The sequence below is a fragment of the Amycolatopsis thermophila genome, assembly GCF_030814215.1.
Lineage (GTDB): Bacteria > Actinomycetota > Actinomycetes > Mycobacteriales > Pseudonocardiaceae > Amycolatopsis_E > Amycolatopsis_E thermophila.
Window position 1 is genome coordinate 2,370,417 of sequence record NZ_JAUSUT010000001.1, and the last position, 54,666, is coordinate 2,425,082.

General features: G+C 71.1%; 59 protein-coding genes (1 of these 59 cut by a window edge). 33 read left to right on the plus strand and 26 right to left on the minus strand.

All coding sequences use genetic code 11. The features are described 5' to 3' along the window. Positions 1 to 5: 5 nt before the first annotated feature. Positions 6 to 281: a GlsB/YeaQ/YmgE family stress response membrane protein gene (locus FB470_RS11720; protein ID WP_306991017.1), complete on the minus strand. Its 276-nt coding sequence runs from the start codon at positions 279 to 281 to the stop codon at positions 6 to 8. Between the two features lie 104 nt (positions 282 to 385). Here FB470_RS11720 and FB470_RS11725 point away from each other — a divergent pair, with 104 nt between their 5' ends. Both FB470_RS11725 and FB470_RS11730 read left to right on the plus strand, forming a co-directional pair. After that, entirely contained in the window at positions 386 to 706 is a 321-nt protein-coding gene (locus FB470_RS11725; protein ID WP_306991018.1) for an ArsR/SmtB family transcription factor, read from the plus strand. Next, complete coding sequence (locus FB470_RS11730; protein ID WP_306991020.1) at positions 703 to 1,200, plus strand: SRPBCC family protein; 498 nt, start codon at positions 703 to 705, stop codon at positions 1,198 to 1,200. Before FB470_RS11725 ends, FB470_RS11730 begins: the two co-directional genes overlap by 4 nt. 71 nt (positions 1,201 to 1,271) lie before the next feature. On the opposite strand, the gene FB470_RS11735 is transcribed toward FB470_RS11730, so the two are convergent. The 3 genes from FB470_RS11735 to mug form a co-directional block, all read right to left on the minus strand. Continuing rightward, on the minus strand, positions 1,272 to 3,113 hold the full coding sequence (locus tag FB470_RS11735) for an acyl-CoA dehydrogenase (protein ID WP_306991023.1): 1,842 nt from the start codon (positions 3,111 to 3,113) through the stop codon (positions 1,272 to 1,274). Positions 3,114 to 3,243: 130 nt separating this feature from the next. Then, positions 3,244 to 4,014, minus strand: a complete 771-nt coding sequence (locus FB470_RS11740; protein WP_306991025.1) for a response regulator transcription factor — start codon at positions 4,012 to 4,014, stop codon at positions 3,244 to 3,246. Positions 4,015 to 4,212: 198 nt separating this feature from the next. Then, entirely contained in the window at positions 4,213 to 4,767 is a 555-nt protein-coding gene (gene mug, locus FB470_RS11745) for a G/U mismatch-specific DNA glycosylase (protein WP_306991027.1), read from the minus strand. On the opposite strand from mug, the gene FB470_RS11750 reads away from it, so the two are divergent. The 3 genes from FB470_RS11750 to FB470_RS11760 all read left to right on the plus strand — a co-directional run bounded on the left by FB470_RS11750 (position 4,766) and on the right by FB470_RS11760 (position 6,917). After that, positions 4,766 to 5,134, plus strand: coding sequence for a VOC family protein (locus tag FB470_RS11750; protein WP_306991028.1), 369 nt, complete (start codon positions 4,766 to 4,768; stop codon positions 5,132 to 5,134). The genes mug and FB470_RS11750 overlap by 2 nt on opposite strands. 136 nt (positions 5,135 to 5,270) lie before the next feature. Then, positions 5,271 to 6,260, plus strand: a complete 990-nt coding sequence (locus FB470_RS11755; protein ID WP_306991030.1) for a N5-glutamine methyltransferase family protein — start codon at positions 5,271 to 5,273, stop codon at positions 6,258 to 6,260. 18 nt (positions 6,261 to 6,278) lie between these two features. Then, positions 6,279 to 6,917 carry a class I SAM-dependent methyltransferase gene (locus tag FB470_RS11760; protein WP_306991032.1) on the plus strand — a complete coding sequence of 213 codons (639 nt, stop codon included), beginning with the start codon at positions 6,279 to 6,281 and terminating at the stop codon, positions 6,915 to 6,917. A 187-nt stretch (positions 6,918 to 7,104) separates the two neighbouring features. On the opposite strand, the gene FB470_RS11765 is transcribed toward FB470_RS11760, so the two are convergent. Continuing rightward, entirely contained in the window at positions 7,105 to 7,743 is a 639-nt protein-coding gene (locus tag FB470_RS11765) for a VanZ family protein (protein ID WP_306991034.1), read from the minus strand. Positions 7,744 to 7,926: 183 nt separating this feature from the next. Between FB470_RS11765 and FB470_RS11770 the strand changes: the two genes are divergently transcribed. Beyond that, positions 7,927 to 9,630: a bifunctional metallophosphatase/5'-nucleotidase gene (locus FB470_RS11770; RefSeq protein ID WP_306991036.1), complete on the plus strand. Its 1,704-nt coding sequence runs from the start codon at positions 7,927 to 7,929 to the stop codon at positions 9,628 to 9,630. Between the two features lie 56 nt (positions 9,631 to 9,686). On the opposite strand, the gene FB470_RS11775 is transcribed toward FB470_RS11770, so the two are convergent. Then, positions 9,687 to 10,364: a flavin reductase family protein gene (locus tag FB470_RS11775; RefSeq protein ID WP_306991038.1), complete on the minus strand. Its 678-nt coding sequence runs from the start codon at positions 10,362 to 10,364 to the stop codon at positions 9,687 to 9,689. 177 nt (positions 10,365 to 10,541) lie between these two features. Between FB470_RS11775 and FB470_RS11780 the strand changes: the two genes are divergently transcribed. The 3 genes from FB470_RS11780 to phoU all read left to right on the plus strand — a co-directional run bounded on the left by FB470_RS11780 (position 10,542) and on the right by phoU (position 15,323). Continuing rightward, positions 10,542 to 11,282: a GGDEF domain-containing protein gene (locus tag FB470_RS11780; protein WP_306991039.1), complete on the plus strand. Its 741-nt coding sequence runs from the start codon at positions 10,542 to 10,544 to the stop codon at positions 11,280 to 11,282. Positions 11,283 to 13,185: 1,903 nt separating this feature from the next. After that, on the plus strand, positions 13,186 to 14,580 hold the full coding sequence (locus tag FB470_RS11785; RefSeq protein WP_306991041.1) for an LCP family protein: 1,395 nt from the start codon (positions 13,186 to 13,188) through the stop codon (positions 14,578 to 14,580). Positions 14,581 to 14,657: 77 nt separating this feature from the next. Continuing rightward, on the plus strand, positions 14,658 to 15,323 hold the full coding sequence (gene phoU / locus FB470_RS11790) for a phosphate signaling complex protein PhoU (protein WP_306991043.1): 666 nt from the start codon (positions 14,658 to 14,660) through the stop codon (positions 15,321 to 15,323). Between the two features lie 96 nt (positions 15,324 to 15,419). Here the strand turns inward: phoU and FB470_RS11795 are convergent, their stop codons facing one another. The 8 genes from FB470_RS11795 to FB470_RS11830 form a co-directional block, all read right to left on the minus strand. Beyond that, on the minus strand, positions 15,420 to 16,061 hold the full coding sequence (locus tag FB470_RS11795; protein WP_306991045.1) for a GTP pyrophosphokinase: 642 nt from the start codon (positions 16,059 to 16,061) through the stop codon (positions 15,420 to 15,422). Positions 16,062 to 16,083: 22 nt separating this feature from the next. Then, positions 16,084 to 16,977 carry an EamA family transporter gene (locus tag FB470_RS11800; protein WP_306999215.1) on the minus strand — a complete coding sequence of 298 codons (894 nt, stop codon included), beginning with the start codon at positions 16,975 to 16,977 and terminating at the stop codon, positions 16,084 to 16,086. Positions 16,978 to 17,185: 208 nt separating this feature from the next. Then, positions 17,186 to 17,962 carry a phosphate ABC transporter ATP-binding protein PstB gene (gene pstB / locus FB470_RS11805; RefSeq protein WP_306991048.1) on the minus strand — a complete coding sequence of 259 codons (777 nt, stop codon included), beginning with the start codon at positions 17,960 to 17,962 and terminating at the stop codon, positions 17,186 to 17,188. Positions 17,963 to 17,972: 10 nt separating this feature from the next. Then, a complete protein-coding gene (gene pstA, locus FB470_RS11810; protein WP_306991050.1) occupies positions 17,973 to 18,899 on the minus strand; it encodes a phosphate ABC transporter permease PstA in 927 nt (308 codons plus the stop codon). Further along, positions 18,899 to 19,822, minus strand: coding sequence for a phosphate ABC transporter permease subunit PstC (pstC, locus tag FB470_RS11815; RefSeq protein ID WP_306991052.1), 924 nt, complete (start codon positions 19,820 to 19,822; stop codon positions 18,899 to 18,901). The genes pstA and pstC overlap by 1 nt, the downstream gene beginning before the upstream one ends. 194 nt (positions 19,823 to 20,016) lie before the next feature. After that, a complete protein-coding gene (pstS, locus tag FB470_RS11820) occupies positions 20,017 to 21,144 on the minus strand; it encodes a phosphate ABC transporter substrate-binding protein PstS (protein WP_306991053.1) in 1,128 nt (375 codons plus the stop codon). A gap of 215 nt (positions 21,145 to 21,359) precedes the next feature. Next, on the minus strand, positions 21,360 to 22,265 hold the full coding sequence (gene mshD / locus FB470_RS11825) for a mycothiol synthase (RefSeq protein WP_306991055.1): 906 nt from the start codon (positions 22,263 to 22,265) through the stop codon (positions 21,360 to 21,362). A 19-nt stretch (positions 22,266 to 22,284) separates the two neighbouring features. Continuing rightward, a complete protein-coding gene (locus tag FB470_RS11830; protein WP_306991056.1) occupies positions 22,285 to 23,037 on the minus strand; it encodes a winged helix-turn-helix transcriptional regulator in 753 nt (250 codons plus the stop codon). 210 nt (positions 23,038 to 23,247) lie between these two features. Here FB470_RS11830 and FB470_RS11835 point away from each other — a divergent pair, with 210 nt between their 5' ends. The 8 genes from FB470_RS11835 (at position 23,248) to FB470_RS11870 (ending at position 28,802) form a co-directional block, all read left to right on the plus strand. Then, entirely contained in the window at positions 23,248 to 24,135 is an 888-nt protein-coding gene (locus FB470_RS11835; protein WP_306991057.1) for an LmeA family phospholipid-binding protein, read from the plus strand. 7 nt (positions 24,136 to 24,142) lie between these two features. Further along, entirely contained in the window at positions 24,143 to 24,577 is a 435-nt protein-coding gene (locus FB470_RS11840; RefSeq protein ID WP_306991058.1) for a TlpA family protein disulfide reductase, read from the plus strand. A gap of 267 nt (positions 24,578 to 24,844) precedes the next feature. Continuing rightward, a complete protein-coding gene (locus FB470_RS11845; protein WP_237338864.1) occupies positions 24,845 to 25,276 on the plus strand; it encodes a DUF4395 domain-containing protein in 432 nt (143 codons plus the stop codon). Between the two features lie 41 nt (positions 25,277 to 25,317). Further along, positions 25,318 to 26,157 (plus strand): sulfurtransferase, encoded by an 840-nt coding sequence (locus FB470_RS11850; protein WP_306991060.1) that lies wholly within the window; start codon positions 25,318 to 25,320, stop codon positions 26,155 to 26,157. Between the two features lie 2 nt (positions 26,158 to 26,159). Beyond that, the gene (locus FB470_RS11855; protein WP_306991062.1) at positions 26,160 to 26,468 is read left to right on the plus strand and encodes a DUF1416 domain-containing protein; all 309 of its coding nucleotides are present in this window, start codon (positions 26,160 to 26,162) and stop codon (positions 26,466 to 26,468) included. 241 nt (positions 26,469 to 26,709) lie between these two features. After that, complete coding sequence (locus FB470_RS11860) at positions 26,710 to 27,324, plus strand: heme-binding beta-barrel domain-containing protein (RefSeq protein ID WP_306991064.1); 615 nt, start codon at positions 26,710 to 26,712, stop codon at positions 27,322 to 27,324. A 6-nt stretch (positions 27,325 to 27,330) separates the two neighbouring features. Then, the gene (gene pxpB / locus FB470_RS11865; RefSeq protein WP_306991066.1) at positions 27,331 to 27,942 is read left to right on the plus strand and encodes a 5-oxoprolinase subunit PxpB; all 612 of its coding nucleotides are present in this window, start codon (positions 27,331 to 27,333) and stop codon (positions 27,940 to 27,942) included. Next, entirely contained in the window at positions 27,939 to 28,802 is an 864-nt protein-coding gene (locus tag FB470_RS11870) for a 5-oxoprolinase subunit C family protein (RefSeq protein WP_306991069.1), read from the plus strand. Before pxpB ends, FB470_RS11870 begins: the two co-directional genes overlap by 4 nt. Here the strand turns inward: FB470_RS11870 and FB470_RS11875 are convergent. Next, entirely contained in the window at positions 28,793 to 29,632 is an 840-nt protein-coding gene (locus tag FB470_RS11875; RefSeq protein WP_306991070.1) for an aminodeoxychorismate lyase, read from the minus strand. The genes FB470_RS11870 and FB470_RS11875 overlap by 10 nt on opposite strands. Before the next feature lie 30 nt (positions 29,633 to 29,662). Here FB470_RS11875 and ygfZ point away from each other — a divergent pair, with 30 nt between their 5' ends. Then, complete coding sequence (gene ygfZ, locus FB470_RS11880) at positions 29,663 to 30,790, plus strand: CAF17-like 4Fe-4S cluster assembly/insertion protein YgfZ (RefSeq protein ID WP_306991072.1); 1,128 nt, start codon at positions 29,663 to 29,665, stop codon at positions 30,788 to 30,790. Positions 30,791 to 30,837: 47 nt separating this feature from the next. Then, positions 30,838 to 31,398, plus strand: a complete 561-nt coding sequence (locus FB470_RS11885) for an RsiG family protein (protein WP_306991073.1) — start codon at positions 30,838 to 30,840, stop codon at positions 31,396 to 31,398. On the opposite strand, the gene FB470_RS11890 is transcribed toward FB470_RS11885, so the two are convergent. Next, positions 31,395 to 32,294, minus strand: a complete 900-nt coding sequence (locus tag FB470_RS11890; protein WP_306991075.1) for a hypothetical protein — start codon at positions 32,292 to 32,294, stop codon at positions 31,395 to 31,397. The genes FB470_RS11885 and FB470_RS11890 overlap by 4 nt on opposite strands. A gap of 198 nt (positions 32,295 to 32,492) precedes the next feature. Between FB470_RS11890 and FB470_RS11895 the strand changes: the two genes are divergently transcribed. The 3 genes from FB470_RS11895 (at position 32,493) to FB470_RS11905 (ending at position 34,541) form a co-directional block, all read left to right on the plus strand. After that, positions 32,493 to 32,690 (plus strand): DUF3073 domain-containing protein, encoded by a 198-nt coding sequence (locus FB470_RS11895; protein ID WP_306991076.1) that lies wholly within the window; start codon positions 32,493 to 32,495, stop codon positions 32,688 to 32,690. A 97-nt stretch (positions 32,691 to 32,787) separates the two neighbouring features. Beyond that, the gene (locus FB470_RS11900) at positions 32,788 to 33,648 is read left to right on the plus strand and encodes a 3-hydroxybutyryl-CoA dehydrogenase (protein WP_306991077.1); all 861 of its coding nucleotides are present in this window, start codon (positions 32,788 to 32,790) and stop codon (positions 33,646 to 33,648) included. 2 nt (positions 33,649 to 33,650) lie between these two features. After that, on the plus strand, positions 33,651 to 34,541 hold the full coding sequence (locus tag FB470_RS11905; protein WP_306991078.1) for a Gfo/Idh/MocA family protein: 891 nt from the start codon (positions 33,651 to 33,653) through the stop codon (positions 34,539 to 34,541). Between the two features lie 15 nt (positions 34,542 to 34,556). On the opposite strand, the gene FB470_RS11910 is transcribed toward FB470_RS11905, so the two are convergent. Beyond that, a complete protein-coding gene (locus FB470_RS11910; protein ID WP_306991079.1) occupies positions 34,557 to 35,525 on the minus strand; it encodes a helix-turn-helix transcriptional regulator in 969 nt (322 codons plus the stop codon). 61 nt (positions 35,526 to 35,586) lie between these two features. Between FB470_RS11910 and FB470_RS11915 the strand changes: the two genes are divergently transcribed. After that, positions 35,587 to 36,150 carry a DinB family protein gene (locus tag FB470_RS11915; RefSeq protein ID WP_306991080.1) on the plus strand — a complete coding sequence of 188 codons (564 nt, stop codon included), beginning with the start codon at positions 35,587 to 35,589 and terminating at the stop codon, positions 36,148 to 36,150. Position 36,151: 1 nt separating this feature from the next. Beyond that, positions 36,152 to 36,589 (plus strand): VOC family protein, encoded by a 438-nt coding sequence (locus tag FB470_RS11920; protein WP_306991081.1) that lies wholly within the window; start codon positions 36,152 to 36,154, stop codon positions 36,587 to 36,589. Between the two features lie 182 nt (positions 36,590 to 36,771). Here FB470_RS11920 and arfB read toward each other — a convergent pair whose 3' ends face one another. From arfB to FB470_RS11950, 6 genes are all read right to left on the minus strand, one after another. Further along, positions 36,772 to 37,209, minus strand: a complete 438-nt coding sequence (gene arfB, locus FB470_RS11925) for an alternative ribosome rescue aminoacyl-tRNA hydrolase ArfB (protein WP_306991082.1) — start codon at positions 37,207 to 37,209, stop codon at positions 36,772 to 36,774. Continuing rightward, the gene (gene purM, locus FB470_RS11930; protein WP_306991083.1) at positions 37,190 to 38,260 is read right to left on the minus strand and encodes a phosphoribosylformylglycinamidine cyclo-ligase; all 1,071 of its coding nucleotides are present in this window, start codon (positions 38,258 to 38,260) and stop codon (positions 37,190 to 37,192) included. Before purM ends, arfB begins: the two co-directional genes overlap by 20 nt. Before the next feature lie 29 nt (positions 38,261 to 38,289). Continuing rightward, positions 38,290 to 39,810, minus strand: a complete 1,521-nt coding sequence (gene purF, locus FB470_RS11935) for an amidophosphoribosyltransferase (RefSeq protein ID WP_306991084.1) — start codon at positions 39,808 to 39,810, stop codon at positions 38,290 to 38,292. Positions 39,811 to 39,938: 128 nt separating this feature from the next. Next, on the minus strand, positions 39,939 to 40,334 hold the full coding sequence (locus tag FB470_RS11940) for a hypothetical protein (RefSeq protein ID WP_306999217.1): 396 nt from the start codon (positions 40,332 to 40,334) through the stop codon (positions 39,939 to 39,941). Continuing rightward, positions 40,321 to 40,560 carry a DUF397 domain-containing protein gene (locus tag FB470_RS11945; protein ID WP_306991085.1) on the minus strand — a complete coding sequence of 80 codons (240 nt, stop codon included), beginning with the start codon at positions 40,558 to 40,560 and terminating at the stop codon, positions 40,321 to 40,323. Before FB470_RS11945 ends, FB470_RS11940 begins: the two co-directional genes overlap by 14 nt. Positions 40,561 to 40,784: 224 nt before the next feature. Next, a complete protein-coding gene (locus tag FB470_RS11950) occupies positions 40,785 to 41,666 on the minus strand; it encodes a helix-turn-helix domain-containing protein (protein ID WP_306991087.1) in 882 nt (293 codons plus the stop codon). 150 nt (positions 41,667 to 41,816) lie between these two features. Here FB470_RS11950 and FB470_RS11955 point away from each other — a divergent pair, with 150 nt between their 5' ends. Then, positions 41,817 to 42,650, plus strand: coding sequence for an SAM-dependent methyltransferase (locus FB470_RS11955; RefSeq protein WP_306991089.1), 834 nt, complete (start codon positions 41,817 to 41,819; stop codon positions 42,648 to 42,650). On the opposite strand, the gene FB470_RS11960 is transcribed toward FB470_RS11955, so the two are convergent. Beyond that, on the minus strand, positions 42,647 to 43,027 hold the full coding sequence (locus FB470_RS11960; protein WP_306991090.1) for a sterol carrier family protein: 381 nt from the start codon (positions 43,025 to 43,027) through the stop codon (positions 42,647 to 42,649). The two genes, FB470_RS11955 and FB470_RS11960, sit on opposite strands and share 4 nt — an antisense overlap. 65 nt (positions 43,028 to 43,092) lie before the next feature. On the opposite strand from FB470_RS11960, the gene FB470_RS11965 reads away from it, so the two are divergent. From FB470_RS11965 to FB470_RS11980, 4 genes are all read left to right on the plus strand, one after another. Then, positions 43,093 to 43,716: a type VII secretion system-associated protein gene (locus tag FB470_RS11965; RefSeq protein WP_306991091.1), complete on the plus strand. Its 624-nt coding sequence runs from the start codon at positions 43,093 to 43,095 to the stop codon at positions 43,714 to 43,716. A gap of 94 nt (positions 43,717 to 43,810) precedes the next feature. Further along, on the plus strand, positions 43,811 to 44,647 hold the full coding sequence (locus FB470_RS11970) for a lysozyme (RefSeq protein ID WP_306991092.1): 837 nt from the start codon (positions 43,811 to 43,813) through the stop codon (positions 44,645 to 44,647). Positions 44,648 to 44,835: 188 nt separating this feature from the next. Further along, on the plus strand, positions 44,836 to 45,690 hold the full coding sequence (locus FB470_RS11975; RefSeq protein ID WP_306991094.1) for a lysozyme: 855 nt from the start codon (positions 44,836 to 44,838) through the stop codon (positions 45,688 to 45,690). Between the two features lie 166 nt (positions 45,691 to 45,856). Beyond that, positions 45,857 to 46,921 carry a hypothetical protein gene (locus FB470_RS11980; protein WP_306991096.1) on the plus strand — a complete coding sequence of 355 codons (1,065 nt, stop codon included), beginning with the start codon at positions 45,857 to 45,859 and terminating at the stop codon, positions 46,919 to 46,921. Positions 46,922 to 46,997: 76 nt separating this feature from the next. On the opposite strand, the gene FB470_RS11985 is transcribed toward FB470_RS11980, so the two are convergent. Then, entirely contained in the window at positions 46,998 to 47,576 is a 579-nt protein-coding gene (locus FB470_RS11985) for a helix-turn-helix domain-containing protein (RefSeq protein WP_306991098.1), read from the minus strand. On the opposite strand from FB470_RS11985, the gene FB470_RS11990 reads away from it, so the two are divergent. Both FB470_RS11990 and FB470_RS11995 read left to right on the plus strand, forming a co-directional pair. Beyond that, positions 47,575 to 48,102: a GNAT family N-acetyltransferase gene (locus tag FB470_RS11990; protein WP_306991100.1), complete on the plus strand. Its 528-nt coding sequence runs from the start codon at positions 47,575 to 47,577 to the stop codon at positions 48,100 to 48,102. The two genes, FB470_RS11985 and FB470_RS11990, sit on opposite strands and share 2 nt — an antisense overlap. A gap of 13 nt (positions 48,103 to 48,115) precedes the next feature. Continuing rightward, positions 48,116 to 49,165: a pentapeptide repeat-containing protein gene (locus tag FB470_RS11995; protein WP_306991101.1), complete on the plus strand. Its 1,050-nt coding sequence runs from the start codon at positions 48,116 to 48,118 to the stop codon at positions 49,163 to 49,165. A 3-nt stretch (positions 49,166 to 49,168) separates the two neighbouring features. Here FB470_RS11995 and purL read toward each other — a convergent pair whose 3' ends face one another. Then, entirely contained in the window at positions 49,169 to 51,466 is a 2,298-nt protein-coding gene (purL, locus tag FB470_RS12000; RefSeq protein WP_306991103.1) for a phosphoribosylformylglycinamidine synthase subunit PurL, read from the minus strand. Positions 51,467 to 51,547: 81 nt separating this feature from the next. Between purL and FB470_RS12005 the strand changes: the two genes are divergently transcribed. Then, the gene (locus FB470_RS12005) at positions 51,548 to 53,128 is read left to right on the plus strand and encodes an ABC transporter transmembrane domain-containing protein (RefSeq protein WP_306991104.1); all 1,581 of its coding nucleotides are present in this window, start codon (positions 51,548 to 51,550) and stop codon (positions 53,126 to 53,128) included. Further along, positions 53,113 to 54,666 carry the 5' portion of an ABC transporter ATP-binding protein gene (locus tag FB470_RS12010; protein ID WP_306991106.1) on the plus strand. The gene runs 174 nt beyond the window's last position, so 1,554 of the gene's 1,728 nt are visible here — the first part of the coding sequence; the start codon lies at positions 53,113 to 53,115; the stop codon falls past the right edge of the window. Before FB470_RS12005 ends, FB470_RS12010 begins: the two co-directional genes overlap by 16 nt.

Here is a 54,666-nt window from a genome sequence, read left to right on the forward strand (position 1 = left end):
CGGGGCTACCTGGTCAGATTTCGCCGGCCGTACAAGCCGGCTGCCAGCGACACACCGATCGCCGCGATGACCACCTGGGTGATGAGCTCGAGCCAGTCGAAGCCCTTGGTGTCCGCGTAGCCGATGCCTCGCGCGATCGCGGTGCCGATGAACGCCGCGACGATGCCGATGATGATCGTGAGCCAGATCGGGATGCCCTGCTTGCCGGGTGCGACCAGGCGACCCAGCGCGCCGATGATCAGCCCGACGACGATCGCGCTGATGATTCCACCGATAGTCATCGCAACTCCTTCAGCTTCGATGTGCTCGGGGAGTACCTTCGCGCACCGGTTTCAAACCCGCATATTTGTTGACGCTTATATGTGTTTCGTGTGATACTTCCGCGGTGGACGTCTTCGAAGCGGTGGCCGAGCCCACCCGTCGTACGCTGCTGGACCTGTTGGCCCAGGGCGAGCTGGCGGCGGGCGATCTGGTCGCCGCGGTGCCCGATCTGACGCAGCCGGCCGTGTCCCGCCACCTGCGGATCCTGCGCGAGGTCGGGCTGGTCGACGTGCGCCCGGACGGGCAGCGCCGGATCTACGCGCTGCGCCCGGACGGGCTGGCCGAGATCGACAAGTGGCTCGGCCGGTACCGCCGCTACTGGGCGCGCCACCTCGACTCCCTCGAGCGCCACCTCGCGCGCAACCAGGAAGGACACCCGGAGTGAGCACCGACAACGGCATCATCGAGACCGACGGCGAAGCGGCCGTCATCCGCTTCGAACGGCACCTGCCGCACCCCATCGAGGCCGTCTGGGCGGCGATCACCGAGCCGGCCCAGCGGCTGGCCTGGTTCGGCGAGACGGTGCTGGACACCGAAGCCGGCCGGATCGAGATGCTGCCCGAGGACCCGCCCGCCGCCGCGGACGCCAAGCGCATGACCGGGCGGATCCTGGTGTGGGACCCGCCGCACGTCTTCGAGCACGAGTGGCACCAGCGGATCGTCGAGGACGGCGTGGTGCGTTACGAACTGAGCGAGACTGCGACGGGCACGTTGCTGAGGTTCACCCACCGCGGCCTGTCGGTCCGCAACGCCCGCGGGTTCATCCCGGGCACCCACGCCTTCTTCGACCGCCTCGACGCCCACCTGGCCGGTGCGGAGCCACCCGCCTGGTCGGAGCGCTACGCGGCGCTCGCGCCGTCGTATCCCGCCTGGTCCTGACCAACCGTCGCGCGCGAAAAAGCCCTCTCGCCGGCGAGCGAGAGGGCTTTTCGCGGGGGATCCGGGAGAGGTCAGAACGCCGCTTCCGGGACCTCCATCAGGTCGTTGTCCGCGGCCTCGACGATCGCGCGACGGGCGGTCAGCTCGGGCAGCACCGACTTCGCGAAGAACGACGCCACCGCGATCTTGCCCTGGTAGAACGCCTGGTCCTTGGCCGACGCGCCGTCCAGCTTGGTCAGCGCGACCTCGGCCTGGCGCAGCAGCTGCCAGCCCACCAGCAGGTCACCGGCGGACATCAGGAACCGCACGGTGTGCTGGCCGACCTTGTACAGGTTGCGCACGTCCTCCTGCGACGAGGTCAGGTAGCCGATCATCGAGCCGAGCATGCCCTGCACGTCCTCGAGGGCGCGCTTGAGCAGTTCGCGCTCGTTCTTCAGCCGGCCGTTGCCCGCCTCGGACTCGATGAACTTCGTGATCTCGTTCGCGATGTAGCCGAGCGCCTGCCCCTTGTCGCGGACGATCTTGCGGAAGAAGAAGTCCTGCGACTGGATGGCGGTGGTGCCCTCGTACAGCGAGTCGATCTTCGAGTCGCGGATGTACTGCTCGATCGGGTAGTCCTGCAGGAAGCCCGAGCCGCCCAGCGTCTGCAGCGACTGCACGAGCTGCTCGGTGGCGCGCTCGGAGCCCACGCCCTTGACGATCGGCAGCAGCAGGTCGTTGACCCGCTCGGCCAGCTTCAGCGACGCCTCATCGCCCTCGCCGGTCCACACCTGGTCCTGGAAGGACGCGGTGTACAGGTACACCGCGCGCAGGCCCTCGGCGTAGGCCTTCTGCAGCATCAGCGACCGGCGCACGTCCGGGTGGTGCGTGATGGTGACGCGCGGCGCGGTCTTGTCGGTCATCTGGGTCAGGTCGGCACCCTGCACGCGCTCCTTGGCGTACTCGAGCGCGTTGAGGTAGCCGGTGGACAGCGTGGCGATCGCCTTGGTGCCGACCATCATCCGGGCGTACTCGATGACCTGGAACATCTGCGCGATGCCGTCGTGCACCTCGCCCAGCAGCCAGCCCTTGGCCGGGGTGCCGTGCTGGCCGAAGGTCAGCTCGCAGGTCGTGGAGACCTTGAGGCCCATCTTGTGCTCGACGTTGGTGACGAACACGCCGTTGCGCTCACCGAGTTCGCCGGTCTCGGAGTCGAAGTGGAACTTCGGCACGAGGAACAGCGACAGGCCCTTGGTGCCCGGCTTGGCCTCGATGCCCGGTCCCTCGGGGCGGGCCAGCACCAGGTGCATGATGTTCTCGGTCATGTCCTGGTCGGCGGAGGTGATGAACCGCTTCACGCCGTCGAGGTGCCAGCTGCCGTCCTCCTGCAGCACGGCCTTGGTGCGGCCGGCGCCCACGTCCGAACCGGCGTCCGGCTCGGTGAGGACCATCGTGGCGCCCCACGCGCGCTCGATCATGATCCGCGCCCAGCGCTTCTGCTCCTCGGTGCCGTTGCGGTCGAGGATCATCGCGAAGTTCGGGCCCGCCATGTACATGAACAGGGCCGGGTTGGCGCCGAGGATCAGCTCGGACGCGGCCCACTGCACGGTCGGGGGCAGCCCGAGGCCGCCGAGGTCGTTGGTCAGGCCCAGGCGCCACCACTCGCCGTCCCAGAGCTGCTGGTAGCTCTTCTTGAACGACTCGGGCAGCTTGGCCGAGAAGGTCTTCGGGTCGTAGACCGGCGGGTTGCGGTCGGCGTCGGCGAAGGACTCGGCCAGTGGGCCGACGGCCAGGTTGTTGAGCTCCTGCAGCGCGCCGCGCGCGGTCTCCTCGTCGGAGTCCGCGAGGACCCCCTTGCCGAGGCGCTCCTGGACGTTGAGGACCTCGAACAGGTTGAACTCGAGGTCTCGCACGTTGGACTTGTAGTGGCCCATGTCGTCGCTCCGTTGTCGATCGGGTTTCCGGCTGGGCGCATGCTGGTACCCCTACTGGCCGGTAACATCAGGATATTACCTGTGGGTAACCGCGGCAAGCGAATCCAGCCGGTTGTGATGCACGAGTCCCCTACCGGGAGCGGTACTCGATCACCCCGGGCGCGGTGGACCCGGGCGTGAGCCGGTCCGGGCCGTCGTCGGGCTGGGTCACCAGGATCCCGGCGCGGAAGGCGATGGTCACGGCGTGCGTGCGGTCGCGGGCCGACAGCTTGCGCAGGATGCTCTTGACGTGCGTGCGCACGGTTTCCACGGAGAGGTAGAGCACCTTCGCGATGCCCGCGTTCTCCAGGCCTTCGGCGACGAGCTGCAGCACCTGGTATTCGCGCCGGGACAGCGGCATCTGGGCGCGGCGTACCGCGGCGGCGCTCGCGGACGCGCGGGCGGCGGACACCAGCGTCGCCAGCGACGGGTCGACGTACCGGCGGTCCAGGTAGGCGCGGCGGATGCCTTCGATGAGCCGGCGCGGCTCGGCGGAGCGCGGGATCGCGGCGTGCACGCCGGCGGCGATGGCCTCGTGCAGGAACGCCGGCGTGCGGTTGGCCTCCCGGACCAGGGTGACCACGATGAGTGCCGGATCGCCGGCGATCAGGAGCTTCGTGAGGTGTCCGTGCGGGTCGAGGCCGGAGTCGACGAGGATCACGTCGGGGTGGATCTGCTCGGCCAGCTGCAGCGCGCCGTGCGGGTTGATGGCCTGGCCGGCCCAGTGCATGCCCTGCGTGCGCTGCACGAGCCCGGACAGCCCCTCGCGGTAGACCGGCACCGGGTCGACAGCGGCGACACCCACACTGCGGCCTGCCGGTGGTCCCTGCGGCACTCGAGTGGGGTCGTTACTGCGCGTCATCACGAACTCCGTCTCGGCAAGGTCGGCCATGGGAGCACGCCCAGCCCGGGCGACCCGCCCCCCTTCGGCGTCCGCCCGGGCTCCTGTGGCGCCGCGACCCGGTCCTCCCTGCTGGAACCGGCCATGGCTGACACCCGTCAATTGTGTGACCCGTCAGGGCCGTCCGCGTGACGCGGCTTCACCCGCTTGTGTTGCGTACTACTCTGAGTAAACCTGCTCGCGCAGCTCGGCGAAAGCTCTCGCGAGTGTCGCGGGCGTCCAGTGTGCGTTGAGACCACTCGGGTTGGGCAGTACCCAGACGCGTGTTGCGCCGATCCGGCCGGGCTGGCGGCCGACCGTCGCCTTCGGACGGTCGAACGCGGTGCGGTAGGCGGTGATGCCGACGACCGCGACCCAGCGCGGCCGGTAGCGGGCGACCGTCCTGGTCAGCCGGGCGCCACCGGCGCGCAGCTCCGCGGCGGTCAGTTCGTCGGCGCGGGCGGTGGCCCTGGCCACGACGTTCGTGATGCCCAGCCCGAGGGTGAGCAGCTCGTCCTGCTCGCTGGGGTCGAGCAGGCGCGGGGTGAATCCCCCGGCGTGCAGCGCGGGCCAGAAGCGGTTACCGGGGCGGGCGAAGTGGTACCCGGTGGCGCCGGAGTAGAGGCCGGGGTTGATTCCGCAGAACAGCACGTCCAGGCCGGGCGCGATCACGTCCGGGATGGTGGTCCCCGCCGCGGCGGCGAGCTGTTCTCGGGTGGGTCGGGAGGAAACCATGCGAAGCCGGATCCTAGCCGTCGCCGTGGACTGCCACGACACCGAGAAGCAGGCGCGCTTCTGGTCGGCGGCGCTCGGGTACGAGGTGGTCAAGCGCTGGCGGGACGCCAAGGGGCTGGAGTACGTGGACATCGGCACGGACGGCCAGTGGATGATCGTGTTCCAGCCGGTCGGCGAGGACAAGGTGGTGAAGAACCGCCTGCACCTCGACCTGGTCCCGGAGGAGGGCGGCCAGGCCAACGAGGTGGCGCGGCTGACCGGCCTGGGCGCGCGCGTGCTGTCGGACGATCCGGATCTGCCGTGGGTGGTGCTCGCGGACCCGGAGGACAACGAATTCTGCGTGCTCCCGCCGCGGTCCCCGGACTAGGCTGCGGGGCGTGTTCTGCGTGTGCGTGGCCCTGGACTGGTGGGCGCCGTCCCGGTGACGGCCGTGGTGAACCCCACTTCGAGCCGTCTTCGGACGGCCATGCGTTCGAAGACGGCTCCCAGCCCTGGAGCCTCTCGTGGAACCCCCGATCGAAGTCGGCGCCGACCTGCGCCCTGAAGTTGCCGTCCGGCTGGCGTCGCAGGGCGTCCGCCTGCTGTGGCGCGACGATTTCCCAGCCGCCCGCCGCCTGCTCGCCGCGATGGGCAAGCGGTTGCCCACGCCCGCGCCGGATTTCTACCGGTACCGCCAGGCCCGCCGGAACCGGGCGCGCGTGCTCGGCATGGTGCTGGTCGAGGTCGGCCCGGACCTGCGCGTCGACCTGCCGCGGGCGCCGGACGTCACGGCCGCGTTCCGGGCCGCCGGTGGTGCGCCGGGGCTGGTGCCGCTGACCGAGCTGCTGGGGATGCTGAGCGCGTACGAGTGGCGGGTGAAGGGCGTGCCGGTGGCGGCGCTGGGCGCACGGATCCACCCGCACTACGGCGTGTTCGCCCCGACCCGACAGGACTACGTGTCGCTGGTGACCCGCGCGCCGCTGTCCCGCGTGCGGACGGCGTTCGACATCGGAACGGGCACCGGGGTCCTGGCGGCGGTCCTGGCGCGCCGCGGGGTGCCGGAGGTGGTGGCGACGGACATCTCGCCGGCCGCGGTCGGCTGTGCCCGGGAGAACCTGCGGCGGCTCGGGCTGTCCCAGGTCCGGGTGCTGGAGACGGACCTGTTCCCGCCCGGCCGCGCGGACCTGGTGATGTGCAACCCGCCCTGGCTGCCCGGTGCGGCGCACTCCCCGCTGGACGCGGCCGTCTTCGACCCCGGCTCCCGCATGCTGACGGGCTTCCTCGCCGGGGCGGCCGCGCACCTGACGTCCGGTGGTGAGGCGTGGCTGATCCTGTCCGACCTGGCGGAGCTGGTCGGCCTGCGCAGCCGGTCGGACCTGCTGTCCCGCATCGAGGCGGCCGGGCTGCGCGTCGCGGACCGGCTGGACGCCCCTCGGCGGCGTCATCCGGGCACGGACCCGCTCGCCAAGGCGCGTTCCCAGGAGGTGGTGTCGCTCTGGCGCCTCCACCCCTGACCGGCGAACACTCCTCGCATGGACGCCACCACCGCCGACGGTTGCCCGGTCGAGGTCTACCCCCTGCTGCCCCCAGCGGGGGAAGCGGAGATCGTGCACGCCGCGGCAACCGCCGGTGCCGCGGTGCTCGACCTGGGTTGCGGAACGGGCCGCATCGCGCACCGCCTGATCGAACTCGGCCACCCCGTCACGGCCGTCGACGCGTCGGCCGAGATGCTCGCGCACGTCCGCGGAGCCGAGGCGGTCCGCGCCCGCATCGAGGACCTGGACCTGGGCCGGTGCTTCGGGGTCGTGCTGCTGGCGAGCCACCTGGTCAACCAGCCGGGCATCGGCACCCTGCTGGCCACGGTCGAACGGCACCTCGCCGCCGACGGCCGGGCGGTGATCGAATGGCACCCGCCGTCGTGGTTCGACTCCGTGACCGAAGGCGGTGGGCGCCTCGGGGACGTGCTGGTGAGCCTGACGGGCATCGTCGGCGAGGGGCCGGTGCTCCACGCGGTCGTGCGGTACCAGTCGCGCGGCCGGTCGTGGGAGCAGCCGCTGTCGGCCCGCCGCTGGAGCGAGCGCGAGCTGCGCGCGCACCTCGCCGAAGCCGGCCTGCGGTTCGGCCGCTGGTGCACCGGCGACCACCGCTGGTTCACCGCCAATCGGGCGTAGGTGGCGGAATCGGCACAACCCGAGTACGGTCTGTGATCTGCCACACAAGCACGACGCCAAAGGAGGCGGCGTGGAGTTCGCGATCGTCCTCGGGCTCGTAGTTCTGGTCTTCCTGGCGGCCGGCGTGATCGTCGCCTGGGAGGACCGCCGCGCGGCGAGGCGCAAGGCCCACCGGCGCGCCGCTGCCCTAGCGCGCCTCGGTGAGGTGGACCCGCTCGCCCCGCGCAGGCTGGCCGATCGCCTGGACGGCTGACCGCAGCACCAGGAACAGCGTCGCGGCGATCCAGCCGAGCGCGGCGCCCGTGGTGTTGGTGATCAGGTCGTCGACGTCGAAGATCCGGTACTGGAACGGCGCCGTGCCGAAGTTCGCGGTCAGCTGCGTGATCTCGACGGCCAGCGAAACGCCGAACCCCAGCAGCACGGCCCCGGTCAGCCCGCGCTTCCACAGCATCCGCGCGAACAGCCCCAGCGGTACGAACAGCAGGATGTTCAGCGTCATCTGCTGGAACGTCTGCGTGGTCAGCGCGTGCGCGGCGCTCAGCCCGTGCTTGTGCAGCTCGGTCTGGATGTCGGCGACCCACTGGAACGGCACGAGCTGGATGGTCTGCTCCAGCCGCCGCCCGTTCGGGCTCGGCAGCGGGAAGAACGTCACGGCGAGCGCGAACGTGGCGTAGGCGATCAGCGCGGCGGTGGTCGCCAGCCGGCCCGGCACGATCCGTCCGAAGCGGAGGTGCTGCAGGGCCAGTTGCGGCACCAGCACGATCCCCCAGATCGCGAGGAACCCGATAAGTCCGATGTAGAGGGCGTTGACCTGCGCTGTCGTCATGCTTCGACGCTAGGGCGGCGACCACCCCCGCCGGATCGGCCGAGCAGCCCGGTCGCGGGCGCCGGCATCGGCCGAACGGCCGAGTGGGCGCCGGACAGTTAACCGAGGCTTCCACCTTTCGGGCCTGGTGATCGTTGCGCAGCGGAGGTTAGATCGCGCCGGTATGCCCTTTACGGAGGAATGATGTCCCTTTCACCTCGCGTGCTGCGACGTTGTGTAGCGGTCACCGCCGCGACACTGGCGGCCGTCACGGTCACGGCCGCGCCCGCGTCCGCCGCCCAGCGTCCGGCCGACACCACCGACGTCCGGCTGATCTCGTTCAACGACCTGCACGGCAACCTCGAGCCGCCGGCCGGCTCGTCGGGCCGGGTCACCCTGGCCGGCGGGGCGACCGTCAACGCGGGCGGTGCCGCCTACCTGGCCACGCACGTCAAGCAGCTGGAGAGCGAGGTCAAGAACTCGGTCCTGCTCTCCACCGGCGACAACGTGGGCGCATCACCGGTCGCCTCCGCGCTGTTCCACGACGAGCCGACCATCGACTTCCTCAACGAGCTCGGCGTGCGGGCCTCCGTCGTCGGCAACCACGAGTTCGACGAGGGCTACCGGGAGCTGCAGCGCATGCAGTTCGGCGGCTGCCACCCGACCGACGGCTGCCAGTTCCGCGACTCCTTCACCGGCGCGCGGTTCCCGTTCCTCGGCTCCAACGTGTCCTTCGACAACGGAGCGCCCGCGCTGCTGCCGTTCACGGTGGAGTTCTCCGGCGGCCGGCCGATCGGCGTCATCGGCGCCACGCTGAAGGACCTGCCGACCGTGGTCTCCGCCGAGGCGATCAAGGGCCTGGAGTTCGGCGACGAGGTCGAGGCCATCAACCGGACCTCCGGCTGGCTCGACAGGCTCGGCATCAAGGCGCAGGTCGTGCTGCTGCACCAGGGTGACGACACCACGGGCGGCGGGCCGGACGACTGCCGGGTCACCCCGGGCCCGGCCAGTCGGATCGCGAAGGGCGTGTCCGCCAGCGTCGACGCGATCTTCACCGGCCACAGCCACCAGCAGTACAACTGCGTGATCAACGACCCGGCCGGCAACCCGCGGCCGGTGGTCCAGGGCCTGTCCTTCGGGCGCCTGCTGTCGGTCATCGACCTCAAGATCGACAATCGGACCCAGGACGTGGTGCGCAGCGCGACCGTCGCGCACAACGAGATCGTCACGCGCGACGTCACGCCCGACCCGGCCGCGGCGAAGCTGGTCGACGAGGCAGTGACGAAGGCCGCACCGATCGCCAACGAGCAGGTCGGCACCATCACCGCGGACCTGAAGGCGGCCGGCGGTCCCTCCGGGGAGTCCACGCTGGGCGACGTGATCGCCGACGCGCAGCTCGAAGCCACGGCGGCCAACGGCGCGCAGATCGCCATCACCAACCCCGGCGGCATCCGCGCCGACCTCAACTACGCGTCCTCGCCGGCCGGTGAGGGCGACGGTGTGGTCACCTACGGCGAGGCGTTCGCCGTGCAGCCGTTCGGGAACATCATGCAGACCATCACGCTGACCGGCGCGAACCTGAAGAACGTGCTGGAGCAGCAGTGGTCCGCGAGCGGAACGCGGATCCTGCAGATCTCGTCGAGCCTGCACTACACCTACTCGGCGTCCGCGGCGATCGGGTCGAAGGTCTCGAACATCACGGTCAACGGCACGCCCGTCGACCCGGCGGCCACCTACCGGGTCTCGGTGAACAACTTCCTCGCCGGCGGCGGCGACGGCTTCACCGAGTTCACGAAGGGCACCGACCTCGTCGGCGGCCCGGTGGACCTGGACGCGCTGATCGCGTACCTGGGCGCCCACCCGCGGGTCGCACCGCCCGCCGCCGACCGGATCGCGGTCGTCGCGTAGTTTCCGTCCGGTGTGCGGCCCGGGTTTCCGGTGCCGCACGCCGGACGTGCCGCGGTTCAGCGCGACGGCGTGAGACGCGCGCGGTCGATGTCCGGGCTGCGGTAAAGGTTTTCCGGGATCTGCGCCAGTTCCGAGCGGTGCAGTTTCCCGCCGAGGCCGTAGAACTCCTGGAAGCTCATGATCAGCGGTCGCCACCGGTCGGGGTCGATGCGGTCGGTCGTCCCCGCCATCCGGATTTCCTTGTGCACGTGGACTTTCCGCACCCGCACCTCGAAGCACAGCACGTTGCCGCACAGGTCCTCGGAATCCGCGGCGACCGGGTGGATCGCCTCGACCACCGCCTCCATGGCCACCGGGCACTCCGCGACCCGCGGCGCCGCCACCGTCACCGAAGCCACCGGGGTCAGGCCGGCCACTCCGAACTTGTCCTTCTCGTAGCGGTATCCGCGCCGCAGCTTGGATTCCCGTATCGACGGGGTGCCGGTGGTGCGGGCGAGGCGGTCCACGGCGCCGACCTGCTCCACGGACGGCAGGTTCAGCACGCATTCCCCGGTGGCGCGCAGGTTCCGCACCGTCTGCGAGGACGCGCCGATGCCGAGGATGCCGCGCCAGCCGAGCCAGAACGCCGACGAAATCGGGGCGAGATTCGCGGTCCCGTGCCCGTCCACGGTGCTGACGAGCACCACTGGGGTGCCGAAGTACAGGATGTTCGGTTCGATTTCCTCGTGTGTCACGCCTCCAGCTTCACCGTGGACCGACCGGGCTGCTGGCGGAAAACGGACGCGTCGTTGGACCGCCCGGGCCACCGCGCTCGCCACGGAGAGCGACTTCCGGTCGTCCCATTGAGCGATATTCGTGTTGGCCCGTATCGATTGCTCAAGCCCCGCCTCTAACCAGACGACAAGACTTGAATGACGGAGGTGGAGAGGGTGACCTCGGAGCGGGCGCGTCCGGACGAGACCGATCTGCTGAGCCTGCACGAGGACATCGCGGAGCTGCACGCCTCGCAGGGTGACTTCCGCACGGCGTACGAGCACCTGCGGACCGCGCTGGGCATCGCGCGCACCGCCCGTCCCACCGTGCCCGAGCAGTTCCGCCGCGAGTTCGACCGCCTGCGCCGCGAGCGCGCCGAGGCCCGCGAGGACAGCCTGCGCGACGCGCTCACCGCCGTCTACAACCGCCGCTACCTGGACAACCGGCTGGCCGATCTGCTCGGCGACGCGCGCACCCCGCTCGCCGTCGCCTTGATCGACATCGACCTGTTCAAACGCGTCAACGACACGTTCGGTCACCTGGTCGGTGACCAGGTGTTGCGGAGGGTCGCCGAGTTGCTGCGGGAGGGCGTGCCGGCGCCCGGGTTCTGCGCCCGCTACGGAGGTGAGGAGTTCATGCTCGTGCTGCCGGAGGTCCAGCCCGGCACCGCGTTGCGGATCGCCGAGCACGCCCGCTCGCGGGTGGCCCAACACCCCTGGTCAGAGATCTGCCCCGGCCTGGGTGTGACGATCAGCGTGGGCGTCTCGCACGAGCCGGTGAGCGGGCCCGAGCAGTTGCGGATGGCGGACGACCTCCTTTACGCCGCCAAGCACGCCGGACGCAACCGGGTCGCCTATCGGGAACGCGGCGGTGTCCGCGTGCTCGAACACTCTCGGTAATGAATTGGGCCCGTTTCCCCGTTTCGCCGGAGGAGGCCTTCACCCCGTTTGTCGCACTCACCCTGCTTTGGCGCACGCTTCGTAAAAAAATCAGCAGGAGGGTGTCGTCAGAACTGGCGGGTATCTCTACGATAACGATGCTCGCCGTCCCGGCGATGATCACTGAGACGGTCCCCTCCCGGCGGGCCGCCGTGACCCAGAGGAAGGAGACCGGGTGCCAGACGACCACGCCGCAGGCCCCGGTCACAGAGCGGACGACGGTGCTTCGAACGGCCGTCGGCGGCGGCGCTCCCTCGACACGCACGGCGGCATCAACGTCTCCGACCTGGTAGCCCAGCACACCGGCTACCGCCCCAAGTTCGACGCCGGGCGCACCAACGCGCACACGGCGCCGGCCGAACCGCCGGCCGCACGCCGGACGGGGGCGCCCGCCCGGCCCGAGCCCCGCGCACCGGAGCCGCCGCCCCAGCGGCGGGCCCCCACCGCGCCGACGCCGCCCGCGCAACAACCGCGCCGGGCCGCGACCGGGCGCCGGGCCACGCCGGCGCCCCCCTCCCCCGCCGAGGCGCCGCGCGGCCTCCCCGAGGCGCCGGAGCCCTCCTCGCGGCCTGCGGCCCACCCGAGTGGTTTCACGGCGGCGCCGGAGCCGTCGGTACGCAACGGTGCCCGGCACCCGAGCGGTTTCGCCGAGGCGCCCGAGCCCTCCTCCCGGCCCGCGGCCCACCCGAGCGGCTTCACGGCGGCGCCCGAGCCCTCCTCACGATCCGCGGCCCACCCGAGTGGTTTTACGGCGGCGCCGGAGCCGTCGGTACGCCACGGTGCCCGGCACCCGAGCGGTTTCGCCGAGGCGCCCGAGCCCTCCTCCCGCAACGGCGCCCGTCACGCGAGCGGCTTCATGCCGGCGCCGGAGACGGCCCGCCACCCGGGCGGGTCGGGGCCGGAGCCGTCGTCCCGGTCCGCGGCGCCGCAGCCGTCCCCGCGCAACGGCGCCCGTCACGCGAGCGGCTTCATGCCGGCGCCGGAGCCCGCAGAGGCGCCGCGCCATCCCAGCGGCTTCCTGGAAGGGCCGCAGCGCCCCGGGCGCGCGAACGGGCCGGGAGCGCGCCCGCCGGTGGACGGTCCGCAGCCGTCCAACCGCGCGGACGCACCCCACCGCGGCGACGCCCCCGGCAACCCGCCGCCTCCCGCTGCCCGCCGCGGGACACCGCCGCCCGCCAACCGGGCGCCCGAACCTCCCGTCCGCCCGGCACCAGCGCCCGCAGCCCTCGCCCCGGACGCGCCTGCTCACTCGGGGACGCCGCCCGTCCTTCCTGCGGCCGTGCCCGCACGCTCCGCCATGCCATCCCTACCCGCGGCGGAAGCGCCCGGGCGCTCAGGGACGCCGCCCTTTCCTCCAGCGGACGTGCCCGCCCGCTCCGCGATGCCATCCGTGCCCCCCACGGAAGCGCCCGGCCGCCCGGCCAAGCCCGTCCCGCCAGGGGAAGCGCCCGCCCGCCCCGGACGGCCCGGTGTTCCCCCGGCGGACGTGCCCGCTCGCTCCGCCAAGCCACCCGCCCCCACCGCGGAAGGGCCCACCCACCGGTCCGGTGCTGCGTCGCCGGTCAACGGGTCCGGTCGCCCCGTGCCTGCCGCTCCGGGGCGGCCCGGCGCGCCGTCTCCTGCCGACGCCTCGGCGGCCGGCGCACCACCGGCCGCCCCGGAAGCGCCCGGTCGTCCCGGGACACCAGCCGCCGCGGGTGCGCAGGGCGCGGAAGCCCCGCCCGCCACCACGCCGACCCCCAACCGGGCTGAGAAGCCCGCCGATCCTGAGGCGACCCAGCTCCGCGAGGCCGCGGGCGACCGCCCCGGCGGCCCCCGCCGTCCGCCGAGGGGCCGCTCGGTTTCCGCGGCCGAGCGGATGACCATGACCGACGAGCTGGAGCCGGTCGGCGACCACACCAAGGTCCGCCGCAAGATCGACAACACGCTCGCCCGCTTCGCCGCCGCCCACGAGGAGCTCGCGGCCGAGGAGGCCAAGCGCAAGGAACGCCGCGAACGGCTCACCGCCCGGCCGGCGGCGCTGATCGAGCAGACCCGCACACGGCTGCAGCGCGTCGTCGCCCCGATCAAGGGCGAACCGGCCGAAGACGCGGACAAGGCGGCGCCGCAGACCCGCCTCCAGGAGAAGAAGCAGCGGCGCAACGACCGCTCGATCCGCATCACCCGCATCACGTGCGCGGTCCTCGCCGGGCTGATCTTCCTCGCCACCGGCGCCCTGTGGGGCGCCAAGACCTGGTTCAACAGCAAGTTCACCGAGATCGCCGCCCTGGACGAGAACTCGTCGGACATCCAGAACGCCGCCGGTCAGACCGGTGACGAGAACTTCCTCATCGTCGGTTCCGACACCCGCGCCGGTGCCACCGCCGAGGAGAACGTGGGCGACGCGGACTTGGTCGGCGGTGCCCGCTCCGACACCGTGATGCTGGCGCACGTCCCGGCCGACCGGAAACGCGCCGTGGTCGTTTCCTTCCCGCGTGACCTGGAGATCTCGCGGCCGGCCTGCGAACGCTATGACGCCAACAGCGGCACCTACTCCGGCGAGGTCGTCGCCGCGGCCACGAAGGTCAAGCTGAACACCGCCTACGCCATCGGCGGCCCGAAGTGCCTCACCAAGTGGGTGCAGCAGCTCACCGGGATGCGCATCAACCACTTCGTCGGCATCGACTTCGGCGGGTTCAAGGAGATGGTCGATGCGGTGCACGGCGTGACCGTGCACGTCGATCAGCCGATCAAGGACACCGTGCTGGGCATGGTGATCGCGGAGACGGGTGATGTGACGATCTCCGGTGACCAGGCGCTCAGCTACGTCCGTGCCCGGCACGTGCAGGGCGACCCGACGTCGGACTACGGCCGGATCAAGCGGCAGCAGCAGTTCCTCACCGCGCTGCTGCAGAAGGCGATGTCGCAGGGCGTGATCACCGACCCGACGCAGCTGTCCAACTTCGTCACCGCGTTCGCCCGCGCCACCTTCGGTGACAACATCGGCGTCGACCAGATGCTCACCCTGGCCCAGTCGATGAAGGGCATGGACACCAGCAAGCTCAAGTTCCTCACCGTGCCCACCGTCGGCGAGCCGAACTCGCGCAACAACGAGGTGCTCCTGGACACCCAGGCCAGGCAGCTCTTCCAGGCCATGATCAACAACTCGCCGTTGCCCGGGACGCCCGAGTACGAGGCGGCGCAGGCGGCTTCCAGCGCGGCCCAGACCCCGCCGCCGAGCACGCCGAAGAAGTCGAGTTCGCGATCTTCGGACCCGTGACAACTCGTTAGCGCCGGTTCATTCCCGGTTCACTTCGTGATGCGGCGATTGCCTCGAACGGGTCGTAGAGTGTGGCCATGCGCGAGGCTTACCACGTCGAACTCGAGGACCTGGCCGCGAACCTGGCGGACATGTCGCTGCAGGCCGCGGCCGCGATGAAGAAGGCAACGCAGGCGCTGCTGGAAGCGGACCTGTCGCTGGCGGAGCAGGTGATCGGCGACGACCAGAAGATCGACGACGCCCGCGCCGAGAGCGAGGAGAAGGCCTACGCCCTGCTGGCGCTGCAGGCGCCGGTCGCGACGGACCTGCGGACCGTGCTCGCCGTGATCCACGCGGCGGAGAGCCTGGAGCGGATGGGTGACCTGGCCCTGCACGTCGCCAAGGCGGCCCGCCGCCGGCACCCGCAGGCCACGCTGCCCGAGTCGGTGCGCAAGTACTTCGCCGAGATGGGCGAGCTGGACGTCCAGCTGGCGGAGAAGGTCGCCGACGTCATCAAGAGCCGGGACGTCGAGGCGGCCCGCTCGCTCGAGGAAGAGGACGACCGGGTCGACGAGATCCACCGCCACCTGTTCACCGTGATCATGGACAAGGACTGGGAGCACGGCGTCGCGGCGGCCGTCGACATCACGCTGCTCGGCCGGTTCTACGAGCGGTTCGCCGACCACGCGGTGTCCGTCGGCAAGCGGATGGTCTTCGTCGCCACCGGCCGCATGCCCGGCTACGCCCAGGACGAGGACATCTGATCCGCCACTGGGTGAAGGGTGCTCAAGTCCAGTTCGTGGCGACCGACTTGAACACCCGCCCGGGCCAGTGACCTCCTCGAGGTCGGAATTGCTCGTCTAGGACTGACCGCCCTGCAGGCGCTGGTGCAGGGCGGTCATCCGCGCGTCCAGGTCGGCGGCGGTCTCCGCGGCGGCCCGTAGCTCGTGGGCGAAGTCGGCCGGGGCGGTGCCCGCGTACTTGTAGAACAGCTTGTGCTCCACCGCGGCCCAGAAGTCCATGCCGACCGTGCGCATCTGGATCTCCACCTTGACCCGCTCGACCCGGTCGGACAGGAACACCGGGATCCGCACGATCAGGTGCAGGCTGCGGTAGCCGTTGGGTTTGGGTGCGGCGATGTAGTCCTTGGTCCGGACGATTTCGACGTCGTCCTGCCGGCCGAGCATCTCCGCGACGAGGTAGACGTCCGGCACGAACGGGCACACCACGCGGATGCCGGCGATGTCCTCGATGTGCTCCTTGATCGCCTCGATGCCCGGCTCCAGACCCTTCCGGGCGAGCTTGTCGAGGATCGCCTCGGGCGACTTGACCCGGCTGGCCAGGTGCTCGATCGGGTCGTGCTGGTTGGCGAAGTCGAACTCCTCGGACAGGATCCGCAGCTTGGTCATCAGCTCGTCGATGCCGAACTTGTAGACCATGAGTTCGCGCTGCAGCGCCCGGAGCAGCGCGGCGGAGTGGCCGACCTCGTCGAGCACGGTCATGCGACCAGCCTACCGAGCCTGGTCAGGGGGCATCGCGGACCGAGCGGGTCGCCCCGATCGACGCCCCGACGACGCAGCAGATCGCGAGCCACTGCATCGGGTGCAGCGCCTCGCCGAGCACGAGCAGGCCGGACAGCGCCGCGACGGCTGGTTCGAGGCTCATCAGGATGCCGAACACACGCGGCGGGAGCTTGCGCAGCGCTTCGAGCTCCAGCGAGTACGGGATGACCGACGACAGCAGCGCCACCGCCAGCCCGATCAGCAGCACCCACGGCGACAGCAGGCTCGCGCCGCTCTCCACCACGCCGGCCGGCATCGCCGCGACCGCCGCGACGGCCATGCCCAGCGCGAGGCCCTTGCCCTCCTCGGTGCGCTTGCCCAGGGACGCGCTGAGCAGGATGTACAGACCCCAGCAGGCGCCCGCGACCAGCGCGAACACGATGCCCAGCACCGACAGGTCGCCCCGCGTCTCGGCGAGCAGCACGACCCCGCCCGCGGCGAGGACGGCCCACAGCACGTCGAGCCAGCGCCGGGACCCGGCCAGCGCCACCGCCAGCGGCCCGAGGAACTCGATGGTGACCGCGATGCCCTGCGGGATGCGCGCGAGGGCCTGGTAGAAGGTCAGGTTCATGGTGCCGAGCACCACGCCGTACGCGACGACCACCGGCAGCGCCCGCCGGCCCATCCGGACCACCGGCCGCCACACGAGCAGCAACACGACCGCGGCGAAGAACAACCGCAGCGTGACCGTCCCGGCCGGCCCGGCGACCGCGAAGAGCTGCTTCGCGAGCGACGCGCCCACCTGGACGCTGACGATGCCGATCAGCACCTGCAGCGGCGGCGGGATGGCCCCGAGGACCCGCCCGGCGACCGCGAGCGCACGCGGCTTGGGCAGCCGCCCGCCGACACCCTCCACGAAAACCTGAACCACGTCCTCGACGGTATCGGCACCCACCGACACTTCCCACCGGATTTGCCTCACGTACCGGCGAACCACCCGCGCGTGGCTTGTGCGCCGCTTCAACCGTTCGGAGCAGCGGAATCGCTTCCCGCGGTGTCCAGTGAGAACTCGCAAAAAAAGAACCCCCTCGGCGGCACACCGAGGGGGTCCGACCACACACCGGTCAGCCGAACCGGCCCGAGATGTAGTCCTCCGTCGCCTTCTCGTCGGGGTTCGAGAAGATCTTCTCGGTGTCGTTGATCTCCACGAGGCGTCCCGGCTGGCCGACCCCGGCCAGGTTGAAGAACGCCGTCTGGTCCGACACCCGCGCCGCCTGCTGCATGTTGTGCGTGACGATCACGATGGTGTAGTCCTTCTTCAGCTCGGCGATCAGGTCCTCGATCGCGAGCGTGGAGATCGGGTCCAGCGCCGAGCACGGCTCGTCCATCAGCAGCACGTCCGGGCGCACGGCGATGGCCCGCGCGATGCACAGCCGCTGCTGCTGGCCACCGGAGAGGCTGCCGCCCGGCTTGTTCAGCCGGTCCTTGACCTCGTTCCACAGGTTGGCGCCGCGCAGGGCCCGCTCGGCGATGTCGTCGAGCTTCTTCTTGCTCGTCGTGCCGGCCAGCTTCAGCCCGGCCACCACGTTGTCCCGGATGGACATCGTGGGGAACGGGTTCGGCCGCTGGAACACCATGCCGATGGTGCGCCGCACCTGCACCGGGTCGACCGAGGAGGAGTAGATGTCCTCGCCGTCGAGCAGCACCTGCCCGTCGACCCGCGCACCCGGGATGACCTCGTGCATCCGGTTCAGCGTGCGCAGCACGGTGGACTTGCCGCAGCCGGACGGGCCGATGAAGGCGGTGACGTTCCGCGGCGGCACGGACAGCGTGACGCTGTCGACGGCGTGGAACTTGCCGTAGTAGATGTCGAGGTCCTTGACGTCGATTCGCTTGGCCATTGTGGAACGCTCACTTCTTCTTCGGGGCGACCAGGCGGGAGACCACCGTGGCGAGGAGGTTGATGATGGCGATGATGAGGACGAGGGTCAGCGCGGCGCCCCAGATGCGGTCGAAACCCACGCTACCCGGTTCCATCGAGTTGGTGGCCCGTTCGGTGTTCATCAGCAGCGGCAGCGAGGCCTGGTTGTTGTTGAACAGGTCCCAGTTGACGTAGGCCGAGTACCCGACCAGCACGAGCAGCGGCGCCGTCTCGCCCATGACGCGGGCCAGCGCCATCATGATGCCGCTGATGATGCCGGACAGCGCCGTCGGCAGCACGATCTTCATGATCGTCTTCCACTTGGGCACGCCCAGCGCGTACGACGCCTCGCGCAGGTCGTCCGGCACGATCCGCAGCATCTCCTCGGCGGAACGCACCACGACCGGGATCATCAGCAGCACCAGCGCCAGCGACACGGCGAAGCCGCTGCGCGGCAGGCCCAGCGTGGTGATCCACAGCGCGTAGATGAACAGCGCGGCGACGATCGACGGGACACCCGAGAGGATGTCCACCATGAACGTGGTGATCTTCGCCAGGCGGCTGTTGCGCCCGTACTCCACCAGGTAGATCGCCACCAGCAGGCCCAGCGGCACCGAGATGATCGCGCACATCAGGCCCTGCTGGAGCGTGCCGATGATGGCGTGCAGGACGCCGCCGCCGACCTCGTCGGACAGCACCGACCCGAAGTCCTGGCTCCACCAGTTGGTGTACGGGATGCGCTTGATGCCGTTCGCGATCACCGTGTAGAGCACCCAGACCAGCGGGGCGACGGCGATCAGGAACGACAGCCACACCAGCACCGTGGCGAGCATGTTCTTGGCCTTGCGGCGCGCGCTCACCTGCTGGAACGCGGGCGGCGAGGCGAGGCGCTCGGTTTCGGAGAGTGTTGTGGTCATCAGTCCGCCTTCCGCTCGCCGATGATCGACCTGGCCGCGAAGTTCACCGCGAAGGTCAGGATGAACAGGACCAGACCGGACGCGATGTAGGCGCCGGCGGACCTCGGGTTGTTGAACTCGGCGTAGTTCGCCGCGATCTGCGACGCGAACGTCGCGCCGCCGTCGAAGACGCTCCAGTCGAAGGTGCGCCCGCGCGGGATGTACAGGATGACGGCCAGCGCGATCGTCTCGCCCAGGGCCCGGCCGAGACCGAGCATCGACGCGCCGACGTAGCCGGCCTTCCCGAACGGCAGCACGGTCGTCCGGATGACCTCCCAGCGGGTCGCGCCCAGTGCGAGCGCGCCCTCGATCTGGGCGGTCGGCGTGCGCTCGAACACCTCGCGCGACAGCGACGTGATGATCGGCAGCAGCATCACGGCGAGCACCACGCCCGCGGTGAAGATCGTGCCCGCGTAGTTCGGGAACACGTTGCCGGTGCCGAAGACCGGGATGAACCCGAGCGCGTGGTTGAGCCATCCGGAGATCGGCGTCAGCTTCGGGGCCAGCACGAGGATGCCCCACAGGCCGAAGATGATCGAGGGCACCGCGGCCAGCAGGTCGACGATGTAGGCGAACGGCCGCGCCAGCCGCTTCGGGGCGTACTGGGTCAGGAACAGGGCGATGCCGAGCGAGATCGGCATCGCGATCACCAGCGCCACCAGTGAGGTGTAGATGGTGACCAGCAGCAGGTCCAGGATGCCGAACCGCAGGTGGCTCGGATCACCGGTTTCCCAGATGCGTGAGGTGAAGAAGTTGACCTCGTTGGCGCCGAGTGCCGGAATCGCCTGCACCAGCAGGAAGATCCCGATCAGCGCGATGAGCGCGACGACGAAGATGCCCGCGCCGGTGCTCAGGTTCTTGAAGATGCGGTCACCCGGCCGCACCTTCGCGGTCTTGTTCGTTGCGGCCGGCGAGGCAGCTCGCTCAGTGGCCGGTGGTTGCGCCGTAATCGGGGGCCTCCGGGAGTGGTCTAGACGACGACGGACGCCCACCGGTGTCGCCGGTGGGCGTCCGCCTCGCGAGTGACTCGCTTCATCAGTGAATCAGTGCAAACCGATCAGGGGTTGCCGGGCAACGATCAGGAGATCGCGTTGATCGAGGTCAGCACCTTGTCCTGCAGCGACTGCGGGAGCGGCACGAACCCCTTGTCCGCGATCGGCTGCTGGGCGGTCGTGGCCGCCACGGTCAGGAACGCCTTGACCGCCTTGGCGGTGTCGGCGTCGTAGCCCTTCGAGCAGACGATCTCGTACGTGGTCAGCAGCAGCGGGTAGGCACCCGGGGTGTTGCTGGCGTAGATCTTCTTCAGGTCCAGGGCCAGATCGTTGCTGCCCGGGGTGCGGAACGAGGCCGCGTCCAGCGCCTTCGCCACGTTCTCCGGGGTCAGCTCGACCGCGCCCGAACCGCTGTCCAGCTTGGCGGCGGTCAGGCCGTCCTTGACGTAGGACGACTCGACGTAGCCGATGGCGCCGTCGGCGCCCCGGATGCCCGAGGCGACACCGTTGGAGCCCTGCGCGCCGTTGCCGACGCCGCCCTTGAACGCCTTGCCGGTGCCCTGCGTCCAGGCACCCTTCGAGGCGGCCTCGAGGTAGGTCTGGAAGTTGTCGGTGGTGCCCGACTCGTCCGACCGCGAGAACACCTGGATCGGCTTGTCCGGCAGGTTGACGCCCGGGTTGACGGCGGCGATCGCCGGGTCGTTCCACTTGGTGATCTTGCCGTTGAAGATCTTGGCCGCGACCTCGCCGTTCAGGGTGAGCGAGGAGACGCCGTCCAGCTTGTAGGCGATGGCGACCGGGCCGACCACCAGCGGCAGGTTCCAGGCCTCGCCACCGGCGCAGCGCGCGTTGGCGGCGTTCTGCTCGTCGCCCGTCTTCAGCGGAGAGTCCGAGCCGCCGAAGTCGACCTGCTTGGCGGTGAACTGCTTGACGCCCGCGCCGGAACCGGTCGCGTTGTAGTTCACGATCTGGCCCGCGCAGGTCTTGGCGTACTGCTGGGCGAAGATGTCCACCGCGGTCTTCTGGGCCGTCGACCCCTCGCCGGTCAGCGGCGACTTGCCACCGCACTGGACGTTGGCCTGAGCGGTCGGGGCGGTGGCCGCGCCCGAGGTCCGGGTGTTGCCCGTCGACGCCGGGTCGGTGCCACAGGCCGCGAGCACGAGGGCAGCGCTCGCCGCGATGCCGAGAGCACCCATCGGCCGCATGATCTTCACTTCATGTCCTCCAGCTATCGAAAGCCGTTCGTCGCAACCGGACATTAGGCAGCACGGGTGGACGCGCGGCCGTCTACAGATGAACGCGAAGTGAACAAGGGCGCCAATGTGAGCGGAACAACTTCACTCGAACGGGCACCGTGTCCCGGCCGTGACCTGCAGGTTCGCAATCCGTGATGAACCGTTGGCGCACGGTTAACGCTGCGGAACGCTGATCACCGCTCGTATTGGACGTCGACCTCGTGCCGCGTGAAGCCGAGACGCGAGTAAACGGCGATCGCCGGCGCGTTGTCGCCCTCGACGTACAAGATCACCTGCGGCAGGCCGCGATCGCGGAGGTAGCGCAGGCCGGCCAGGGTCAGGGCCTTGCCGAGACCGCCGCCCTGCGCGCCGGGGTCGACGCCCACGACGTACACCTCGCCGGTCTCCTCGCCGCCGAAGCGGCGCGGGTTGGCCGGGTGCACCTTGGTCCAGTGGAAGCCCAGCAGCTTGCCCGCGGAGTCCTCGGCGAGGAAGAAGCCGTCGGGGTCGAACCAGTCCTCGGCCTCCTCGGCGCGCAGGTCGCCGACCGTGAGCCGGCCCTGTTCCGGGTGCCAGTCGAAGGCGCGGGCGTTGACCTCGATCACGGCCTGCTCGTCGCGCCCGGGCACGAAGGTGCGCAGGGTGACGCCCTCGGGCAGCCGGGGCTCCGGCCAGTCCGGGTCGACTGGGGTGCGCATGATCAGCAGTTCGCGGGCTCGCGAGAAACCCGCTCGCTCGGCGATCGCTGCCGCACCGGGGTGGTCGCCGTGGGCCCACAGCCGCAGCGTCGCCTCGCCGGCCCGGTCGACCAGCGCGGACAGCATCTCGCTGCCCACGCCCTGCCGCCGGTGGTCCGGCCGCACGATCAGCTCGGCCACCTGCCGTCCGAAGGCGTCGCCGGAGACGTCCAGGTGCGCGTAACCGGCGAGCACGCCGTCGGCGCGGGCCAGCAGGTGCGGTCCGTGCGCGAACTCGCCGGGCAGCGATCCGTCGGGCGGGAGGTCCGGACGGCCGTCCGCCTCACGCGCGGCGAGCAACAGCTCGCGCACCTCGCGGGTGGTGTTCTCGTCCAGCTCGTCGGCCCACACCAGAGTCAGCATCCGATCACGCTAGCCCGGTTCAGTGGTTGGAGAACTCCGTCGACAACTCGCTCGGGTCGAAGTTGAGCGAAGTCACGCCGGGCCGGGCCGACGCCTTGACCGGGCGCTCGAACTTGTACCCGACGTTGCGCACGGTGCCGATCATCTGCTCGTGCTCGGGGCCGAGCTTGGCGCGCAGCCGCCGGACGTGCACGTCCACCGTGCGGGTGCCGCCGAAGAAGTCGTAGCCCCAGACCTCCTGCAGCAGCTGGGCGCGGGTGAACACCCGGCCGGCGTGCTGGGCGAGGTACTTGAGCAGCTCGAACTCCTTGTAGGTGAGCTCGAGGGTGCGGCGGCGCAGGCGCGCGGTGTAGGTGGCCTCGTCGATCACCAGGTCGCCGACGCGCAGCTCGGTGTCCACCTGGGTGCTACCGCCGTCGCGCGTGGTGGCCAGCCGCAGCCGGGCGTCGACCTCGGCCGGGCCCGCGGTGGGCAGCAGGATGTCGTCGGTGCGCCACTCGGCGCTGACCGCGACGAGGCCGCCCTCGCCGATCACCGCGATGATCGGCGTGCCGCCCTCGTCCTCGGCGGTGCCCTTGAGCAGGCGGCAGAGGCTCTTCGCGGAGGCCAGGTCGGTGCGCGCGTCGAGCAGGATCACGTCCCGGTGGCCCGCGTCGAGGAGCGCGGTGACCTCCGGCGCGCGGACGCGTACGGTGTGCGGGAGCAGGTCAAGGGCTGGAAGGACCGCAGTGGCCTCCGCCTCGGAAGTCAGAACGAGCAGGTCCAGGCTCATCGCCACACCGCCTTCTTGCTTGATCGTAGCCTTGAGCGCCCCTGGTCTTAGCCGACAAGACTAGCGGGTGAACAGGGAAAAGCCCCTGCCCTGCAGCCACCGTCACACTGACGTCACACTGGTGACCCCTAGCCTCGGGCTGTCCAGAAACCCGGACTCGAGACAGATCGGACACGAAGAGTGAGCAGACCTGCGACCCAGGACCGAGCCGTGCCACCCGCGGGTTCCCGCCGTCGTGGACGGCGCGCCCGGCGCATCGTCATCAGTCTCGTCGTACTCCTCGCACTGCTGGTCGGGGCCGATTTCGGGCTCGCCGCGTTCGCCGAGCACACCGTGTCGCAGAAGGCGCGCGAGCAGCTGAAGCTGACCGACGACCCGTCGGTGACCATCCACGGCTTCCCGTTCACCACCCAGGCGATCGGCGGTGACTACAGCCACATCTCGCTGTCCGCGTCCGGTGTGCCGATCAAGGACCTGCAGGACGTCGGTGTGACAGCCGACCTCTACGACGTCACGGCCCCGCTGTCGGACCTGGTCAACGGCAACACCGACGCGATCGACATCGGGCGGCTGCAGGCGCAGGTCACGATCAAGGCCAGTGACATCAACAAGGTCGACCCGCTGACCAAGGTCGAGGACCTGCGGATCGAGCCGTCGAGCATCGCCTACGTGCAGACCGGCCAGGACGCCGAGAGCGGCACCGACAACGGCTCGAACGGCGACCAGCAGGGCCAGGACGGCACGTCCGCGGAGGACCAGGGCCAGGACCACTCGAAGGCGGGCATCCGGATCTCCGGGTACGTGCAGATCGCCGGTCAGCGGCTGGAGATCTTCTGCTTCGCCATGATCGAACTGCACGGCACGCAGATCGACATCGTGCCGAAGCGCCTCCAGTACGGGAATGACAAGGAGACGACGGTTGTTCCCGAAGCTGTGCAGCAGGCCCTGCTGCCGAACTTCAAGGCCACGATCGACACCGGCAGCCTCCCGTTCGAGGTCACCCCGACGGCGGTGCAGGTGAACAGCGGGTCGGTCACCATCAAGGGTGAGGCCAAGAACGTGAGGTTCAGCGGGGCGGCCAGCTCGACCGGAGGGTGATGCGCTGATGACGGGCCTGTGGGTGGTTCTCGGCACGCTGGTGGTCGCCGGGATCGCCGGTGCGCTGCTGCAAGCGCGCAACGGGCGGGTCCGGGCGGCCCGCCGCGCGCCGGCCGCCGAGCTGCCCGCGCCCGTCGCCGCCGCGCTCGACACCCGGGCGCGGGTCACCCTGGTGCAGATCTCCACCACGTTCTGCACGCCGTGCCGGCACACCCGCGCCCTGCTCGGCCCGCTGGCCGAGCGCACCGACGGCCTCACGCACGTCGACCTCGACGTGACGAACCAGCCGGAGGTCGCCCAGGCGCTGGGTGTGCTGCGCACGCCCACCACCATCGCCTACGGTGCCGACGGCACCGAGCTGCTGCGCGTCGGCGGCGTGCCCAAGGCCCCCGCCCTGCTCGAGGCGCTGGCGCCCCACCTGCCCGCGCGAGTCGCCGAGTAGTTCGCTGACCAGGCCGGACTTTTTTTCCTGGATGGTGGGAATGCTCTCAGTGGGTGGACACCCCTCCCACTTTCAGGGACGTCCGGGTAGCCTGACGCTCGTGTGCAGGCTGCCCCTCACTCTGCTGACGCAACGCCGCGCGGTCGACTTCTGCCGCGTGCGCAGCAGCCTGTGTCCGGCCTAGCGGGCTCGTAGTCCCGCTTCTTCTCCCCCGGAATTACCCCCATCAGACGTGTGCGCTCGCGCGCGCCCCGCCAGGGAGGTGACATGTCAGCAGGTCCAGCCGTCGATCCACGCGGACCGCGTTTCGCGGCCGTCATCACGACCGTCGTGCTCGCGGTGGTCCTCATCACGGGTTGGTGGCCACTGCTGGCCGTGCAGACGGTCGTGTTCGCCATCGGTGCGTTCATCGGGCTGAAGCCGGCCCCGTACTCGCTGCTCTACCGCTACCTCGTCGCGCCGCGGCTGGCGCCGACGTCGGAGCGGGAGGACGCGGCGCCGCTGCGGTTCGCCCAGGCGGTCGGGTTCGTGTTCGCGCTGGTCGGCACCATCGGGTACGCCACCGGCGTCACCGCGCTGGGCATCGTCGCGACGGCGTTCGCGCTGTTCGCGGCGTTCCTCAACGCGGCGTTCAACTTCTGTCTCGGCTGCGAGATGTACCTCCTGATCCGGCGCGTGGCGCCGAGCCAGGCTTCCTGACGAAGTCCACCCACGAGAAGAAGAAAGCGAGAAGTGCTCTCATGAGCCGTGAAGACGTCCTGGTCACCACGCAGTGGGCCGAGGAGAACCTGAACACCCCCGGCGTGGTCTTCGCCGAGGTGGACGAGGACACCACCGCCTACGACGGCGGCCACATCCCCGGCGCGGTCAAGATCGACTGGAAGACCGAGCTGCAGGACCCGGTCCGCCGCGACTTCGTCGACAAGGCCGGGTTCGAGGCCCTGCTGTCGGAGAAGGGCATCGCCAACGACGACCTCGTCGTCCTGTACGGCGGCAACAACAACTGGTTCGCCGCGTACGCCTACTGGTACTTCAAGCTGTACGGCCACGACAAGGTCAAGCTGCTCGACGGCGGCCGCAAGAAGTGGGAGCTGGACGGCCGCGAGCTGACCTCCGACGAGGTCAAGCGCGAGCGCACCAACTACGTCGCCAAGGAGCCGGACACCTCGATCCGCGCCTTCCGCGACGAGGTCGTCGACGCGATCGGCACCAAGAACCTGGTCGACGTGCGCTCGCCCGACGAGTTCACCGGCAAGCTGCTCGCCCCCGCGCACCTGCCGCAGGAGTCGGCGCAGCGCGGCGGCCACATCCCGACGGCGCTGAACGTGCCGTGGGCCAAGACCGCGAACGAGGACGGCACGTTCAAGACCGCCGAGGAGCTCAAGGAGCTGTACGCCGAGGCGGGCCTGGACACCGGCAAGGCGACCATCGCCTACTGCCGGATCGGTGAGCGCTCCAGCCACACCTGGTTCGCGCTGCACGAGCTGATCGGGCTCGAGGACGTGAAGAACTACGACGGTTCGTGGACCGAGTACGGCTCGCTGGTGGGCGTGCCGATCGAAACCGGAACGGGGAAGTGACGATGAGTGCTGACGGTTGCGGCGCGCCGGTCCAGACGGCGACGCCCGCGGACATCGACACGAACGGGCAGGTCGTGGTGGCCGGCAAGGTCACCGGCGGCGACGGCCCGCTGGGCGGTGCCTACGTGCGCCTGCTGAACGGCGACGGCGACTTCGCGGGCGAGGTCCAGGCCTCCCCCGAGGGCGACTTCCGCTTCTACGCCGCGCCCGGCGCCTGGACCGTGCGCGCCCTGCACCGCGCCGGCAACGGCGAGGCGTCGCTGACCGCCGAGGGACCCGGCCTGCACCAGGTCGCGATCTCGGTCGCCTGACCCCCGCTGAGCACGGCCACCCCCGCGGACCCCGCGGGGGTGGCCGTCGTCCTATCCGGACTGAGCCGCCCGTGGGCGTGGTGCTCGCCACGCGGGTGCGGGGCGAGTGAAGTGCCTGCCAGCGGCTATCCTGCTGGACGTGGAGATCCTGTTTACGACGCTGTTGGTGCTCGCCGCCATCGCGATCCTCTGGTTCACCGTGTACGTCGTCTACCGGCTGTACGCCGACCAGCGCTGACCGATGACATCCGGCGATGACGCCGTCGCAGCCGCCGCCGAGCGGGCCGAGTCGACGCGCGGGCGCAACCTCCCGCAGTTCGACGACCTGCCCATCCCGGTCGACACCGCGAACCTGCGCGAGGGCGCGAACCTGAACGACGCCTGCCTGGCGCTGCTGCCGCTCGTCGGCGTGTGGCGCGGGGAGGGCGAGGTCAACTACCCGACCATCGAGGGTCCCCGCCGCGTCGCCCAGCAGCTCACCATCGCGCACGACGGCCGCCCGTTCCTGTACCACGAGGCGCGCTCGTGGCTGCTCGACGACGACGGCAACGTGATCCGCGCGGCCGCCCGCGAGGTCGGCTGGTGGCGCCCGCAGGCCGACGACACGATCGAGCTGCTGCTGGCCCACAACACCGGCATCGTCGAGGTGTTCTACGGCAAGCCGCGCACCCAGACCTCCTGGGAGCTGGGCACCGACGCGGTCGTGCGCACCTCCACGGCCAAGGAGGTCACCGGCGCGCAGCGGCTCTACGGCCTGGTCAACAACGGTGACCTGGGCTACGTCGAGGAACGCGCGATGGTCGGCCAGCCGATGCAGCCGCACGTCTCCCTGTACCTCAAACGCGTCGTGGGCTGACGCCCCGTGCGCTGGCTGCGCTACGGCCCGGACGCCGCGCTCGTCGAATGCGAGTCGCTCGCCGAGATGAGCGCCGTCCGCGCCGCCGTGGTCGCCGCGGGCCTGCCCGATCTGGTCGAGGTCGTACCCGGGGCCCGCACGGTCCTCGTCGCCGCCCGGCCCGGCACGCGCGCCCTGGAGCAGGTCCGCGCGCTCGTCGAGCGGGCCGATCCGGAAACCGCCGACGGCGGCGAGCCGCGGGAGATCACCCTCGACGTCCGCTACGACGGCGAGGACCTCGACCTCGTGGCGCGCACCGCGGGCATCAGCACCGACGAGGTGGTCGAGCTGCACACCGGCGCCGTCTACACCGTCGCGTTCACCGGCTTCGCCCCCGGCTTCGGCTACCTCACCGGGCTGCCCGAACCGCTCCGGCAGTCGCGTTTGGACACTCCACGCACGCGCGTCCCGGCCGGTGCGGTGGCGATCGCGGGCGAGTTCACCGGCGTCTACCCGCGCTCCTCACCCGGCGGCTGGCGGCTGCTCGGGCACACCGACGCCGTCCTGTTCGACAGCCGCGCGGAGCGCCCCGCGCTGCTCGCGCCGGGCGACCGGGTCCGGTTCCGGAGCCTGTCGTGAGCCGCGCGCTGGAGGTCGTCGCGACCGGGCCGCTCGCCCTGGTCCAGGACCTCGGCCGGCCCGGTCACGCGCACCTCGGCGTGCCGCCCTCCGGCGCCCTCGACGTCCCGGCGCTGCGCCTGGCCAACCGGCTGGCCGGCAACCCGGAGACCGCGGCCGGGATCGAGACCCTGCTCGGCGGCCTCGCGGTGAAGGCACGCGCGTCCTGCACGGTCGCGGTCACCGGCCCGCCCGTCGCGGTGACCGTCGACGGCCGGCCCGCCGGCTCGCACGTCCCGGTGCACCTCACCGCCGGTCAGACCCTGACCGTCGGGCGCCCGGACACGGGCCTGCGCTGCTACCTCGCCGTGTCCGGCGGCATCGACGTCGAGCCCGAGCTGGGCAGCCGGTCGCGGGACGTCCTGTCCGGGATCGGGCCGGCCCCGCTGGAACCGGGCGACGTGCTGCCGCTGGGAGCGCCGAGCGGGATCCCGGACGGCGCGGACACCGTCACCGCCCCGCCGACCCCGCCCGACCTGCTCGTCCCGGTGGTCCTCGGCCCGCGCGACGACTGGTTCGACGACGCCGCCCACCAGCTGTCGGTGCCGTGGACGGTCACCAGCGAGTCCAACCGCGTCGGCCTCCGCCTGGACGGCCCCGCGCTGCGGCGCACCGAAGCGCGGGCCGCCGCGGAACTGCCCAGCGAAGGCGTCATCACCGGTGCGATCCAGGTGCCGCCCAACGGCCTGCCGGTCGTGTTCCTCGCCGACCACCCGACCACGGGCGGCTACCCGGTGATCGCCGTCGTCGTGCCCCGCGCGCTCCCCGCGCTGGCGCAGGCGAGGCCGGGCACGACGATCCGCTTCCGCCCCTACGCGTAGACGCTTTCGTAGGCCTGGGCGAGCTCGGCGTGGATCGCCGTCGAGTCGGGCAGCGGCGTGCCGTCCAGCGTGTGCACGCGGGTGAGCTTGCGCACCGAGGACGACAGGAAGACGCCGTCCGCGGAGGTCAGGTCGGCGGCCCGGATCGGCTCGATCTTGGTCGACCACCCGGCTCGCTCGGCGCCGCGGAACACGGCGGCCTGCGTGGTGCCGGGCAGGATCCCGATCGCCGGTGGCGGCGTGTACAGCGTGCGGTCCTTCGCCACGATCACGTTCGACGTCGGGCCCTCCAGGACCGAACCGTCGGTCGCCGTGAAGATCACGTCCGCGGCACCGCGGCGGTCCGCCTCGCGCACCGCGGCCATGTTGATCGCGTACGACAGCGACTTCGCGCCCAGCAGCAGCCAGGGCGCGCGCTCGGCGAGGCCCGGGTCGATGCCGCGTTCGAGGGTCACCACGGCGACGCCGTCCCGGCGCGCCGCGAACACCTTCGGGTCGATTTCGAGGCCGAGCGCGAAGGCGGTCGGCTCGCCCGCCGGGTCGACCCCGCGCGTGTAGACGAGCTTGAGCGCGAACTCGCCGCCGGTCCAGTTGTCGATCACCGTGCGCGTGGCGCGCTGCCACGCCTCGTCGTCCGGTTCCGGCAGCTCGAGCATGGACGCCGAACGGGCCAGCCGGTCCAGGTGCGGGCGCAGCTCGCGGGGTTCGCCGTCGGCGACCAGGACCGTTTCGAAGACCCCGTCGCCGCGCATCAGACCGAGGTCTTCGACGCGGATGTGGGGTGCGTCGGGGTCGGCCACGGTCCCGTTCAGGAAAGCGAGTACGCGCATGCGGTCACCGTACTCACCTAACATCGGGTCATGCCGCTCGTTTCTCCGCTCCTCGCCGCGCCGGGCGCCGTCGCGCCGCCGGACGACCACCCCGAGCAGGGCGTGCCCTGGCACTGGGGCGACCCGTTCGCCGAGCAGCGCACCGCCGCGCGCAGCGTCGCCGTGGTCGACCGCTCGCACCGCGAGGTGCTGAAGGTGACCGGGCCCGAGCGCCTGTCCTGGCTGCACCTGGTGATCTCGCAGCACGTGACCGAGCTCGCCGAGGGCACCGGCACCGAGGCGCTGGTGCTGGACAGCCACGGTCACGTCGACACCCACATGGTCGTCGCGCACGTCGGCGACGCGGTCCACCTGGACACCGATCCGGAGCCGCGGGTCACCAGCGCGCTGCCCAAGGGCGGCAAGCAGACGCTGCGCGAGTACCTCGAGGCGATGAAGTTCTGGTCGCAGGTCGAGATCGCGGACGTGACCGGTGAGCTCGCGATCCTCACCCTCCTGGGTCCGGAGGCCGGCCGGATCCTGTCCACTCTGGACATCTCACTCGGCACCGAGCCGTACCGCGTGGTGCCCTTCGACGGGGGTTTCGCCCGTCGCATGCCGTGGCCCGGCCGGTCCAGCGTGGACCTGGTGGTGCCGCGTGACGACCTGCCGGAGTGGTGGCGCCGCATCACCGACGCCGGCGCCCGCCCGGCCGGGACGTGGGCGTTCGACGCGTTGCGCGTCGAGTCGCTGCGGCCGCGCCTAGGCGTCGACACCGACGAGAAGACCATCCCGCACGAGGTGAACTGGATCGGCAGCGCCGCGCACGTCGCGAAGGGCTGCTACCGCGGGCAGGAGACGGTGGCGAAGGTGTTCAACGTCGGCCGCCCGCCGCGGCGGATGGTGCTGCTGCACCTCGACGGCTCGCCGGAGATCTACCCGGAGACCGGCGACCCGGTGAAGCTGGGCGAGCGGGTGGTCGGCCGGGTCGGCAGCGTCGCCCAGCACCACGAGCTCGGCCCGATCGCGCTCGCCCTGCTCAAGCGGTCCGCGCCGGTCGACGCCGAGCTGCTCGCGGGCGACGAGGACCGGGTGGTCCAGGCCGCGGTCGACCCCGATTCGGTGCCGCCCGAGGGTGCCGCGCCCGGCCGGGAGGCCGCCGCGCGCCTGCGCGGCTGACCGCACCCGGCCTGGCGCCGGGGCCGGGCATGGAGCACTATGTCCCGGTGATCGAAGTCCGGCCGGGCGGGCGCCGTCGCATCGACCGTGTCCTGAACCCCGGCTACGTGCGGGGCCTCGCCGACCTGTCGCTCGGGCAGCTGCGCGAGCGCCGCGACGAGGCTGCCCAGGAGGAGACCGATCTCTCCTACCTGCGCCGTCTGCTGCACGCGCGGATCGACATCGTGCGGGCCGAGCAGGAGCGTCGCCGCTCGGGTGGCGGCAGCATCGTCGACCAGCTGGCCGCGATCCTGTCCGACAACGCGCTGCGGCCCGCCCGCGGCTCGGGCCGGTACCAGCAGCTGGAGCCCTCGCGCGCCGGAGAGTACCGGCGCCAGGCGGAGGCGCTGGTGGGCAACGCGGACCTGACCGACGTGGGCGCCCTGTCCGACGAGAAGCTGGCCGCCACCCTCGACGACTACCGCGGCGAGGAGGCCTCGGTGTCCCGGCGGCGCCGCGAGGTGCAGGACGTGGTCGACCAGCTGAACGCCGAGATCGCCGCCCGCTACGCGAAGGGCTCCGCCAGCGTCGACGACCTCCTGGCCGCCGAGCGCGCCGACGACGCCTAGTTGAAGTGCTCCCGGGCCGCCAGCTCGGACCAGTGGTCCCGCAGCCCGGTGAACAGCTCCGCGATCTGCTCGACATCGCCGGAGCGCAGGGCGTCCATGATGCTGTGCACCTCTTCGGCGCTGGTGTCGGACTCCAGGATCGGGTCGGCGATCAGCTGCACCAGCCCGCCGTAGTCGAGTTCCACCGCCGACGCCGGGTCGAAGTTCGTCAGCCACCGCGCGGTCTCCGCCAGGATCCGCGCCGGGCCCGAGTCGCCGAGGGTCTCCTCCACCAGCTCCTGCGCCTCGGTCACCCGCTGGGTCGCGTCGCTCATCGCCACGCGCCACGACACCTCGCGCGCCGGGTCCTCCGGGCCCGAGCCCAGGTTCAGCCGCCGGTGCTTCGGGTCGACGAGGGCGAACCACGGCAGCGGCACGGTCCAGGTGGTGGACAGGACGTGCACCGCGGCCTGGGGCAGGTCGCCGAGCGCCGAGCTGGCCCTCGCCTTCAGCTTCTCCTCGCTCACCCCGATCGAGTCGATCACGGCGGAGTGCAGTGACGGGTGCGCGTCGCCGAGGAAGCTCACCAGCGCGGCGGCCGAGCGGGCGCGCACCTCCAGCGGGCACACGAGCGGGCCGGGGCCGACCGTCGCGCCGGTGTCCGTCGGGACGTCGGCCGGGTCGAGGAGGAGCACGTCCAGGTTGGGCAGCGCACGCCCGCCGGGCAACTCGCCCGGCAGCAACCGGACCGGGCTGGTGGTCTGTGACTTCAGCCACATGAGCTGCTCGCGCTCGGCGGCGGCCGCGCGGGTCAGCTGCGCCTGCTCGACCGCCCTCCGCAGCTGGGCGGGAGGAGGATCGCCGAACGCGGACAGGGGTTCATACACCCGGAGGTAGGCCACGAACGGTCGGAGCACCGTTGAATCGTGGCACGTCGGCACCGGGCCGCGACCACCGACCGGTCCAATCGGGGGGACTGTCGTGACAAGCACACGAAGCCACGTCGCGTTGCACCCCTCGGACAGGGTACGGTGTCACCAGGAACCAATTGTCGAGACGATGCGGGGCCGCCGATTCCCCCGGCCGCCCCGTTCCCTGTGCGAGGGGGTCGAGCCATGGGGCGCGGCCGGGCCAAGGCCAAGCAGACGAAGGTGGCGCGAGAGCTCAAGTACAGCACTCCCGACACAGATTTCGCTGCGCTTCAGCGCGAGCTGTCAGGACAGTCTTCGAATTCTCATCCTCATGAAGAGGACGAGAAGTACGAGGACCCGTACGACCCGTACGCCGACGAGTACGACGACTACCGTCGTTGACGTTTGACCAGCACACGAGGGTGGGTTCGGCCCGGACCGGAACCCGCCCTCGTGTGCTGTGTCATGCCTCGTCGAGCGTCGAAGTTGGAGAGGTGCGATGGCGGACATCCAACGGGTGGGCGTGGTCGGAGCCGGGTTGATGGGCTCCGGGATCGCCGAGGTGCACGCACGAGCCGGTGCGGACGTGGCGGTCACCGAGGTGAGCCGGCCGGCGCTGGACGCCGGGCGGGCCCGCATCGAGAAGTCGCTGCAGCGTGCGGTGAAGGCGGGCAAGCTGACCGCCGAGGACGCCGACGCGGCTCTCGGGCGGCTCACGTTCACCACCGACGTCGGCTCCTTCGCCGACCGCGACCTCGTGATCGAGGCCGTGATCGAGCAGGAGCAGGCCAAGGTCGAGGTGTTCCGCTCGCTGGACAAGATCGTCGAGCGGCCGGACGCGATCTTCGCCTCGAACACCTCCTCCATCCCGATCATGAAGCTGGGCATGGCCACCGGCCGCCCCCAGCAGGTGGTCGGCATGCACTTCTTCAACCCGGTCCCGGTGCTGCCGCTGGTCGAGCTCGTGCCGTCGCTGCTGACGGGCGAGGAGACGATCAAGCGCGCGGACGAGCACGTCACCGGCGCGCTCGGCAAGACCGTGATCCGGTCGCAGGACCGCGCCGGGTTCATCGTGAACGCGCTGCTGGTGCCGTACCTGCTGTCGGCGATCCGGATGGTCGAGTCCGGCTTCGCGTCGGCCGAGGACATCGACCGCGGCATGGAGCTGGGCACCGCGCACCCGATGGGTCCGCTGCGCCTGTCCGACCTGATCGGCCTGGACACCGTCAAGGCGATCGCGGAGTCGATGTACGAGGAGTTCAAGGAACCCCTCTACTCGCCGCCGCCGCTGCTGCTGCGCATGGTCGACGCCGGGCTGCTCGGCAAGAAGAGCGGCCGCGGCTTCCACTCCTACAGCTGATCGTGGACGAGCCACTGCGCGTCGGGCTGGTCGGCGCGGGTCCGTGGGCCCGCACCGTGCACGCGCCCGGACTGGCGGACCACCCCTCGACCCGGATGACCGCGGTGTTCACCCGTCGCGCTGAGGCCGGCCGGGAGCTGGCCCGGCCCTACGACGCCGAGGTGTGCACCAGCCTGGACGAGCTGCTCGGCCAGGTCGACGCGGTCGCGTTCGCGGTGCCGCCGGCCTTGCAGGCGGAGCTGGCCGTCGAGGCGGTCAAGGCCGGCAAGCACGTGATCCTGGAGAAACCGGTCGCGGCGGACGTCGCGGGCGCCGAGCGGCTGGCGGACGCCGTGTCCGCGGCCGGTGTCGCGAGCCTGGTCGTGCTGACCCTGCGCTACGCGACGTCCACCCGGGACTGGCTGGCCGGTCTCGCCGCGACGGGCGGCTGGACCGGTGGCGGGGTGCGGTGGCTGTCCGGCGGTCTGCTCGGCGGTCCGTACTCGGCGTCCCCGTGGCGCCAGGAGGACGGCGGCACGCTGGCCGACGTCGGCCCGCACGCGTTCGACCTGCTGGACGCCGCGCTCGGCACGATCCGGCGGGTGGCCTCCGCGCACCGCGGCCCGAACGACCTGTGGCACGTGGTGTTCGAGCACGAGGGCGGGGCGCTGAGTTCGGCGACCCTGTCGCTGCGGCTGCCGATGCGCCCGACGGTCACCGAGGTGGCCGTCTACGGCGAGCACGGGTACCGCACGCTGGGCCGCAAGGAGGGCGGCGCGGGTCAGTCGTACACCGCGCTGCTGGACGACTTCGCGGCGATGATCGACACCGGCACGACCTCCCACCCCTGCGACGTCCACCGCGGCCTGCACCTCCAGCGCCTGCTGGAGAGCGCACTCGCACTGGCCAGGTAGTACCGGCGCGGCCGGTCACCGTTCGCCGGGGGCGTCGGCAATCGCGGCGATGCGCTGCGCCAGCCGGGCCGCCGCGTCCCGCAGCTCCGGCGGCTCCAGCACGTCCGCTTCGAAACCGAGCCGGGCCACGTGCACGGCCAGCCAGTCCAGCTCGTCCCCGCCGGCGGTCAGCACGCACCACCCGTCGCCGTCGTCCTCGACGCGCCCCACCTGCGGCGGCACCAGGTCCCGCACCTCGCCGGCCGTCGCGTGCAGCCGCACCCGGGCCAGGTACCGGTACGGCGCCGCCGTCACCGACCGCTGGACGTACGTCACCGGGTCCGGGTGCTCCCGCGGCCGGAACCGCCAGGTCGTGGCCGCCACCTCGCGCATCCGGTCCAGCCGGAAGGTGCGCCAGTCGTCGCGGCCGGTGTCCCACGCCATCAGGTACCAGCGGCGGTTCGTGGCGACCATCCGCACCGGCTCGACCGTCCGCTCCTCCTCGTCGCCGCGGCGGGCGGTGTACCGGAACCGCACCCGCACCGCGTCGCGGCAGGCCCGCGCGAGCGTCATCAGCAGCTCGGCGTCGATCTCGACGCCGGGGCGCAGGAGGGTTTCGGTCGCGCCCTGCACCGCCCGCACCTCCGCGCGCAGCCGCGGCGGCATCACCTGGTCCAGCTTCGCGAGTGCCCGCAGCGCCGCTTCGCCGGCGCCGGCGATCGTGCCGCCCGAGGCCATCCGCAGCGAAACCGCCGTCGCGATCGCCTCCTCGTCGTCGAGGAGCAGCGGCGGCAGGCGGGTGCCCGCACCCAGCTGGTACCCGCCGCCGACCCCCGCCGTCGCCTGCACCGGGTAGCCGACCGCACGCAACCGCTCCACGTCCCGCCGCACCGACCGGTCCGTGACGCCCAGCTCCGCGGCCAGTTCAGCAGCCGTCCACGACGGCCGCCGTTGCAGCAGCGCCAGCAGCCGCAACACCCGCTCGGTGGTCGCTTCCACGCTCATGCCGGAAGCGTTCCACAGATCGCGGAACGAAGCTGTCCGCTATCTGCGCCAGGCTGACCTCATGAATTGGAACCCGCTGCTGCGCGAGCAGATCACCTGGCACTGGACGAACCAGCTGCGCGACCGCCTGGAGGGTCTCACCGACGACGAGTACTTCTGGGAACCGGCGCCCGGCTCGTGGAACGTGCGCCCCCGTGGCACGAGCACCGCGCCGGTGCAGGCCGGATCCGGAGCGATGACCATCGACTTCGCGTTCCCGCAGCCCGACCCGGCGCCGTTCACGACGATCGCGTGGCGTCTCGGGCACGTGATCGTGGGCGTGCTCGCGATGCGCAACGCCAGTCACTTCGGCCGCACCCCGACCGACTACCAGTCCTTCGAGTACGCGGCGACCGCGAAGGACGCGCTGGCCCAGCTCGACGCCGAATACGCCGCCTGGGTGGATGGCGTGGAATCCCTCGGCGAAGCCGGGCTCGCGCGTCCGGCCGGCGAGGCGGAGGGGCCGTTCGCCGGGTATCCGATGGGGGCGCTGGTGCTGCACATCAACCGCGAGCTGATCCACCACCTGTCCGAGGTGTGCCTGCTGCGCGACCTCTACCTGCACACCCGGCGGGGGGCGAGCTGAGATGGCGCGCGAAGTCCAGGTCACGTTCGACTGCGCCGACCCGGGCCGGCTCGCGGAGTTCTGGGCCGAGGCCCTCGGCTACCGGCTGCAGGCCCCGCCCCCGGGCTTCGACTCGTGGGAGCAGGCCCTGGAGGCGATGGGTGTGCCACCCGAGCGCCGCAACGCCGCGTCGGCGGTGGTCGACCCGGACGGCGCCGGCCCGCGGCTGTTCTTCCAGCGGGTGCCGGAGGGCAAGCAGGTGAAGAACCGGCTGCACGTCGACGTCCGCGCCGCCCCGGGACTCCAGGGCGAGGAGCGGATGGCGGCATTGGAAGCGGAGGCCGAACGGCTCGTCGCGCACGGCGCCACGCGCCTGAAGCGGTTCGAGCCGGAGCCCCCGCTCGCGTTCGGGCACATCGTCATGGCCGACCCCGAGGGCAACGAGTTCTGCCTGGACTAGCCGATGCCGTGCGTCCGGGAGGCCGGCCGGCGCGGGACCGTCAGTGGTCGTTGTAGAACGTTGTGGACCATGACTTCGGCGGGGTGACCGTTCGCCATCGGCGATCATCGAAAGCTGGTGCGGAAGCTGCTGCGGCCGCGCGAAGTACGGGGTCGGTACGGGTGGTCCCGGGACCGGATCGGCTAGTCGTCGAACCGGCCCCGGCGGCCGCGCTTCACGTCGCCCCGGCGTTTCTTCTCCGCGAGCCGCCGCTCCTTGGCGCCCCGCGACGGTTTGGTGGGGCGCCGGGGTGGGGGCGGGGGCGCGGAGGCCGACCGCAGCACCGCGACCAGGCGTTCGCGGGCCGCCTCGCGGTTGGCCAACTGGGCGCGGTACTCGCTCGCGGCGATCGTCAGCACCCCGTCCACCAGCCGGGACCGCAGCCGCTCCAGCAGGCGCGGCCGAAGGTCGTCCGGGATCGCCGGGGAACGCGCCACGTCGAAGGACAGCTCGACCCGCGAGTCGGTGGTGTTCACACCCTGCCCACCCGGTCCCGACGAGCGCGAGAACCGTTCGCGCAGCTCGGCGGCCGGGATCACCAGCCGCCGGGAAACGTGCAGATCAGAACCGGGGGTGGTCACCGCTCAGCACCGCGCGCGGCGCGCCGGTGTCCTCGCTCGTGCGGATCTCGCCGAGCACCCACGCGGGCACGTGCCGCGCGGTGAGCACGGCCAGCGCCCGGTCGACGTCCTCCGACCCGACCACCGCGACCATGCCGACGCCCATGTTGAACGTCTTCTCCATCTCGGCCCGCTCGACCTTGCCGCGCTGCTGGATCAGCGCGAACACCGGCGCCGGCGTCCACGTGCTGCGCTCCAGTTCGGCGCGCAGCCCGGCCGGGATGACCCGCGCCAGATTGGCCTCCAGCCCGCCGCCGGTGACGTGGGCGAACGTGCGCACGTCGGCCTCGGCGGCCAGCGCCAGGCAGTCCTTCGCGTAGATCCGCGTCGGCTCGAGCATCTCCTCGCCGAGGGTGCGGCCGAACTCCTCGACGTGCCCCTCCAGCGGCATCCGCGCGATCTCCAGCAGCACGTGCCGGGCCAGCGAGTAGCCGTTGGAGTGCAGGCCGGACGCGCCCATGCCGATGACCACGTCACCGGGGCGGACCCGCTCCGGCCCGAGCACCTCGGACGCCTCGACCACGCCGACGCCGGTGGCGGAGATGTCGTAGTCGTGCTCGCCCATCAGGCCCGGGTGCTCGGCGGTCTCGCCGCCCAGCAGCGCGCACCCGGCCTGGACGCAGCCCTCGGCGATGCCGGCGACCAGTGCGGCGATCTTCTCCGGGACCACCTTGCCGACGGCGATGTAGTCCTGCAGGAACAGCGGCTCGGCCCCGGTGACCACCAGGTCGTCCACGACCATCGCGACCAGGTCGATGCCGACCGTGTCGTGCTTGTCGAGCGCCTGCGCGACGGCGATCTTCGTGCCCACTCCGTCGGTGGAAGAAGCGAGCACCGGCTCCTTCCACCGGTCCAGCTTGAGCGAGAACAACCCGGCGAAGCCGCCGACCCCGCCCAGCACCTCGGGCCTGCTGGCGCGCTCCGCATGCGGCTTGAGCAGCTCGACGGCCTGGTCACCGGCCTCGATGTCGACGCCGGCGGCGGCATAGGTGGCGCTGGTGGACTCGCTCACGGCAAGCGGACTCCTGAACTCGACGGAACTCACGGACGCCGGACGGCATCCTCAGCACCGTACCCGGCCTGGCTGACGGTCCGGGCGCCCGCATCGGCGGAGTCGATGCCTTCGAGGAGGTGCTTGCCGATCAGGGCGTCGTCGGGCAGCGCGATCGGGTACTGGCCGTCGAAGCAGGCCGAGCACAGCCGCGAACGGGGCTGCTCCGACGCCGCGACCAGGCTGTCCAGCGAGACGTAGGCCAGCGAGTCCGCGCCGATGAGCCGCCGGATGCCCTCCAGGTCGGCCCCGTTGGCCACCAGTTCGGCGCGCGAGGCGAAGTCGATGCCGTAGAAGCACGGCCAGCGCACCGGCGGCGACGCGATCCGGACGTGCACCTCGAGCGCACCGGCCTCCCGCAGCATCCGCACCAGCGCGCGCTGGGTGTTGCCGCGCACGATGGAGTCGTCGACCACCACCAGCCGCTTGCCGCGGATGACGTCGCGCAGCGGGTTCAGCTTCAGCCGGATGCCCAGCTGGCGGATGGTCTGCGAGGGCTGGATGAAGGTGCGGCCGACGTAGCCGTTCTTGACCAGGCCCTGGCCGTACGGGATGCCGCTCTCCTGGGCGTACCCGATCGCCGCGGGTGTGCCCGACTCGGGAACCGGGATGACCAGGTCGGCCTCGACGGGGTTCTCCTGGGCCAGCCGCTTGCCGATCGCGACGCGGGTGGCGTGCACGCTCCGGCCGGCGATCGAGGTGTCCGGCCGGGCCAGGTAGACGTACTCGAAGACGCAGCCCTTGGGCTCCGGGTTGGCGAAGCGCGAGGACCGCAGGCCCTCGGCGTCGATCGCGATCAGCTCGCCCGGCTCGACCTCGCGGACGAACGACGCGCCCACGATGTCCAGCGCCGCGGTCTCGCTGGCGACCACCCAGCCGCGCTCGAGACGGCCGAGCACCAGCGGGCGCACGCCGTGCGGGTCGCGGGCCGCGTATAGGGTCGATTCGTCGGCGAAGACCAGGCAGAACGCGCCGCGCAGGGTGGGCAGCAGCTCCAGGGCGGCCGCCTCGGTGCCGCGGTCCGCGGCGGCGTCCGCGAGCAGTCCGACGACCAGGTCGGAGTCGCTGGAGGAGCCGGTCAGGTCGCGGTGCGGCTTGAGGCCGGCCGCGCGGGTGCGGTCCCGCAGCTCGGCGGTGTTGACCAGGTTGCCGTTGTGGGCGAACGAGATACCGCTGCCGGTCGCCGTGTGGCGGAACATCGGCTGGGCGTTCTCCCAGGTCGAGGACCCGGTGGTGGAGTAACGGCAGTGCCCGACGGCGATGTGCCCCTGCAGCGAGGAGAGCACCTGCTCGTCGAACACCTGGCTGACCAGGCCGAGGTCCTTGAAGACCACGATCTGCTTGCCGTCCGAGACGGAGATGCCGGCGGCTTCTTGCCCTCGGTGCTGGAGCGCGTACAGGCCGTAGTAGGCCATCTTCGCGACTTCTTCACCGGGGGCCCAGACACCGAAGACCCCGCACTCTTCTCGCGGTTCGCGTTCGGGCTGGTCGTCGATGTGGTCGGACACCACGAAAGTGCTCCCTGGAGACGAGGGCAGGCCTACTCAAGTGTAGGTCGTGGACGATCGAAGTGACGCCCCGTGGCCAGTGGCGCTGGCCACTGGCCACGGGGCGCCGACTCCCCCTCGTGGGAGTGGCTTCAACTCGCGGCGAGCCAGGTCGCGCGGCCGGCGCCCGTGGCCACCCAGCACCCACCGCGCTTGGGGGCGTTCTCGCCGGGGGTGGCCTCGTCGTCGGGCAGGGCCAGCAGCTCGTCCAGCACCGCCCCGGCCGCGCCGGAGGTGCGCCACAGCACGGTGCGGGGCGCGAGGATGTCGTCCTCGTCGCCGGGCATGCGGGTGGCGACCACGTCGTCCTCGGCGTTGAGCCGGACCACGTCGATGACCGCGTCGTGCGCGCGGACGCCGACCACCGCGATCACGGCGCCCTTGGCGTCGCGGGGGTGCACGAACTGGTAGCCGCGGGTGATGAGGTCCTGCAGCCGGTCGTCGATCGTCCGGCTGTCGCGGGCGCGGGCGGTGTCAGTTGAGGACATCATCGAACTCGCCGTCCTTCGCACCCGCGAGGAAGGCGACCATCTCGTCGCGGGTGTAGATGAGTGCTGGCCCTTCGGGGAAGCGGGAGTTTCTGACGGCGTACTCGTCCGTGGACAGGCGGGTGAACTCGACGCAGTTGCCCTGCGCGCCGCTGCGCGAGCTCTTGCGCCAGGTGGCGCCCGTGAGGGCCCCCGCGGGCATACCGTTCACGAACTGCTCAGCCATACTTCCCCAACCTTCCGGGTCAGTGCATCTGCGTGGTGCAGATGCACGTGCACTGGCTTGGTAGCGGTCAAATTACCACTCGGGACTGCACGCGTAAATGCACGTGCATCCCGCAGGGTAATCCCAGCTCGGACGGTAAGGAATGGCGCGGGGTAGGTAATTCGATCGGGTGACAAAACTGGCCTAGTTGGCCCGGTTCAACTACCGGTTGTCACCCATTTCGTCTAAAGCTCGGCGCGCTTCTTGAGCAGCATCTGACGCGTCCGGTCCGGAGTTTCCGCGTCGACGGTCAGCCGGTCGAACGCGCGGCCGTAGACCTCCAGGTCTTCCGGCCGCTCCAGGTAGTACGCGCCGTTGAGGTGCTCGACGTAAGCGATGTTCGGCAGGTCCGGCTCGGCGAACTGGAGCAGCGAGAAGGCGCTTTCCGCGGCGAACCCGCTCATGTCGAACGGGATGACCTGGATCGCGACGGTGGGCAGCTCGGTCAGCTCCAGCAGGTGGTCGATCTGCTCCCGGAGGACGGCCGCGCCGCCGAACGGGCGCTCCAGCACCGCTTCGTCGAGGACCGCCCACAGCCGCGGCGGTTTCGGGCCGTTGAGCAGCTTCTGGCGCCGCATCCGCAGGCCGACCTTGCGTTCCACGCCCTCGTCGTCCTTGCGGTCGGCGTCGCCGTGGCTGATCACCGCGCGGGCGTAGCGCTCGGTCTGCAGCAGGCCGGGGACGAACATCAGCTCGTAGGTGCGGATGCGGGAAGCCGCCTCCTCCAGACCGATGTAGTTGTCGAACCAGCTGGGCACGAGGTCGTTGTAGGGGTGCCACCAGCCGGGCTGGTTGGACTCCTTGACCATCTGCACGGCCCAGTCCCGCTCGGTCGCGTCGTGGACGCCGTACATGGTCAGCAGGTCGGTGACGTCGCGTTCCTTGAAGCCGACCCGGCCGAGCTCCATCCGGCTGATCTTCGACTCCGACGCCCGGATCTCCCACGCCGCACTGGCGCGCGAGATGCCGGCGCGTTCCCGCAGCCGGCGCAGCTGGGTACCCAGGATCATCCGGCGAGCCGTGGGGCCGGTGCCCTGGTCGGAGCCGGGGAGGTCGACGGGAGCCATCAAGGACCCTTCCTCGCGGAAATCACCAGCCATCCAACTTACATCGCGGTAGGACGCAGTCAAGAGCGGTGTGCATTTACCTGCCGCGGTGGTGCCCCTACCCTACGTGGGTCCCGCAGTTCCTTCGTTCCGATCGCCCGGGAGATCGCGATGACCGGTGCCACCGCTCCCTATCCGAGTGCTGTCCCCGTGGGTGTGGACCCGACCAGGGCGAGCATCGCCCGCGTGTACGACGCCGCGCTCAACGGCAAGGACAACTACGAGATCGACCGCCAGGTGCTGGCCCAGGTCCGGACCGTGGCGCCGCAGGTGAACGACCTGGCGTGGGCCAACCGGGACTTCCTGATCCGCTCCTGCCGGTTCCTGGCCATCCAGGCCGGTATCGACCAGTTCCTCGACCTCGGCTCGGGCCTGCCGACGGCGGAGAACACCCACCAGGTCGTGCAGCGGGTCAACCCCGAGGCCAAGGTCCTCTACGTCGACAACGACCCGGTGGTGCTCGCGCACGGCCGCGCGCTGCTCGAGGAGAACGAGCGCACCCACTTCGTCGCGGCGGACATCTTCCAGCCGGACGAGATCCTCGGGCACCCGGAGATCCGCGATTTCCTCGACTTCGAGCGGCCGATCGCGATCCTGCACGTCGGCACCTGGCACCACTACCTGGGCGACGACGGCGGCGACAAGATGGCCGCCTACGTCGACGCCGTCGTGCCGGGCTCCTACGTCACCATCGCGCACTTCTTCGACCCGGAGACCCCGGAGCACAGCGAGCTGGCCCGCAAGATGGAGGACAAGTTCGTCCACAGCCCGATGGGCAGCGGCAAGTTCCGGACGCGGGAGCAGATCCAGGCCCTGTTCCCGGGCCTGGAGATGGTCGAACCGGGACTGGTCCTGTGCGACGACTGGTGGCCGGACGGCCCGCGGCTCCAGCCCCTCAACCTCGTCCGCCAGTGCATCGTGGGCGGCGTCGGCCGGAAACCCTAGAGCCGCACGATCGGCAGCCAGTGCGCGAGGTCGGCCCGGGTCCCGGACGCGGTGACCCGGCCCTCCCGCACCGCGTCCGTCCATTCCAGACGGCCGGTGGCCAGCTCGAGCCAGGTGCGCGGGTCGGTCTCGACCACGTTCGGCGGCGTGCCGCGGGTGTGCCGCGGGCCCTCGACGCACTGCACGGCCGCGAACGGCGGCACCCGCACCTCGACGCTGCGGCCGGGTGCGTCCTGGGCCAGCGTGCGCAGGCTCAACCGCACTGCCGCGGCCAGCTCGGGGCGGGCCGGCTGCTCGGCTTCTCCGCTCAACCAAGCGGAAACGGCCTGCAGTGCTCTCCTCAACTCGGCGGGGTCAACCGGACGCGGTGCGGGCATGATCAGACAGTAGAGTGCACGGGAGCACACCGAGCACGGCGACGCGGAAAAACGGGGTTCGCACCATGGCGCAGCGGGACGAAGCGGATCGGCTCGTACCCAAGTCTCTGCCCGAGCACAAGCCGGGCAAGCCCAAGATCACCGAGGAGATGCGCGCCAACGCCAGGGCGAACCCGAACAGCTGGCTCTACGTGATCGACGAGGCGTTCGACCCCAACGGGCCGGTGCCCTCGTGGGCGGTCGTCGGCGCGTACCCGGTGAACAGCAGCGGCAACATCGTCGAGGACTTCCACCCCAACGACCGCTACCGCCCCTCGCCCAAGGCGCTGGGGTTCCCGGAGCCGTCCAACGACCTCGAACGCCTGCTGCAGCTGGTCCGGACCAACCACCGGCCGGCCACCGACCTGCCGCCGGTGATCCTCGACGCGACCCTGTTCGTCTACGCGCTGGCCCCCATGCAACGCACCGTCATCGGGTTCCACAACACCGACGGGCGCGTCCTCGTGCCGGCCTACACGTCGAAGTCGCTGGTCCCGCCGGAGTGGCCGCACGCGCGGGCCGTGCTGGGCCGGGACATGGTGCCGCTGCTGGCCGGGCACGCGGTGGCGATCAACCCGCACGACGTGGTGACCGCCGTCGTACCCGCCGAGCACCTCGTGGCGGCGCTCGAGCGGGAGCAAAAAGACTAAACATTCCGCGCGGCGAAGCCAGTCACATCACGCTTTCGAGGTAAGTCGACTCGCAAAAAGCGCTCCATAGAGGCATCGTGACGACCATCGGAGGATGGGAGTCGCCGTGGCATTGTGGAGTTCGAAACTGCGCCTGGGCACGCTGCTCGTGTCCGTCGCACTGGGGACGACGGCCGTGTGCGGGGCGGCGGTTCCGACCGCCGCGTCCACACCGGACTACTCGAAGGCGGACGGCACGTTCGCCGGCTCGCAGATCGTCGCCAACGAGGGCAAGGGGGACGTGCCCCGGTTCACCGCCGACGCCGGCGCGCTGGGTCACGACGTCAGCGGTCACCAGGGGGACGTGCACTGGCCGGGCGCCTGGGGGGCGGGCGGCCGGTTCGTCTACGTCAAGGCCACCGAGGGCACCGGATACACCAACCCGCGTTTCACCCAGCAGTACAACGGTTCCTACCACATCGGGATGATCCGCGGGGCCTACCACTTCGCGCGCCCGGACGTCTCCAGCGGCCGCACGCAGGCCGAGTACTTCCTCGCGCACGGGGGTGGCTGGTCGGCCGACGGCAAGACTCTGCCCGGGGCCCTGGACGTGGAGTACAACCCCTACGGCGATGCCTGTTACGGGCTGGACGCGGCGAAGATGGGCGACTGGATCAAGGACTTCTCCGAGACCTACCGCGCCCGCACCGGCCGCTACCCGGTCATCTACACCTCGACGAACTGGTGGAACCGGTGCACCGGGAACAACGCGGGGTTCGCGCAGAACAATCCCCTGTGGATAGCGCGGTACCAGCCCACGGTCGGCCCGCTGCCCGCCGGGTGGACGCGTCAGTTCATCTGGCAGTTCGCCGATTCCGGCGCGTTGCCGGGTGACCAGAACCTGTTCAACGGTCCGCTCGACCAGGTCAGGAATTTCGCGTCGAACAACTGACGTCGTAATCCGGTCGAGTTACGACGAAAGTCGGTCCGTACTCGGCGACAGCGCCACTCACCCACCCGTCATCGGAAATTCACGGGATTTGGTGACAAGGCGCTCGGTCGTCATCAAGAATCGGCGCCTGGGCGGTCTCCCTGCACACACCGGCCGCCCTTCGCGAGGGCAATGGAAAGGACTCCGCAATGTCTGCTCCACGCAAGAGATGGCGGCGGCTCGCCACGTCCGCCGCCGCCGCGTCGGTCGCCGCGCTCGTGCTCGGCACCCTGACCCCGGCCGCCGCGGCTCCCGCGGCCGCAACGCCGGTGGACGACTACGTCGCTCGTTACGATCACCCGATGGGTTCGCAGATCAAGCGCGTCGAGGGGGACCGGTCGACGCCGGAGACGCAGTCCGTCGCCGCCGGGAACTACACCGCGGACGCCGAGGTCCAGGGCATCGACGTCAGCGGCCACCAGGGCAACGTGGACTGGGCGACCCACTGGGGCCAGGGGAAGCGCTTCGCCTATGTGAAGGCGACCGAGGGCACCTACTACACCAACCCCTATTTCGCGCAGCAGTACAACGGCTCGTACGACATCGGTATGATCCGGGGCGCCTACCACTTCGCGACCCCGGACACCACCTCCGGAGCCGCGCAGGCCGACTACTTCGTCGACCACGGCGGCGGCTGGTCGGCCGACGGCAAGACGCTGCCGGGCGCGGTGGACATGGAGTACAACCCGTACGGCGCAACCTGTTACGGGTTGTCCAAGAGCGCGATGACCGCGTGGATCAAGGACTTCAGCGACACCTACCACGCCCGCACCGGTCGCTACCCGGTGATCTACACGAGCGCGAACTGGTGGAGCCAGTGCGTCGACGGCGCGTTCGCCTCGACGAACGCGCTGTGGATCGCCCGGTACGCCTCCACCGTGGGCGCGTTGCCGTACAACTGGGGCATCCACACGTTCTGGCAGTACTCGTCGACACCGATCGACCAGAACGTGTTCAACGGCGCTTACGACCGGCTGCAGGTGATGGCCACGTCGCGGGACTGACCGCGGACGGCGGCTCCCGCGCCGGGGTGTGGGGGAACCTCCTTCGCGTTTGTCCGGGTCGCCAGGCAGAATGCCGGTGATCAGTTGCGATGTCCGGGCATGGGGGAACCAGGTTCGGCGTCGATGCGTCCGAGCAGGGCGTAGCGATCCAGGAAGGGCGACGTCGATGACCTACCCACCGCAGCCGGGACAGCCGGATTACGGGCAGCAACCAGATCCGTACGGCCAGCAGCAGCCGGGCGGCTACCCCCAGTCCGGGGGTTTTCCGCAGCAGGGTGGGCAGTACGGCGGCCAGCAGTACCCGGGGCAGCAGCCCTACGGCCAGCCGGAGTACGGCCAGCAGCCCGGGTACGGACAGCAGCCGGGCTACGGCCAGCAGTACCCGGGTTACGACCCGAACTACCCGCAGACGGCGCAGTTCGGCTACGGCGCGCCGCCGCCCGGTGGCGGGGGCTCGAAGAAGGGGCTGTGGATCGGCCTGTCGGTCGGTCTCGTCGTCGTGCTGGCGGCGCTGGGCATCACCGGGTTCTGGGTGCCGGGTTTCTTCCTCGGCGACGACAAGGGCTCCGGTCCGCAGGCGGTCGCGCAGCAGGTGATCGACGGGATCAGGGCGCACGACAAGACGGCTCTGACCGCGTTGAAGTGCGCGGACGCCGACCGGTCGGTGCAGAGCGCGATCGACGACGTCAACGACGTCGACTCGATCACGATGGGCCAGGTCAAGGAGACCGGCGACACCGCGACCGTCGACTTCACCGCCAAGGCCGGCGACAGCACCATCGACGGTGTCGGCAACCTGGCCAAGGAGAACGGCAAGTGGTGCTGGAAGGACCTGGGCGAGCGCGAGGACACGACCTCGACGCGGAGCTCGTCGTCGCGCAGCCGCAGCAGCTCGTCCGAGCCGACCTCGTCGTCCACCAGCGGCGGCGGTGGCAGCGGCGGCGCCGCGGGCAAGGCGATGGTCGAGGACTTCCTCCGCAAGATGGCCTCCGGTGACGTGGCCGGCGTCTCGGCGCTGGTCTGCTCCGACGCGACGCAGGACAACAAGGACGACGCCCGCGAGGCGGCCGAGAAGCGCGCCAACGTGACGCCGACCTACGACAACGCCAGCGACAGCATGGTGTCCGGCGACCTGACCGGCACCCAGCAGGGGGAGCAGGTCACGGGCCTGTTCTTCGCGGAGAACTTCGACGGCGAGGGCTTCTGCGTCTCGGTCTTCGGCGTGTTCTGACGCCTGCTCGGTTTCGGTGGAACGGCCCGGCGCTTTCGGCGCCGGGCCGTTCTCGTGCTGACCGATGCGGTCGGGCTCAGCGTCCTCGGCTGCCGAGGCCGGGCCGGCGCGGGCGCATGATCATCGCCGCCACGTGGTACGTGCACGGCGCCGCCGAGCGGTTGGCGTAGGAGAGCGTGACGTCGGCCGCCAGGTAGAGCGAATCGCCCTCGGCGAGGGTCAGGACGTCGTCGTCGACGGTCAGGGTCAGGGTTCCCGACTGCACGACGATGAACTCGTGCGAGCCCGCCGCGTAGGGCGGGTACGTGCCGGCCTCGCAGCCGGGTGGCAGGGTCGAGCGGATCCACTCGAAGTTCACGCCCGGCACGACCGGCGTGAGGATCGTCCGCTGCCAGCCGCCCGGCTCGTCCACCACCTCCTGTTCCGCGGCCCGGCGCACCACCATCCGCACCGGCTCGGTGAGCAGCTCGGTGAGCGGCACCCCCAGCCCGTCGGCGATGTGGTCGAGCACCACCACCGTCGGCGCCTTCGCCCCGCGCTCCACCGCGGACAACATGCTGACGCTGACCGACGACCGGTCGGCGAGCGTCTGCAGCGTCAGCCCGCGATCCGCCCGCGCCGCTTGAATGCGCCGGCCCAGCGCGCCCAGATCCATGTATCCTATAGTAGTGTCAGATTCTCCTATAGTGAAATCGGCGAGCCGGGCGGACCTGCCCGCCATCGCCGGGATCTACGCGGAGTACGTGCTGACCAGCACGGCGACGTTCGAGCTGACCCCACCCGACCTGTCCGAGTGGACCCGCCGCTTCACCGCGATCACCGGAGCCGGCCTGCCGTTTCTCGCGGCCGAAGTGGACGGACGGATCGCGGGGTACGCGTACTGCGCGCCGTGGAAGACCCGCCCGGCCTACCGGCTCACCGCGGAGAACTCGATCTACCTGGCACCCTGGGCGACGGGCCGCGGGCTGGGCGGTGTCCTGCTCGACGCGCTCCTCGAGCACTGCCGCGAGGCCGGGATCCGCGAGGTGATCGCCGTGATCGCGGACCCGGAGCGCAACACCGCCTCCCCCGCCCTGCACCGCCGCCGCGGTTTCGCCGACGCCGGACTGCTGCGCAACGTCGGCTACAAGCACGAGCGCTGGCTGGACACACTTCTGCTGCAGAAGAGCCTGGTCCCCTAGCTACAGTTCCGGCATGCGTGATCGCCAGGCGCCGCTGTTCGTGACGATCCTCGTGGCCGTGGGGCTGCTCATCGCGGTGAGCGGGTGGCTGCTGACCGACCCGGCGACCACCCGGTCGGACGCCCTGCGCACCGGCGGCCTGGCCAGCGGCGCGGTGATCGCGCTGTACGCGTTGTGGCTCAACGACCGCAGGCGCCGCGTCGAGGAGCGGCGCCAGGAAACCGAGCGCGAGCGCCACGAGCTGGAGCTGCTCCGCGCGGAACGCGACCGGGAACGCGTCACCGACGAACGCTTCGCCAAGTCGGTGGAACTCCTCGGCTCCGAGGCCGATCAGGTGCGCGTCGGGGCGCTGCACGCGCTCGCCGGCCTGGCCCGCAGCAACCCGGAGTACACGCAAACCGTGCTCGACGTGCTCTGCTCCTACCTCCGCCGTCCCTTCCCCCACCCCGGCTTCGGTGACGAGACCGACGAGGCGGAGGCGAGCCGTGAACAGCAGGTCCGGCTGACGGCGAAGCGCCTCATCCGGCGGTTGCTCCCGCACGTCGCCACACCCGGCGCGCCCGTCTACGACCTCGACCTGACCGGGGCCAGGGTGACCCGCCTGAACCTGTCCGATCGCGTGGTCGGTCAGCTGCTGCTGGAGAACGCCGAACTCCAGCACGTCACGCAGTTCGCCGGGACCCGGTTCGGCAAGCGCGCGTACTTCACCGGCGTCCGGCCGGGCGACGGGATCTACCTGGGCGGTGCCGAGTTCGAGGACACCGTCGTTTTCCTGGGGATGTGCTCCGAGCACGACCTCGTGCTCGACGGCGCCCGCTTCCGCCGTGACGTCAGCTTCGCCGGCGCGGAGCTGGCGGGGCGCGTGTCGCTGCACGACGCGGTCGTGGAGGGCGGTCTGTACCTGTCGGGGGCCCGGTTCGGCGGGGACGTGGACTTCCGGCTGGCCCGCGAGCCCGTCACGGTCGACTTCGCCGGCGTCGAGGTCGACCAGGCGCGGGATGTCCGGCTTCCCGCGACCTGGTCGCTCGAACCGGCGGCCGAGGGCCGCGCCACGCTCGTGTGAACCTCAGTCGAACAGGGCGGGCAGCGTGCCCTCGAAGGCCTCGCGCAGTTCTTCGAAGCCGAAGGTCGCCACGCCCTGGATCTCCAGGCCGCCCGCCTCCGGGTCCACCACGCCGGCCTTGCGCCACGGCAGGCCGCGCGCGCTGCACATCTCGGTGAACCGCAGCTCCTCCGTCCGCGGCACCGCGACCAGCACCCGCCCGGTCGATTCCGAGAACAGCTGCACGAACGGGTCCGCGTCCTCGTCCAGCAGGGCCCGCGCGCCGCACTGGCCGATCAGCACCATCTCCACCAGCGCCTGCGCCAGACCGCCGTCGGACAGGTCGTGCGCGGCCGAGATCATCCCGTCCCGCGACCCGGCGACCAGGATCTCCGCCAGCAGCCGCTCGCGCTCCAGGTCGACCTTCGGCGGCAGGCCGCCCAGGTGACCGTGCACGATGTGCGCCCACGCCGAACCGCCGAACTCGTCGTGCGTGTCGCCCAGCAGCAGCAGAGTCTCGCCGGCCTCCGCGCCGATCCCGGTCGGGATCCGGCGCCGCACGTCGTCGATCACGCCGAGTACCCCGACCACCGGCGTCGGCAGGATGGCCGTCTCACCGGTCTGGTTGTAGAAGCTCACGTTGCCGCCGGTCACCGGGATGCCCAGCTGCGCGCAGCCGTCCGCGATGCCGTGCACGGCCTGCTCGAACTGCCACATCACGCCCGGGTCCGTCGGCGCGCCGAAGTTCAGGCAGTCGGTGACGGCGAGCGGCGTCGCGCCCGTGGTCGCGACGTTGCGGTACGCCTCGGCGAGCGCGATCTGCGCCCCCGCGTACGGGTCGAGGTACACGAACCGGCTGTTGCAGTCGGTCGACACCGCGACCCCGCGGCCGGTCTCCTCGTCGATCCGGATCATGCCGCCGTCGGAGGGCTGCGCCAACACGGTGTTGCCGCGCACGTACCGGTCGTACTGGTCGGTCACCCACTCCTTCGACGCCTGGTTCGGCGACGAGATGACCTTCAGCAGCGTCTCCCGCAGCTCGTCCGGAGTGGACGGACGGTGCAGCTTCGCGGGGGTGTCCGCCTGCAGGGCGTCCTGGGTGGACGGACGGGCGACCGGGCGGTCGTACACCGGGCCCTGGTGCGCCACCGTGCGCGGCGGCACGTCCACCACGGTCTCGCCGTGCCAGGTGACCACCAGGTTGTCGCCGTCGGTGACCTCGCCGATCACCGTGGCGATCACGTCCCACTTCCGGCACACCGCGAGGAAGTCGTCCACCTTGGACGGTTCGACGACCGCGCACATCCGCTCCTGCGACTCGCTGGAGAGGATCTCCGCCGGGGTCATGCCCTCCGCGCGCAGCGGCACCCGGTCCAGCTCGACGTGCATGCCGCCGTCACCGGCCGCGGCCAGCTCCGACGTCGCGCAGGACAACCCGGCACCGCCGAGGTCCTGGATGCCGACGACGAGCTTCCGGGCGAACAGCTCGAGGCAGCACTCGATGAGCACCTTCTCGGTGAACGGGTCGCCGACCTGCACGCTCGGCAGCTTCTTGCGGCCGCCCGTGGAAGATCCCGTCGCGTCGTCCGTGAACACGTCACTGGCCAGCACCGACACGCCGCCGATGCCGTCCAGACCGGTGCGCGCGCCGAACAGGATGATCTTGTTGCCGGTGCCCGACGCGAACGCCAGGTGCAGGTCCTCGGTACGCATCGCGCCCACGCACAGCGCGTTGACCAGCGGGTTGCCCGCGTAGCTGGCGTCGAAGACGACCTCGCCACCGACGTTGGGCAGGCCCAGGCAGTTGCCGTACCCGGCGACGCCGGCCACGACACCCGGCAGCACGCGTCGGGTGTCCGGTGCGTCGGCCGGGCCGAAGCGCAGCGAGTCGGCCACCGCGAGCGGCCGCGCGCCCATCGCGAGGATGTCGCGCACGATGCCGCCGACACCCGTGGCGGCTCCCTGGTAGGGCTCCACATAGGACGGATGGTTGTGGCTTTCGACCTTGAACGTGACCGCCCAGCCGTCACCGATGTCGACGACACCGGCGTTCTCGCCGATCCCGGCGAGCATCTTCGAGCGCATCTCCTCGGTGGTGGTCTCGCCGAAGTAGCGCAGGTGCTTCTTCGACGACTTGTACGAGCAGTGCTCGCTCCACATCACCGAGTACATGGCCAGTTCGGCGTCCGTCGGCCGCCTGCCCAGGATCTCGCGGATGCGCGCGTACTCGTCGTCGGCGAGCCCGAGCTCGCGGTAGGGCTGGGGCAGGTCCGGCGTTTCCGCGGCCCGCTCGGTCGTGTCGATGGCCAGGGTGTCGGTCACGGTCTCCAGGGTACTTGCAACGCTCTGACCGGCAGAAAATCGGTCGCGTGAGGTGAGCTGGGGCACTTACCGTCTGTTGTCATGCGCCTTCCGGCCCGGCTCACGCCACTGCGGTTCCTGGGCGCGCTCCTGCGGGCGCGGCCCCGGCTCGCCGTGTGCGCGTGCGTGCTCGGCGCCCTGTGGCTGCTGCCGGGCGCCTCGCTGCCGCTGGCGATCGGCGGCGTGATCGAGGACATCCGCGCGGGTGAGCCGTTGCTCGGCGGGGCCGGCCTGGTCGCGCTGCTCGGCGTCGCCCAGGCGGTGTGCGGCGGCGCGCTCGTCCACGCCGTGCACACCATGTGGATCCACGGCGCGGCGATGACGCAGGAACTGGTCGTCGAGCACACCGCGCGCCTGGGCGCTTCGCTGCGGTCGCAGGCCGAGACCGGTGACGTGATGGCGGTGTCGTCCTCGGACATCAACCACATCGGCAACGTGTTCGAGGTGACCGGCCGGCTGTTCGGATCGGTCATCGCGTTCCTCACGGTCAGCGTGGTGCTGCTGGGCATGTCGCCGCTGCTGGGCACGATCGCGCTGGTCGGTGTCCCGCTCGCGACGCTGAGCATGGGACGGCTGGTCGCGCCGCTGCAACGCCGCAAGGAGACCCAGCGCGAGGAGCTGTCCAGCGTCAACGCGCTGGCCGCGGACATCGCCTCCGGCCTGCGGATCCTCCGCGGCGTGGGTGGGGAGCAGCAGTTCCTCGGCCGCTTCCGGGGCGCCAGCCGGCGGGTCCGGCGGGCCGGTGTCGAGGTGTCGCGCAGCGAGTCGTGGCTGACCGGTGCCGAGGTGCTGCTGCCGGGCCTGGTCACGGTGGCCATCACGTGGCTCGGCGCGCGGCTCGTCGCCGCCGGCACGATCAGCGTCGGCGAGCTGGTGGCGTTCTACTCGGCTTCGGTGTTCCTGGTGGTGCCGGTGAGCACGGCGACCGAGTTCACCGACGCGTTCGCCTCGGCGATGGTGTCGGCGAAGAAGGTGTGCGGCCTGCTGAGCCTGCGGCCATTGCTGTCCGAGCCGGATTCGCCCGTGGCGTTGCCGGACGGGCCGCTGGAGCTGCACGACACCCGGTCCGGGTTCACCGCGATCGCCGGGAAGCTGACGGTCGTGGACCTCGGCCCGGACGCCGAGGCGCTGGCCGAGCGGCTGTCCCGCTTCGCCGACCCCGAGCCGGGCGAGCGGGTGCTCGTGTCCGGCGTGCCCGCCGACCAGGTGGCCCTGTCCGAGCTGCGGTCCCGCGTGGTGTACGCGCACAACCAGGACATGTGGTTCTCCGGCGTCCTGCGTGAGCAGCTGGTCCCCGCGGACCGGGCGGAGGTCGCGCTGTGGGCGGCCGACGCCGAGGACATCGTCGAGGGACTGCCCGACGGGCTGGACGAGCTGATCGGCGAGCGCGGCCGTGAGGTGTCCGGCGGCCAGCGGCAGCGGCTGAACCTGGCCCGCGCGCTGGCACTGGACGCCGACACCCTGCTGCTCGACGAACCGACGTCGGCCGTCGACGCGCACACCGAGGCCCGCATCACCGAGCGGGTCACCGAGCTGCGGCGCGGCCGCACGACCGTCGTCTTCACGGAAAGTCCACTGTGGAAAGCGGTGGCGGACGAGGTGATCACATGCGCGTCAAGCTAGCGCTCGCGACCGGCGCCGAGGCCCGGCGCTGGGCACGCGACCTGCTGCGCGTGAACCGGCGCGAGTTCGGCACCGTGATCGGGCTGTTCGGCCTGGCCGCGATCGCCGGGCTCGCCGGTCCGCAGATCCTCGGCCACCTGGTGGACCTCGCCGCGTCCGGGTCCGGCCGGATCGACCTGCTCGCGCTGGCGTTCGTCGTGATCCTCGTGGTGCAGGCGGTGCTCAAGCGGCTCGCCCGGTTCCGCGCCGGCGTGCTGGGCGAGCGGGTGCTCGCCGAGACAAGGGAGGGTTTCGTCGGGCGGGCGTTGCGGCTGCCGCTGGGCACGGTCGAGGCGGCGGGGACGGGTGACCTGATCAGCCGGGCTACCACGGACGCCGACCGGATCGACTTCTCGGTCCGCAACGCGATCCCGGAGATCTCGATCGCGCTCATCACGATCGTCCTGACCGTCGGTGGGATGATCGTCACCTCGCCGCTGCTGTCGCTCGGACTGCTGGTGGCGGTGCCGATCCTGGTGCTGACCCTGCGCTGGTACGTGCGCCGGGCACCGGGGATCGTCGAGGAGATGCTCGACCAGTGGTCGCAGGTGCAGTCGAGCCTGCACGAGACGGCCGAGGGGGCGCGCACCGCCGAGGCGCTCGGGCTCACCGGGCGCCGCATCGCGCTGGGGCGCCGCAGGCTGGGCGCGGCGGTCCGCGGCGAGCAGCGGTTGCGGAACGTGACTGTCCGCTGGATCCCGTGGCTGCAGATCGCGCAGGTCGCACCGGTCGCGGCGATGCTGCTGCTGGGCGGCTGGGCCTACGGCGAGGGCCTGGTCGGGCTGGGCACGATCACCACGATGGTGGTCTACGTGCAGGCACTGGCCGGGCCGCTCGAAGAGGCGATGTGGTGGATCGAGGACCTGCAGGTCTCCGGCACCGCGCTGCGCCGCGTCCTGGGTGTCCGGGGCGAGGACAGCCGCACCGGGTCGGTGGTGCCGCGCGGCCAGGAGATCGTGGTGCGCGACGTGCACTACGGCTACTCGACGGGCCGCGAGGTGCTGCACGGCATCGACCTGCGCGTGCCGCCGGGGCAGCGGCTGGCGATCGTCGGGCCGTCCGGCGCGGGTAAGTCGACGCTGGGCCGGCTGCTCGCCGGGGTCGCCGCGCCCGGCGCGGGCTCGGTGACGATCGGCGGCGCGGAGGTGTCCGAGCTGGCCGAGGACGTGCTGCGCGGCGAGGTGCTGCTGCTGACGCAGGAGCACCACGTGTTCGCCGGGACGCTGCGGGAGAACCTGACGCTGCCCGCGGGCACGTGGTCCGACGAGCAGCTGGTGCGGGCGCTGGCGGCGGTCGGGCTGCGCGAGTGGTTCGACGGGCTCCCGGACGGACTGGCGACCAAGCTCGGGTCGGGCGCGCTGGCGGTTCCGGCGGCGATCGCGCAGCAGCTCGCGCTGGCGCGCGTCGTGCTGGCCGACCCGCACACGGTGGTGCTCGACGAGGCGACGTCGCTGCTGGACACCTCGTCGGCGCGCAACCTGGAGCGCTCGCTGAGCGGG

What these genes read in the sequence shown, in the direction of transcription:
- FB470_RS11720 (WP_306991017.1), bottom strand. Translation starts at nt 281, where the DNA reads ATGACTATCGGTGGAATCATCAGCGCGATCGTCGTCGGGCTGATCATC.
- FB470_RS11735 (WP_306991023.1), bottom strand. Translation starts at nt 3,113, where the DNA reads ATGGGCCACTACAAGTCCAACGTGCGAGACCTCGAGTTCAACCTGTTC.
- FB470_RS11740 (WP_306991025.1), bottom strand. Translation starts at nt 4,014, where the DNA reads ATGACGCGCAGTAACGACCCCACTCGAGTGCCGCAGGGACCACCGGCA.
- FB470_RS11750 (WP_306991028.1), top strand. Translation starts at nt 4,766, where the DNA reads ATGCGAAGCCGGATCCTAGCCGTCGCCGTGGACTGCCACGACACCGAG.
- mug (WP_306991027.1), bottom strand. Translation starts at nt 4,767, where the DNA reads ATGGTTTCCTCCCGACCCACCCGAGAACAGCTCGCCGCCGCGGCGGGG.
- FB470_RS11760 (WP_306991032.1), top strand. Translation starts at nt 6,279, where the DNA reads ATGGACGCCACCACCGCCGACGGTTGCCCGGTCGAGGTCTACCCCCTG.
- FB470_RS11765 (WP_306991034.1), bottom strand. Translation starts at nt 7,743, where the DNA reads ATGACGACAGCGCAGGTCAACGCCCTCTACATCGGACTTATCGGGTTC.
- FB470_RS11770 (WP_306991036.1), top strand. Translation starts at nt 7,927, where the DNA reads ATGTCCCTTTCACCTCGCGTGCTGCGACGTTGTGTAGCGGTCACCGCC.
- FB470_RS11780 (WP_306991039.1), top strand. Translation starts at nt 10,542, where the DNA reads ATGACGGAGGTGGAGAGGGTGACCTCGGAGCGGGCGCGTCCGGACGAG.
- FB470_RS11785 (WP_306991041.1), top strand. Translation starts at nt 13,186, where the DNA reads ATGACCGACGAGCTGGAGCCGGTCGGCGACCACACCAAGGTCCGCCGC.
- phoU (WP_306991043.1), top strand. Translation starts at nt 14,658, where the DNA reads ATGCGCGAGGCTTACCACGTCGAACTCGAGGACCTGGCCGCGAACCTG.
- FB470_RS11795 (WP_306991045.1), bottom strand. Translation starts at nt 16,061, where the DNA reads ATGACCGTGCTCGACGAGGTCGGCCACTCCGCCGCGCTGCTCCGGGCG.
- pstB (WP_306991048.1), bottom strand. Translation starts at nt 17,962, where the DNA reads ATGGCCAAGCGAATCGACGTCAAGGACCTCGACATCTACTACGGCAAG.
- pstA (WP_306991050.1), bottom strand. Translation starts at nt 18,899, where the DNA reads ATGACCACAACACTCTCCGAAACCGAGCGCCTCGCCTCGCCGCCCGCG.
- mshD (WP_306991055.1), bottom strand. Translation starts at nt 22,265, where the DNA reads ATGCTGACTCTGGTGTGGGCCGACGAGCTGGACGAGAACACCACCCGC.
- FB470_RS11830 (WP_306991056.1), bottom strand. Translation starts at nt 23,037, where the DNA reads ATGAGCCTGGACCTGCTCGTTCTGACTTCCGAGGCGGAGGCCACTGCG.
- FB470_RS11840 (WP_306991058.1), top strand. Translation starts at nt 24,143, where the DNA reads ATGACGGGCCTGTGGGTGGTTCTCGGCACGCTGGTGGTCGCCGGGATC.
- FB470_RS11845 (WP_237338864.1), top strand. Translation starts at nt 24,845, where the DNA reads ATGTCAGCAGGTCCAGCCGTCGATCCACGCGGACCGCGTTTCGCGGCC.
- FB470_RS11850 (WP_306991060.1), top strand. Translation starts at nt 25,318, where the DNA reads ATGAGCCGTGAAGACGTCCTGGTCACCACGCAGTGGGCCGAGGAGAAC.
- FB470_RS11855 (WP_306991062.1), top strand. Translation starts at nt 26,160, where the DNA reads ATGAGTGCTGACGGTTGCGGCGCGCCGGTCCAGACGGCGACGCCCGCG.
- FB470_RS11860 (WP_306991064.1), top strand. Translation starts at nt 26,710, where the DNA reads ATGACATCCGGCGATGACGCCGTCGCAGCCGCCGCCGAGCGGGCCGAG.
- FB470_RS11875 (WP_306991070.1), bottom strand. Translation starts at nt 29,632, where the DNA reads ATGCGCGTACTCGCTTTCCTGAACGGGACCGTGGCCGACCCCGACGCA.
- ygfZ (WP_306991072.1), top strand. Translation starts at nt 29,663, where the DNA reads ATGCCGCTCGTTTCTCCGCTCCTCGCCGCGCCGGGCGCCGTCGCGCCG.
- FB470_RS11895 (WP_306991076.1), top strand. Translation starts at nt 32,493, where the DNA reads ATGGGGCGCGGCCGGGCCAAGGCCAAGCAGACGAAGGTGGCGCGAGAG.
- FB470_RS11900 (WP_306991077.1), top strand. Translation starts at nt 32,788, where the DNA reads ATGGCGGACATCCAACGGGTGGGCGTGGTCGGAGCCGGGTTGATGGGC.
- FB470_RS11910 (WP_306991079.1), bottom strand. Translation starts at nt 35,525, where the DNA reads ATGAGCGTGGAAGCGACCACCGAGCGGGTGTTGCGGCTGCTGGCGCTG.
- FB470_RS11915 (WP_306991080.1), top strand. Translation starts at nt 35,587, where the DNA reads ATGAATTGGAACCCGCTGCTGCGCGAGCAGATCACCTGGCACTGGACG.
- FB470_RS11920 (WP_306991081.1), top strand. Translation starts at nt 36,152, where the DNA reads ATGGCGCGCGAAGTCCAGGTCACGTTCGACTGCGCCGACCCGGGCCGG.
- FB470_RS11940 (WP_306999217.1), bottom strand. Translation starts at nt 40,334, where the DNA reads ATGTCCTCAACTGACACCGCCCGCGCCCGCGACAGCCGGACGATCGAC.
- FB470_RS11945 (WP_306991085.1), bottom strand. Translation starts at nt 40,560, where the DNA reads ATGGCTGAGCAGTTCGTGAACGGTATGCCCGCGGGGGCCCTCACGGGC.
- FB470_RS11950 (WP_306991087.1), bottom strand. Translation starts at nt 41,666, where the DNA reads ATGGCTCCCGTCGACCTCCCCGGCTCCGACCAGGGCACCGGCCCCACG.
- FB470_RS11955 (WP_306991089.1), top strand. Translation starts at nt 41,817, where the DNA reads ATGACCGGTGCCACCGCTCCCTATCCGAGTGCTGTCCCCGTGGGTGTG.
- FB470_RS11960 (WP_306991090.1), bottom strand. Translation starts at nt 43,027, where the DNA reads ATGCCCGCACCGCGTCCGGTTGACCCCGCCGAGTTGAGGAGAGCACTG.
- FB470_RS11965 (WP_306991091.1), top strand. Translation starts at nt 43,093, where the DNA reads ATGGCGCAGCGGGACGAAGCGGATCGGCTCGTACCCAAGTCTCTGCCC.
- FB470_RS11970 (WP_306991092.1), top strand. Translation starts at nt 43,811, where the DNA reads ATGGGAGTCGCCGTGGCATTGTGGAGTTCGAAACTGCGCCTGGGCACG.
- FB470_RS11975 (WP_306991094.1), top strand. Translation starts at nt 44,836, where the DNA reads ATGTCTGCTCCACGCAAGAGATGGCGGCGGCTCGCCACGTCCGCCGCC.
- FB470_RS11980 (WP_306991096.1), top strand. Translation starts at nt 45,857, where the DNA reads ATGACCTACCCACCGCAGCCGGGACAGCCGGATTACGGGCAGCAACCA.
- FB470_RS11990 (WP_306991100.1), top strand. Translation starts at nt 47,575, where the DNA reads ATGTATCCTATAGTAGTGTCAGATTCTCCTATAGTGAAATCGGCGAGC.
- FB470_RS11985 (WP_306991098.1), bottom strand. Translation starts at nt 47,576, where the DNA reads ATGGATCTGGGCGCGCTGGGCCGGCGCATTCAAGCGGCGCGGGCGGAT.
- FB470_RS11995 (WP_306991101.1), top strand. Translation starts at nt 48,116, where the DNA reads ATGCGTGATCGCCAGGCGCCGCTGTTCGTGACGATCCTCGTGGCCGTG.
- FB470_RS12005 (WP_306991104.1), top strand. Translation starts at nt 51,548, where the DNA reads ATGCGCCTTCCGGCCCGGCTCACGCCACTGCGGTTCCTGGGCGCGCTC.